We start from the raw sequence: 54034 nt of genomic DNA, 5'->3' as shown, positions 1-54034 counted from the left end.
CGAAGCGGTCCGATGAGCACCACCCTGACCGGCGAGGTGTCCCGGCGGATCCGGCGCGACCGTAGGTTCCGGGCCGCCCTCGAGCAGCGCTACGCGAGCCCGGCGTGGCGGGCCAGCGGCCTGTGCCTGCCCCTCGACCCGGAGATGTTCTTCCCGAACGCCGCCGACGACCCCGCCCCGGCGCTCATGATCTGCCAGAACTGCCCGGTCCGGGCAGCCTGCCTGGCCGCGGCGCTCGACGCGGGAGATTGCGACGGGGTCTGGGGGGCAACCACACCGGACGAGCGCCGGCCGATGCGCCAGGTCTGGGTCTCCGCCCGGGGGCACTGACCCTCGGTCAGGGCTGCTTGACCGCCGAGGCGACCAGATGGCTGCCGATCGACTCGCCCGCGTGTTCGGCTCCCAGGGCGATCTCCCGCTCGACGAGCACCTCGAGGCGCCCCGGGTCCGCTCGCAGGGTCCGCTCGACCGCGTCCGGGGAGAGCACCGTGCGGGGCCGCACCCATTCGACCGTGAACCCGGCTCCGGTCAGGCCGGCCGTGAGCTCCTCCGGCCAGAAGCAGCGCCGGAGCCTCCCGTCCGCGGAGGGGACGAGGACCACATCGGCGCCGGGCACGTCTGCCAGCTCGGCCCAGCGGCCCTGCTGCGCGAGCCGCGCGAGACCTAGGACGAGGGAGTCCACACTGACCAGGAACCGGCCGCCGGGCCGGAGCACTCGGGCGATCTCGTCGAAGGCGAGCTCCGCGGCCAGCGCGAGGGACAGCGCCCGGCCCTCGGCCAGCACGGCGTCGACCGACCCGGTGACCAGCCAGCCGAGGCCGGGGAGGTCGGCGACCACCGGGGACACCCCGGCAGGGGTCGGCACCCGAGGGACCGAGTCGAAGGCCTGCACCACGGTGTGCCCAGCCCGGCTGAGCTGGGCCGTACAGCGCGACCGTGCGCCGGAGAGGTCCAGGACCCGGGCCGGTGCGGGAGGCAGCCAGGCGCCGAGCTGGCGGGCGACGACCGCGTCGTAGAAGGCCCAGTAGGGCGATTCGCCGTCCGGCAGCCGGAGCTCCTCGTAGACCTCGGGCAGCGACACTCGCCGGAACCTACCCTGATAACCGTGCGGCACCCCTCCCGGCGGCAGGACGTCTTCCTCGTCGAAACGGCCCACGGACCGGCCCGGATCCACCTGGCCGGTCCGCGCCGGCCGGGGTTGCTGGTCGTGCTCGGGCACGGTGCGGGCGGTGGCGTGGAGGCGGTGGACCTGGTCGCGGTCACCGGCCGGCTCGTCGACGCCGGCGCGGCCGTGGCCCGCGTGGAGCAGCCCTACCGGGTGGCCGGGCGGCGGGCTCCGGCGCCGGCCCGGCAGCTCGACGCTGCGTTCCTCGCCGCGGTGGCGGCGATCCGAACCGTGGTCGGGCTCGCCCGGGCGCCGCTGGTCACCGGCGGCCGCAGCCTCGGCGCCCGGGTGGCCTGCCGCACGGCGGGGGAACTTGCGGTGGCCGGCGTGGTGGCGCTGTCCTTCCCGCTGCACCCGCCCGGCCGCCCGGACCGGAGCCGCCTCGCCGAACTCGTCGGGGTGACCCAGCCGGTGCTCGTCGTCCAAGGTGACCGGGACCCGTTCGGTCGGCCGGCGGAGTTCCCGTCGGGCACCCGGCTGGTGGCGATCGCCGGCGCGGATCACGGTCTCCAGGCCGACCCCCGGGCGGTGGCCGACGCGGTCGTCGCGTTCGTCGCCGGCCTCGTCGGGAATCCGGCGGCCGTTTCCGGCGTTGTCGGCGGACGTGCCACCTCTGTCAGCGCGTGACGCGGCCCGCACCCGCCGCCGAGGCCCAGGACGCCGCCCGGCAGCCGGCTCGCGGCCCGTCGTAAGCTCCGCCGAGCGCCGTCGCGAGTGCCGAAACCGGGAGGTGAGCGTGGTCGAGGAAAGCCTCGAACAGCGCAGTGCCCGGTTCGAAGCGACCGCGCTGCCCTTCCTGGACCAGCTCTACGCTGCCGCGCTTCGGATGACCCGCAACCCGGCCGACGCCGAGGATCTGATCCAGGAGACCTTCGTCAAGGCGTTCGCCGCCTTCCACCAGTTCCAGGAAGGCACCAACCTCAAGGCGTGGCTCTACCGCATCCTCACCAACACCTTCATCAACTCCTACCGCAAGAAGCAGCGTGAGCCGCAGCAGGCTGCCGGCGAGGACGTCGAGGACTGGCAGTTGGCGCAGGCCGAGTCGCACACGTCGGCTGGCCTGAAGTCGGCCGAAACCGAGGCCCTCGAACACCTGCCGGACAGTGACGTCAAGGATGCGCTCCAGGCGCTGCCCGAGGAGTTCCGGATGGCCGTCTACCTCGCCGACGTCGAAGGCTTCTCCTACAAGGAGATCGCCGGGATCATGGGTACTCCGATCGGTACGGTGATGTCCCGGCTCCACCGCGGTCGGCGGGCGCTCCGCACGGCGCTCACCGGCTACGCGCTCGACCGGGGAGTCATCCGGACGACGAGCGAGAAGGCGTAAGCGATGAGTTGCGGCAGCCCGCACGCGACCGACTGTGCCGAAGTCATCGAAGCCGTCTACCTCTACCTCGACGGCGAGTGCGACGAGGAGGGTCGGCAGAACATCCGGATCCACCTCGACGAATGTGCCCCCTGCCTGCGCAAGTACGGCGTCGAGCAGGAAGTCAAAACCCTGGTCGCCCGCTGTTGCGGCGGTGATGCCGCGCCGGACGGGTTGCGGGAGCGGGTGCTGGTGAGGCTCCAGCAGGTTCGGGTCGAGATCGGCCACGTCGAGTACCGCGCCGACTGACCCGGGTGCGCGTTCTCGTAACCGGGGCGGCCGGTTTCATCGGTTCCACGCTGGTCGACCGGCTGCTCGCCGACGGTCACGACGTCCTCGGTGTCGACGACCTGTCCAACGGCTCGCTGGAGAACCTCGCCGAGGCGCGGGCGGGCACCCGCCAGCGACCGGGCGCCTTCAGCTTCACCCGGCTCGACGTGGCCGACCCCGGGCTGGTCGGGCTCCTCGGCCACACCAGGCCCGAGGTGGTCTGCCACCTGGCAGCCCAGGTGAGTGTTCGGGCCAGCGTGGCCACGCCACTGCGCGACGTCACCACCAACGTGCTGGGGACGGTCAACGTGCTCGAGGCCGCCCGGTTGGCCGGAACCCGCAAGGTGGTGTTCACCTCCTCCGGTGGCTCGATCTACGGTTCGCCGGCGAAGTTGCCGGTCAGCGAGCGGGCCGGGATCGATCCGCAGTCCCCGTACGCGGCGGGGAAGGCCGCGGGTGAGCTGTATCTAGGTGCCTGGCAGGCGATGTACGGGCTGGCTTACACCAGCCTTGCCCTCGGCAACGTCTACGGGCCACGGCAGGACCCACGGGGCGAGGCAGGGGTGATCGCCATCTTCAGCGGGGCGATGCTCGCCGGGATGCCGACTCGGGTGTTCGGCGACGGCGGCCAGACCCGGGACTACGTCTACGTCGACGATGTCGTGGATGCCTTCGTGCGGGCGCTCGCGGCCGGTGACGGACGGCGGTTCAACATCGGCACCGGCCGGCAGACGAGCGACCTGGAGCTGCACCGGCTGGTCGCGGCGGAGGCCGGCGCCCCGGATGCCCCGGAATTCGCGCCGGCCCGGCTCGGCGACCTGCGGGCGATCGCCCTCGACCCGACCGCGGCTCGGGGCGGGCTCGGCTGGGTGCCGTTCACCGAACTGCCGGAGGGGATCCGGCGCACCGTCGGCTGGTTCCGGGAGCGGCCAGGCTGAGGCTGCGCCGGTCGGATCAGGTGTTCGGGCGCTTCCCGTGGTTCGCCTTGCTCCGGGCGCGGGCGCGGCGCTTGCGCTTCTTCTTGGCCACCGGACCTCCTCGGTCTGCCCCGAGCCTAGTCGAAACCGTCGCGCCGGGGCCGGCGCCCCCCGCCGCGCATCCCGGCGAACACGAGCAGCCCGAGACCGGCGGCGATGAGCAGATCCCCGACGCTGGCCACCTCGGGCTGTAGCGGCAGCGGCACCGGAACGATGTCGCCGAGCCCCCCGAGCGGCGTGGCCTCCCCGGCGATGATGTGCCGGGGGTCACTGCCGTCGGAGATGGCGGTGATCGGAACGCCGGCCCGCGCCGCCGCGTAGATCGAGACCGGCATGGCGCCGTTGGCGCCGACCACGGCGACGTTGAGCAGCAGCCCGACCGCGATCAGCGGTAGGCCGGGCACCCGGAGATTGCGGGCGAGGAAGGCCGCCGCCAACGCCGCCGACAGCGAGAGCGCGCCGAGATAGACAGCCCGGCCGCCGATCCCGGCCGCCGCGGCCACGGAACCGACGATCTGGGCGCCGACGGCGAGGAGGGCCAGCCGGCGCGCGTGCAGGCCCAGCTCGCCGAGCCGCGCCAGCCGCCCGCCGGTCAGCGCGGCGATCAGCCCGGCACCCACCATGATGACCGCGACCAGACCCACGCCACTAGTCTGCGACGGCGGCCGCGCGGCCGCGCTGCGCCACGACGGAAGGGCCGACCGGACGTGTTCGAGTCGCTGCTTGTCGCGAATCGGGGGGAGATCGCCTGCCGGGTTCTGGCGACCGCCCGGCGGATCGGCCTGCGGACCGTCGCCGTCTACTCCGAGGCGGATGCCACGCTGCCGCACGTGAAGGCCGCTGACGAAGCGGTTCTGCTGGGCCCGCCGCCGCCCGGCGAGTCCTACCTCGACATGGCGAAGGTGCTTGAAGCCGCTAAGCAGACCGGGGCACAGGCGGTTCACCCCGGTTACGGCTTCCTCGCCGAGAACGCCGGCTTCGCCCGGGCGGTGCTCGACGCCGGGTTGATCTGGGTCGGCCCGTCGCCGGAGGCGATCACGGCGATGGGGGACAAGATCAACGCGCGCAACCTGATGTCCGACGCCGGGGTGCCGGTAGCCGCCGGTAGCCGTGAGCCGCTGGCCGACGTCGAGTCCGCGGTGCTGGCCGCGACCGCGATCGGATACCCGGTGATGGTCAAAGCCGCGGCGGGGGGCGGCGGGATCGGGATGAGTGTCGCCGACGACGAGGCCGCGCTGCGGACCGCCTTCGAAACCGCGCGGACCCGGGCCGAGCGGTTCTTCGGGAATCCGGCGATCCTCATCGAGCGATACCTGGTAGCGGCCCGGCACGTCGAGGTCCAGATCCTCGGCCTGGCGGACGGCTCGGTGCTAGCCCTGGGCGAGCGGGACTGCTCGGTGCAGCGTCGCCACCAGAAGGTTGCCGAGGAAACCCCGTCGCCGGGGGTCGGTCCGGATCTGCGCGCCCGGATGCTCACCGCCGCGATCCGGGCCGGGGAGGCGGTCGGCTACCAAGGGGCCGGCACGGTCGAGTGCCTCGTCGACCCGGTGGCCCAGGATTTCGTCTTCCTCGAGATGAACACCAGACTCCAGGTGGAACACCCGGTGACCGAGGCGGTCACCGGGCTCGACCTGGTGGAGGCGCAGCTGCGGATCGCGGCCGGCGCCGCCCCCGGATTCGACCCGGCGAGCGTGACCAGCGCGGGGCACGCCATCGAGATGCGGGTCTACGCCGAAGACCCCCGCCGCTTCCTCCCCTCGCCGGGGACGATCAGTCGCTGGGACGTCCCCGCCGGGGAGGGGATCCGGGTCGACGCCGGCTACGCCGCCGGTGACACCGTGACCACCTTCTACGACCCGCTGCTCGCGAAGCTCGTCGTCTGGGGTGCGACCCGGTCGGTCGCGCTGGAGCGCGCACGTTCCGCGATCCGGGAGTTCACGATCGAAGGACCGAAGACCAACCTGGCTTTTTTCGAGGAACTGTTGGAGTTTCCGGCGTTCGTTGAAGGTGACTATGACACTGGGATTGTGGGCCTGATGCGAGTCCCGGCGTGAGCGGCGATGTCGCCATTCGCCGCGACGGTGCCGCGCTCTGGCTGACGATCGACCGTGCGGACAAGCGCAACGCGCTGTCGGCACAGGTGCTCGGGGGGATGCTCGCGGCGGTCCGCGACGTAGGTGACGCCCGGGTCGTCGTGATCGCGGGGGCCGGCGAGCGGGTCTTCTGCTCCGGGGCCGACCTGGCGGTGATGGCTGCCGACGCCACCGGCCTGGAGCACCACGAAGCGCGCGGTCTGCTGCGGGAACTGCTGCTCGCCTTCCGCGGCTGCCCGGTGCCGGTGGTCGCGCGGGTCCAGGGACTCTGCCTCGCCGGCGGGGTCGGGCTCGCGCTCGGGTGCGACCTCGTCGTCGCCTCCTCGGCGGCGGCGTTCGGGCTGCCCGAGGTGAATCTCGGCCTGTGGCCGTTCATGGTCTCCGCCCTGCTCGGCCGCCACGTCGGCCCGAAGCAGGCGATGGACCTCATGCTCAGCGGGGAGCGGGTCGATGCCGACACCGCGCTCCGTCTCGGGCTGGTCTCCCGGGTGTTGCCGGCGGCTGGTTTCGCGGAGGAGTTTGCCGGCTTGGTGGAGCGACTGAGCGGGCAGGCGCCACTCGCGGTCCGGCTCGGCAAGGCAGCCTTCTGGGCCGCGCTCGACGCGTCGATGCCTGCCGCGCTCGAGGCGATGCAGGCTCAGCTGTCGCTCTTGACCACGACCCAAGACGCCGCGGAGGGGGTGGCCGCCTTCTTCGAGAAGCGGCCGCCGCGGTGGACCGGACGCTGACCGAGGGCCTGTTGCTTGCGGCCTTCGTGATCGCGCTCGGGGTGCTCGTCGGCCTGGGATACCGCCGGGCCCGGCGGCGAGCGGCCGCCCGGGAGGCCGGGAGCGATCCGGCGGGCGCCGCACTGCTCGCCCCGCTGACCGAAGAGGTGCGCAAATGGCAGGCCGAGGCGGCCTACTGGAAAGCGTCGGCGACCCGGCTCCAACGCGAGCTCGACCGGCGCGACGATCCCGGACCGGCGGGGCCGGTCGCCGGAGGTTGATCGGCCCGGCGGGAGGTGTATGTGCCCCCCCTCCCGCCGGGCCGCGTCGTGGGGCCGGCTACCCGTCGGCCGGGGCCGGCTCGTCCGCCGTCGCGTCCCGCGGGGTCGGGATGCCGCCCCCGGTCGCCGCTGGGCCAGTGACCGCGGAAGCGCCGGCGTGCCCGCGGGACGCGACGGCCGCCGAGGGGCGTTCGACCGTGGTCAGGTCGATGCCGGGAGGCGGATCCATCGCCGTGAGGTCGATGACGTGCGGGCGGCGACGCCGGCCCAGTGCGGCCGCCGCGAGGAGCAAGACCAGACCTACGGCGCCGAGCGCACCCGGGACCGTGGTGCGGATCGCGGTCAGGCCGGCCCGGTCGCGGTTGGCCTGCGCGGCCGCCGCGGCCAGCGTGGCTGGCGTGTCGCTGAACTGGAACTGCGAGATCGTCGCCAACGGAATGGCGATTCCGAGCAGGCTGCTCGGCAGGCCGACCGCCCGGGTCTCGGTCGAGTTCAGGTCGACGACGATGCCGCTGTCCGGGGCGACCCAGAACGTCGTCTGGGCCGCGTAGGTGTAGGCCAGCGGGATCGTTGCCGGCAGCGACCCGGCGACCTGGGCGAACTGGGCGATCTGCGCGGCCGGCAAGTCGAGCTTGGTAATCAGGCCTGACGCCTCGGCTTTCGGCACGCTCGCCGGAAGCCCGGCCAACTCCTGGGGGTTGGTGATCGGCGTCGGCGGAACGGTCGCCGTGAAGACGTCGGTCTGGATGCCGCCATGGCGCGCCGTGCCGGTGTACACCAGGGTCGTGGCCGTCCCGGTGTCGACGACCCAGCCGGGGTAGTTGTGGCGGGCGGTGCCGATCGGCCAGTTGAAGGTCAGCCCCAGCGGGTGAGCGAGCCCGGGCGAGCCGAGCGAGGTCGTCGGCAACAACGATGTCCGGCTCACCGCGTAGGACGAGTCGAGGGACGCGACCGGCTGGCCGGCGGCCGTTACCAGCTTGGTGTCGCGGACGACGGTCGCGCTGCCGGTCGACCGCAGGGCCCGGACGGTGTGCGTGATCTGCAACGGCACGTTGCGAAGGAGAAGCGGAGCGGTCGACCCCGGCGCAAGCGCTGCCGGGTCGAACAGAACCGCCGCGGTCCCCTGATAGAACCGGGTGGTGTTCGTCGAGGCCGGCAGTTTCGCGAGGGCCGGGGCGACCGCGACCCGGACCACGGCGGCAGCCGCGATCAGCACCAGGCCGATGGCGACGGCGGCGGCGGCTGGACGGCGCATGCTGCACTCCCGGGCCGGTGCGGCTCCGTTGCTGTCCGGCTATCCCACCCTGCGCTCTCCGCCCGGGAATGCCTATGGTCCTTTCGGGCCGTTTCGGCCTGGTACCTCCGGGCCGGTGCGGGCCCGGTCCGGGGCGTGGTTGGATCGGGCCCCGGCCCGGAAGGGAGCGCGCGTGGCCGACGAGATTCGTGCCGAGATGGTCGCCAACGTCTGGAAGGTCGTCGTTGCCGCGGGCGACCAGGTCGAGGACGGTGACACGCTGGTCATCCTGGAGTCGATGAAGATGGAGATACCGGTCGTCGCGGAGAGCAGCGGGACGGTGCAGGAGCTCCGGGTCGCCGAAGGCGACGTCGTCCAGGAGGGTGATGTCATCGCGGTGATCGGCTAGCGGATCCCGCGCGGACGGAGACCGCCGAAACGGTCAAGACCGGCGACGTGCCGGCCGAACTTATCTCCGTGACCTCTGTGACGACGATCGAGCCGTTCCTGCGGGCTCTCGTGGAATGCGGTGGCTCCGACCTGCACTGCAAGGTCGGCTCGCCGCCGAGGGTGCGTATCGACGGCCGGCTCCGCAAGCTACAGACGCGGGACCTGACCGCCGCCGACACCGAGAAGATGGTGACCGAGGTCCTCCGGGCCGACCTCATCGAGGAGTTCCAGCGGTCCAACGAGGCTGACTTCGCCTACTCGATGCCCGGGGTGGGCCGGTTCCGGGTCAACGCGTTCCGATCGCGTGGTTCGGCCGGGCTGGTTTTCCGCCGGGTGAGCGTCGGGGCGATCCCGCTGGACGAGCTCGGCCTACCCGTCGTGCTGGGCGGCCTCGCCCTCGAGCCCCGCGGGCTCGTCCTGGTCACCGGGCCGACCGGATCGGGGAAGACCACGACGCTCGCCGGCATGGTCGACCACATCAACGCCAACCGCGAATGCCACGTGGTGACGATCGAGGATCCGATCGAGATCCTGCACTTCGACAAGCTCGCGATGATCAACCAGCGGGAGGTTCGGGTAGACACCGAGGACTTCGCGGTCGCCCTGCGCGCCGCGATGCGCCAGGATCCCGACGTCATCCTGGTCGGAGAGATGCGCGACCAGGAGACGGTCAAGTCCGCGCTCGCGGCATCGGAGACCGGTCACTTCGTGATGTCGACCCTGCACACGACCGACGCGCAGGAGACGATCAACCGGATCATCGACTTCTTCCCGCCGCACGAGCAGAAGCAGGTCCGGCTCTCGCTGGCCGGCTCGCTGCGGGGCATCCTCTGCCAGCGGCTGGTTCCCCGAGCCGACGGCGAGGGCCGCTGTGTCGCGATGGAGGTCTGCATCAACACCGGACGGATCGCGGACGCCATCGCCGACCCGGAGAAGACCTCGACGATCAACTCGTTGATCGCCGAGGGCGGCTTCTACGGCATGCAGACCTTCGACCAGCACCTGGTGGCCTTCCTGCGCGACGGGGTCGTCACCCTCGACGCGGCCATGGCGGCCTCGACGAGCCCGCACGACCTCACGGTCGAGCTGCGCCGGCTCGGCCTCGTCGCCTGACGACGGCCCCGCCCCGCCGCCCGCGCCCCCTGGGCCGCGCCCCCCTTCCCGCGCGGTGAGTGGGCGTTCGTGCCGGGGCAAACCGCCCACTCGGAGCGTGGGCGATCAGCCGAATCGCCCACTCGGCGCCCCGCCGCCCCCTGGGCCCGCCGCCCCGCTGCCCCGGGCCCCGGGGTACCGGGTCAGCCCCGGCGTTCCCCGTGCCGCACGCACCGGGCGGTCCAGCCGGTCGGTACCACCTGCACGGCCATCCGCCGGCCGCATTCGGCGCAGTAGCGGGGCGGGTCATACGGCAGCCGCTGGACGCAGCCTGGATGAGCCGCCCCTTCGCTCGGTTGCCCGCAGATCCCGCAGAACACGGCCGTACCTTACGGAGCGCGCTCCGCGCCCCGCTACAGCTGGTAGCGGTAGCCGATCAGCGGGATCCCCGGCTCCGGCTCCCAGTCGAGGTCCGGAGCCCGTTCGAAGCCCAACCGCTGGTAGAGCCGATGGGCGGCCTGCATGTTCGGCTGGGTCAGCAGCCGCAGCCGGTGGCAGCCCATCCGCCGGGCCCGGACGATCGCGCTGCGGGTGAGCGCCGCACCGATCCCGCGGCCACGCGCCGCCTCGTCGACGGCGAGCATCCGCAGCACCGCCTCACCCGGTCCGGCCCGCTCGCTCCACTCCGGCCCGGCCTGCCACCCGAACAGGCTCGCGGTGCCGACGATGGCGCGGGTCGCGGGGTCCTCGGCGACCAGCAGGTCCCCGGCGGCCGCCCGCCCGGCCGCATCGGCGAGCCGCGGCGCATAGCTGGCGCCGGTGAAGCCGCCGTCGACGTAGACCCGGACGGTGAGCTCCGCGACCGCGGGGAAGTCCGCCGGGGTCGCGGTCCGAACGACGACCGGCGGCCCGGCGTCGGTCATACCGTGTGCCCCACCGCCTGAATGGGCATGCCGAGCTCCCCGAGCAGGGCGAGGTCTTCGCCTGGCGAACGGCCCAGGGTGGTGAGGTAGTTGCCCACGATGATCGCGTTGATACCGCCGAGCAGGCCGGCGGCCGTGCCGAGATCGCCCAGGGTGACCTCCCGGCCGCCGGCGTAGCGCAGGATCGTCCGGGGCAGGGCGAGGCGATAGGTGGCGATCGTCCGCAACGCGTCCCTGGTGGTGACCAGCGGGTAGTCGGCGAACGGGGTGCCCGGGCGGGGGTTCAGAAAGTTCAGCGGCACCTCGTGCGGCGCGAGCTCGGCGAGTTGCCCGGCGAACTCGGCCCGCTGCTCGACGGTCTCGCCCATCCCGATGATCCCGCCGCAGCACAGCTGCATGCCGGCGTCGCGGACCATCGTGGCGGTGTCCCAGCGCTCGGCCCAGGTGTGCGTGGTCACGACGGCCGGGAAGTGCGATCGGGCGGTTTCCAGGTTGTGGTTGTAGCGGTGCACGCCGCACCCGGCGAGCTCCGCCGCCTGCTCCCGGGTGAGTATTCCGAGCGAGCAGGCGACCTGGATGTCGACCGCGGCGTGAATGGCGGCGACGGCGGCCGCGATCTGGTCCATCAGCTTCCGGTCGGGTCCGCGGACCGCCGCCACGATGCAGAACTCGCTCGCCCCGGTCGCGGCCGTCTCCACCGCCGCCCGGACCAGTTCGTCCACGTCGAGCCAGGCGGCCCGAACCGGCGAGTCGAACCGGCCCGACTGCGAGCAGAAGTGGCAGTCCTCCGGGCAGCCGCCGGTCTTGACGCTGACGATCCCCTCGACCTCGACGGCCGGCCCGCACCACCGCTGCCGGACCTCGTGGGCGAGCTGGAGCAGCTCATCGAGCCGATCGTCGGGCAGCCGGAGACATTCGAGCGCCTGTTCCGCGGACAGGCCCTGGCCGGCGTCGAGGACCTGGCGGCGCGCAGTGTCGAGGACGGTCACGAGCCGACAGTCTGCCAGCGCCGGGCGGAGCTCGCCGGCCGGGGCCCGGCTCGGCCGCCACACCGGGCTGTGCTGGTTACCCTGCGGACGTGCCGACGATGGGGGATCTGGTCCGGAGGCGGACCGCGCTCGACCCGGCCGACCTCGACTGGCTGCACCGGCTGGTGGGGGAGTGGCAGCTGCTGGCCGACCTGTCATTCGCGGATCTGCTGCTCTGGGTCCCGCTGACCGGAGGCCCGGGCCGGCGCTTCATCGCCGTCGCGCAGTTGCGCCCCACCACCGCACCGACCGCCTACCAGGAGGACCGGGTCGGGCAGGTCGTCGCCGACCGGCCGCAACTGTGGGCGGCGTTCGAGGAGGGGCGGATCCACCGGGAGGGCGATCCGGAGTGGGGCGGCGGATCGCCGGTCCGGGAGGAGGCGATCCCGGTCCGCCACGCTGACCGGGTGATCGCGGTCATCGGCCGCGACACCAACCTGGCGGCTGCCCGCACGCCCAGCCGGCTGGACATCGCCTACCTGCAAAGCGCCAGCGACCTGGCAAGCATGATCGCCGACGGGACGTTCCCGTATCCGGCGGACGGCGCGGCCGATCAGGCCGGCCCGCGGGTCGGTGACGGGCTGATGCGTCTCGACGGTGACGGGGTCGTCGTGTTCGCCAGCCCGAATGCGGTCTCGGCCTACCGGCGCCTCGGCTTCGCCGGCGATCTGCTGGGCCGGGATCTGGGTGCACTGACCGAAACGCTCGCGCCGGCCGCCGATCCGATCGACCGGCCAGTCACTGCCGTGGCGACCGCCCGGGAGCCCCGGACCGGTGATATCGAGACCGCCGGCGCGACCGTGCAGCTCCGGGCGCTCCCGCTGCGGATCGGGGGGCGGCACATCGGAGCGATCGTGCTCGTCCACGACGTCACCGAGCTGCGTCGCCGGGACCGTCAGCTCATCTCGAAGGACGCCACGATCCGGGAGATCCACCACCGGGTGAAGAACAACCTCCAGACCGTGGCGGCGCTGCTGCGCCTCCAGGCGCGCCGGTTGTCCGTGCCGGAGGCTCGACTGGCCCTCGAGGAGTCGGTTCGCCGGGTGAGCTCGATCGCTGTCGTGCACGAGACGCTGTCGCTCACCTTCGACGAGGCGGTCGGCTTCGATGCGATCGCCGACCGGGTGCTCGCCCTGGTCCGCGACGTCGCCGCCGGGGACGAGGCGGTCCGCGTGGTCCGGGAGGGCAGCTTCGGGGTCCTGCCGGCGGCGCTGGCCACGCCGCTGGCGATGGTGATGACCGAGCTCGTGCAGAACGCGGTCGAGCATGGTTTCCCGACCGGTCAGGGCGGCCTCGTGCGCGTCCGGCCGGCTCGGACCGGTCGCCGACTGGTCGTCGAGGTGGTCGACGACGGGGCGGGCCTGCCGCCCGGGTTCGCCCTCGGGGCCTCCCCCCAGCTCGGGCTCCAGATCGTCCGAACGCTGATCGAGGGCGAGCTCGGTGGGGTGCTCAGCGTCGGCCCGGGTCGAGAGGGTGGCACCCGCGCCGCCATCGACGTTCCGATCCTCAACGACACCCTCCCGGCAACCCGCTGAGTCAGTGCGGGTGGCCGGCGGCGAACCGCAGCAGGACCTCGCCGGTGGGGCTGGTCTCGCTATTGAACGGGTGGATCACGAAGATGATCAGGACGACGAGCCCGACGAAGATCAACGCCAGCGCGTAGAGGATGACGCGGAACCGCCATTTCGCGGCCCAGGCCGACGGGGGATCCGTGGCGACGAGCGGCGGGCGGACGTAGCGCTCGGCCATCGAAGGTCAGGCGGTGTGCGCCCGGGCCCGGGCGCCGCGCCGGCGCAGGGCCCGGCGCTCGTCCTCGGACAGCCCGCCCCAGACCCCGGCATCCTGGCCGGTCTCGATCGCCCACTGGAGGCACGGTTCGGTCTCCGGGCAGCGCCGGCAGACGGCCTTGGCGTCCTCGATCTGGAGGAGGGCCGGCCCGGTGTTCCCGATCGGGAAGAACAGTTCGGGATCCTCGTCACGGCAGGCGGCGGCGTGTCGCCAGTCCATGCGTGCCACTCCTCAACGGTCGGGGCGGCCCGGGTCGGGCCACCTTGTGAACTTTTTCACGAGCTCGGCCGGAAAGGCCCCTCTCGCGGGTTCCGGAGGTACCGTCTCTACACGCTATGCGCAGGAAGCCGGGCGCGTCTAGACCTTGATTACCCGCTGAACGCTACGTGACACCCGTAGTGCGTGCAAGCATCGTTGCCAGCACTTTTACGGGTTTGCGTGTCGCATTCGTCACACCGGGGCGGCAATCCGGTACCGAATGTCCGTTTCGTGGTCGACCGGCGGGATCAGGCGATCACGCGAAGCGCGCCCGGGCAGGCGGTGAAGCTCACGGCCTGCCGTTCCCCGAGATACTCGCCGTCCACCTGGAAGTCCAACGGGCGCTCGGCGATGAGTCGGAAGCCGGCCAGGTCGTGACGGTGCACAGCCGCCCGGCCCCGCGGGCCGATCTGCCGCGCGGAGAGCATCCCGAGCCCCGCTCGGGTCACGGACGGCACGCCGAGGCGGCGCATCGCGAACAGGTCGAGCCCGTCGTCGTAGCTCGCCCGCGGGCTGGTGTAGACCGGGCGATCGCCGAAGTAGGTCCATGGTGAGCAGTTGGAGACGATGGCGACGAACAGGCCAGGCACCGGTTCGCCGCCGGTCGGCTCGAAGGTGATCGCGGGGTGCCGGCGGTCGGTGGCGAGCAGGTAGCGGTTCACCGCGGCGCGCAGATAGCGCTGCGGTGTCGAGCGCCGGCCGCGCCGTCGGGCGCGATCCACGGAGTGGACCGCTGCGGCGTCGAGTCCGAGGCCGGCGGTGAAGGTGAAGTGACGGTCGTCCGCGCGCCCGACGCCGATCCGCCGGCTCCGGCCGGCCCGGAGCGCCTCGAGCACCGCGCTCGTCGCCTCCACCGGGTCCAGGGGCAGCCCGAGCGTGCGCGCGAAAACGTTCGCGCCGCCCCCGGGCACGACGGCCAGCGCGGTGGACCCGGGGCCGTCGTCGAGCAGCCCGTTGACGCATTCGTTGACCGTGCCGTCGCCGCCGAGTGCGACCACGAGGTCGAACTCGTCGCGGACCGCCTGGCGCGCGAGCACCCGGGCGTGCCCTCGCCGCTCGGTCTCCGCGACGTCGAGCTTGAGATCGCTTCCGAGCGCCCGGGAGAGGATGTCGCGCCCGCGTGCCGTCGTTGCGGTGGCCTTCGGGTTGACGACCAGCAACGCGCGCATGAACGGTCACAGTAGCGGCCCGGTCGCGCCGGGCGATCCCACCCTCCCGGCTAGGGTCGCCGGCATGCCGAGGTCCACTCCGCTCGACGCCGCGGCGGTGCTGGTCGGGGTGGAAGGGCTCGCGCTGCTCGTCGGATCCGGGGACTACCTGGCCCGGATCGTCGTCGGCCGCCCCCACGACGTTGTCACCGCGGTATTCGGCGGTGCACTGGGCGTGGTGGCCGCGGCGGCGCTGCTCTGGCTGGTCCGGCCGCTCCGCGCGGGGCGCCGCTTCGCCCGGTCCCCGGTCGTGCTCCTGGAGCTGCTGGCCGTCCCGGTCGCCGCCGGCCTGCTCCAGGGGGGCAAGGCCGGGATCGCGGCGGCGGTCGGGGCGCCGGCGCTGGCAGTTCTGGGTCTACTCGCGACGCCGAGCGCCCGGGGCCCGTTCGAGATCCCGACCGCGGGCTGATCACTCGTCGCTGAGCAGGCCTTCGCGCAGCTGGGCCAGGGTCCGGGCGAGCAACCGGGACACGTGCATCTGGGAGATCCCGAGCTCGGTGGCGATCTGCGACTGGGTCATGTTGCGGAAGAAACGGAGCAACAGGATTCGCTTCTCGCGAGGGGGCAGCCGCTCCAGAAGCGGCTTGAGCGACTCCCGGTACTCGACCCCCTCGAGCGAGTCGTCCAGCGCGCCGAGACTGTCGGCCACCGCCGGGGCGTCCTCGTTGCCGCCGTCCGGCGCGTCGAGGGAGATCGCCGAGTAGGCGTTTGCCGACTCCAGTCCCTCGAGCACCTCCTCCTCGCTGATCCCGAGGAAGTTCGCAAGCTCGGCCACCGTCGGCGAGCGCCCGATGGTCTGCGAGAGCTCGCCGGTGGCCTTGGTGAGCTGAAGCTTGAGCTCCTGAAGCCGGCGCGGTACCCGGATCGCCCAGCCCTTGTCCCGGAAGTGCCGCTTGATCTCGCCGACGATCGTCGGGGTCGCGTAGGTGGAGAACTCGACCCCTCGCTCCAGGTCGAAACGGTCGACGCTCTTGATCAGACCGATCGTGGCGACCTGGACCAGGTCGTCGAGAGGTTCCCCGCGGTTGCGGAACCGGCGGGCGAGGTACTCGACGAGGGGGAGGTGCAGCTCGACCAGCTCGTCGCGAATCCGGGGCCGCTGGGGATCCTCGGGAGCCAGGTCCGCGAGCCGGGCGAACTGGGCGCGCGCGTAGCTCCGATCGTGCGGCGCCCGGGCCCGGCCGGTGACCTCGATCAGGTCGGGCTCGACGACCAACTCGACCTCGACCTCGACCTCGGGCGGATTGTCGGTCATCCGGTCGCGGCGGCGCCACGCCGCTTGCGCAGCCGGATCGTCACCCGCTGGTCGACGTCGGCTTCCGCGTCGACCTCGCCGGCGAGCGCCGACAGGACGGTCCAGGCGAACGTGTCTCGGGACGGTTCCAGGCCGTCCTGGGTGAGCACCGCGACGGAGACCGCCATGGTGTCCGCGCCCAGCTCGAACCGGCAGTCGAGATCGGCTCCCGGGAGGGCCTGGGAAAGCAGCATGGCGCAGGCCTCGTCCACGGCGATCCGCAGGTCCTCGATCTCATCCAGGGTGAAATCCAGGCGCGCCGCGAGCCCCGCGGTCGCGGTCCGCAGAACCGACAGGTAGGCACCCGCGGCCGGCAGCGAGATCGTCACGAGGTCGGGTACCAGCGCGCCGCTCGGGCGCGGCGCTGCCGAGTCCTGGATCATCCAGCCTCCATGGCAACCCGGCGACGAGACGGGCAGGATGCTCGGGTTCCGGTAGCGAACCGTACCCCGCCGCGCCGGGAACTCACACCGGTGGGGGAGGTTTGCCGGGGGCGGGGTCTTCCGCCAACGCCACCAGCGCCGGACCGGTGAGCCGGAAGGTCGTCCACTCCTCGAGCGGCACCGCGCCGAGCTCCCGGTAGAAGTCGATTGCCGGGGTGTTCCAGTCGAGGGCGGCCCAGTCGAGGCGCCCGTAGCCGCGCTTGACGGCGGTGCGGGCCAGCGCGCGCATCAGCCCGCGCCCCAACCCCTGACCGCGGCACTCCGGGCGGACGAACAGATCCTCCAGATAGATCCCGGGACGTCCCAGCCACGTGGAAAAAGTGAGGAAAGCGAGGGAGAAACCGGCGAGAATCTCGTTAGAGGAGATGGCGACGTGCGCGAAGGCCACCGGATTTTCGCCGAACAGGTGACGGGCGAGATCGGCCTCGGTGATCCGCACTTCGTCGGCTGCGCGTTCGTAGGCGGCAAGGTCGCGGATCAGGTCGGCGATGACCGGGACGTCGGCTGCGGTCGCCGGGCGGATGCTCATCGGTGCACCGGGGCGTTCCAGGTGTCGAGCACCGGGCGCTCGTGCTCCGCACCGAGGCGCGACAGGGTGCCCGTGTCGAGGCGCAACCGGGCGCCGGCCGCGGGCGGTAGGTCGATCCATCGCGCGGCGAGGACGCGGAGCGCATGGCCGTGCCCGACGAGGGCGACGTCACCGGCCTCGAGGGCGGGGGCGATCCGGGCCAGGACCCGGTCGGCGCGGGCCCCGACCTGGGCCACCGTCTCCCCATCGGGGACACCGTCGGTCCACAGGTACCAGCCCGGCCGGTCCTGCTGGATGTCCGCGGTGGTCCGGCCCTCGTAGTCGCCGTAGTCCCACTCGACGAGGTCCGGGTCCAGCTCGATGTCGGTGAGCCCGGCGAGTTCCGCGGTCCGCCGGGCCCGGCCGCTCGGACTGCACAGCACAAGTTGGAACCGGAGCGCCGCCAGCGTCGCCCGCACCGCAGCGGCCTGCGCTTCCCCGGTGCCGGTCAGTGGAATGTCGGTTCGGCCGGTGTGGCGGCCGTCCCTGCTCCATTCCGTTTCCCCGTGCCGGACGAGCAGCACGATCCCCACGGGATCGGGCTACGCCTGCTTCGTCTCCCAGAAGATCTTGGCGATCTCGTCGATCTGGTCGAGCAGTTTCTGGCCGGTCGCCGGGTCGACCGAACCCTTGACCCCGCCGGCTCCCGCCTGCTTCGTCGCGTCGTTGAACAGCTGGTTGAGCTGTGGGTACTTCTCGAAATGAGCGGGCTTGAAGTAGTCGGTCCAGAGCACCCACAGATGGTGCTTGACGAGCTCGGCGCGCTGTTCCTTGATCTGTAGGGCGCGGGCTCGGAAGGCTGGGTCCTCATTCGCTTGGTACTTCTCCTGGATGGCCTTGACCGAGTCGGCCTCGACCTTCGCCTGTGCCGGGTCGTAGACCCCGCATGGCAGGTCGCAGTGGGCGTGCACGACGGTGGATGGGGCGAGGAGGCGGCGCAGTGCGCGCATCGGAGGTCCTTCCGCGAAGACAATGGCCTTGCGCCCGACACTACCCCCGGGCGGGCGCGGCGGAACCGGGAGGGCGGATGCGCTGGCCGTTGGGTCGGGTCGAGGTCGCCGGCAACTCCATGCTGCCGGCGCTGGGGCCCGGCGACTGGCTGGTCGTGCGTTGGAGCGCGACCAGCGGGCGGCGTATCCGTTCCGGGGCAGTGGTGGTACTGCGCCGCCCGGACCGGCCCGAGCTCCTGGTGGTCAAGCGGGTCGGCCGCGTGCTCGACGACGGCCGGTTGTGGGTGGTCGGCGACAACCCGGCGGCCAGTGACGACAGCCGGCTGTTCGGACCGGTCGGGCCCGAATCGGTGGTCGGTCGGGTTCTCGGCCGCTATCGGCGAGCGCCCGACCGCAGCTCGGCGTAGCGGGCCAGGCAGTCCTCGTAGCGGGGGAGCGAGCCGGCGAGCTGGGCCTCGGCCAGGGTCGGTGCCGCCGCGTCCTTCGCCGAGAGGCGGGGAGGGACATCGGCCGGCCAGGGCAGACCGAGCTCGGGGTCGGTCGGATGTATCCCGTGCTCGGCACCGGGGGTGAACGGGGTCGAACACAGGTACGCGACGTTGGATTGGTCAGCGAGGGCGAGGAAGGCGTGCCCGAGCCCTTCGGCCAGGTAAAGCCCGCAGCGATCCTCGTCGTCGAGTCGGACGGCCGCGCTGACCCCGAAGGTGGGCGAACCGACCCGGAGGTCGACCGCGACGTCGAGCACCGCACCGCGGGTGCAGTAGACGTACTTGCCCTGGCCGGGCGGGACGTCGGCGTAATGCACCCCCCGCAGCACGCCGCGCCCGGAAACCGAGTGGTTGGCCTGGGCGACGGTCAGCGGATGTCCGACCGCAGCCGTGAACACGTCGGATTTGAACCACTCGAGGAACCGTCCCCGTTCGTCCGGAAACTGCTGCGGACGGAAGAGCCACGCACCAGGCACGGCGAGCTGGTGCACTTCCACGATCGCGCACCATAGCCGACCGACCACCGCGGCCGGTGTGGGACAATTCGAGCTGCGGGTGACCCCCGAGTCCGAAAGGCCTGACCGAGGCTCACTTCAATCGCCCGCTGTTCGCCCGCCGCTCGACCGCTGTTCGACCGCTGTTCGGGGCCGCTCGGCGGCCGCTCGGCGGCGTCGAGGAATCCTGCCATGGCCGTGGAGCCACTACCGATGACTGCTGTCGATCCGCGCGACGCGGATCCCGCCTTCGCCTTGCATCGAGGGGGGAAGATCGAGGTCAGGTCCCGGGTTCCGCTGCGTGACCGCGACGACCTTTCCCTCGCCTACACCCCCGGGGTCGCTCGGGTGTGCACGGCGATCGCCGAGGAGCCGGCGCTCGTCTACGACTACACCTGGAAGGGCTCGTGCGTCGCGGTCGTCACCGACGGCAGCGCGGTGCTCGGACTTGGCGACATCGGTGCGGCGGCAGCGCTACCGGTGATGGAGGGGAAAGCACTGCTGTTCAAGCACTTCGCCGATGTCGACGCCGTCCCGATCTGCCTCGACGCGCGTGAAGTCGACGATGTCGTCGACACCGTGGTTCGGCTCGCCCCGGGGTTCGGCGGAATCAACCTCGAGGACATCAGTGCTCCGCGCTGTTTCGAGATCGAGCGCAGGTTGCGCGAGCAACTGGACATCCCGGTCTTCCACGATGACCAGCACGGCACCGCGGTCGTGGTGCTCGCCGCGCTGAAGAACGCGGCCCGGCTGGCTGGCCGAACGCTTGCCTCGTTGCGGGTGGTGGTCTCCGGGGCGGGGGCCGCCGGAGTCGCCGTCACCCGGATCCTGCTCGACGCCGGGATCGGCGACATCGCGGTCGCCGACAGCCAAGGGATCCTGCATGTCGACCGGAGCGGGCTTACCGCGGTGAAGGCCGCACTCGCCGCCGCGACCAACCGGGCCCGGCTCGCGGGAGCCCTGGTCGAGGCACTCGACGGGGCCGACGTCTTCATCGGGGTCTCCGCCGGACAGGTGCCGGAGGAGGCGGTAGCCCGGATGGCGCCCGGCGGCTTCGTGTTCGCCCTTGCGAACCCCGACCCGGAGATCTCGCCGGCGGTGGCGCATCGCTACGCCAGGGTCGTCGCAACCGGACGCAGCGACTACCCCAACCAGATCAACAACGTGCTCGCCTTCCCGGGCATCTTCCGCGGTGCGCTCGACGTGCGGGCGCGGTCGATCACCGAGCAGATGAAGCTGGCCGCCGCCGACGCCATCGCCGGGGTGGTCGGCGACCGGCTCGCCGCCGACCACGTCATCCCCAGTGTGTTCGACCCGCAGGTCGCGCCCGCGGTCGCCGCGGCCGTCGCCGCGGCCGCCCGGCGCGAGGGCGTGGCCGGTCGCTGAGACCGCCTCGCCGCCTGCCGTAGTTTGGCTGGGTGCTCGCAGCCGTCGCCGCCCGTATCGACCTCGCCGATCCACTGGCTGGTCTCGAGGTGTGCGAGCGTCCCGAGCCCACCGCCGCGTCGGGCTGGTCGACGGTGCAGGTGCGGGCCGCCTCCCTCAACCACCACGACCTTTGGACGCTGCGAGGGGTCGGGATCACCGAGGACCAGCTGCCGATCGTGCTGGGTTGCGACGCGGCCGGGCTCGACGACACGGGCCGCGAGGTCGTCGTCTACCCGGTCATCGCCGACCCCGGGCGCGGGGGTGGTGACGAGACGAACGATCCGTCCCGGTCGCTTCTCTCCGAGCGTTACGACGGGACGCTGGCCGAGCGGGTGGCGGTGCCCACCCGCAACCTGCTGCCGAAACCAGCCGGCCTGAGCTTCCTCGAGGCCGCCTGCCTGCCCACGGCATGGCTCACGGCGTACCGGATGCTGTTCACCAAGTCTGGGGTCGCACCCGGCGGCACCGTGCTGGTCCAGGGCGCCGGCGGCGGGGTGGCGACCGCGCTCGTCATGCTCGGGCGAGCCGCCGGGTACCGGATGTGGGCGACCAGCCGGGACGAGGCGAAGCGCGTGCGGGTGGGCGAGCTAGGTGCCGACGCGGTGTTCCCGCCGGGCGCGCGGTTGCCCGAGCGGGTCGACGCGGTCATGGAGACGGTCGGCCAGGCGACGTGGGCGCATTCGCTGCGGTGTCTGCGCCCGGGAGGCACCGTCGTCGTGTCCGGAGCCACCTCTGGATCGAACCCCCCCCGCGGACCTGAGCCGGGTGTTCTTCACCCAGCTCTCGGTTGTCGGGTCGACGATGGGGACCAGGGAGGAGCTCGAGGCGCTGCTCCGATTCTGCGAGGTCACCGGCGTGCGACCGCCGATCGACGGGGTGTTCGCGCTGGCGGACGCGGCGGCCGGCTTTGCCCGGCTCGCGGCGGGGGACGTGTTCGGCAAGATCGTCCTGACCGTCTGAGTGGCGGCCGCCGGCCTACTCCTCGTCGAGCCGGGCCAGCCAGCTGGCCAGCCGATCGACGGGGGCGTCGAGCTCGGGGTGGAGGTCGACGAAGTCACGGAGCCGTTCCGCCAGCCACGCCAGGCTGACCTCCTCCTCCCCGCGGCGTCCGGAGAGCTCCTCGATGCCACGGTCGGTCGCGTACACGGCTCAGCGCGGCCGTGCGCCGAACGCGCGGTCGAACAGACGCTGCTGTTCCCCCTCGTGCGCGAGCATCGAGCCGGTGGCCGTTGACGCGCTCGCCGGGCGGGTGGCCGAGGAGAGCATGCGGTCGCCGAGGACCGGCGGCAGGTTCAGCGCCATGAACGGCCACGCGCCCATGTTCGCCGGTTCCTCTTGTGCCCAGACCAGCTCGGCGTCGGTCGGGTAGGACTCGAGCACCGATTCGATCTCGGCCGCCGGAAGCGGGTAGAGCTGCTCGATGCGGACGATGGTGGTGGCCGCGGCCAGGTCGGCGGGGGCCTTGTCCCTCGCCCGGGCAAGCTCGTAATAGGCCTTGCCGGTGCACATGAGGATCCGCCGCACCCGGTCTGCCGGTGGGCCCTCCGGATCGGGGATAACGCGCTCCCACCGCCCCCCGGTGAAGGCCGCTGCGGGTGAGGTCGCGGCTTTGAGCCGCAGCAGCGATTTCGGGGTGAAGACGACGAGCGGCCGGCGCCGCCTGGTCAGCGCCTGGCGTCGGAGCAGGTGGAAATAGTTCGCCGGTGTGCTCGGCATGGCGACCGTCAGGTTGTCCTGCGCGCACATCGCGAGGAAACGCTCGATCCGGGCCGAGGAGTGGTCCGGCCCCTGGCCCTCGTAGCCGTGCGGCAGCAGCAGGGTGAGGGACGAGCGCTGCCCCCACTTGGCCTCGCCGCTCGCGATGAACTCGTCGATAACAGTCTGAGCGCCGTCGGCGAAGTCGCCGAACTGAGCTTCCCAGCAGACCAAAGCCTCCGGCCGGGCAACCGAATAGCCGTACTCGAACCCCATGGCCGCGTACTCCGAGAGCAGCGAGTCGTAGAGGTAGAAGGCCCCCTGATCGGGCGCCAGGTGGGCCAGCGGGGTGTACTCCTCCCCCGTCTTGCGGTCGACGATCACCGCATGCCGCTGTCCGAAGGTGCCGCGACGCGTGTCCTGGCCGGACAAGCGCACGACGCGGCCCTCGAGCAAGATCGCGCCGAATGCGAAGGTCTCGGCGGTGGCCCAGTCGACCGCGTTCTCGGCGAGCATCTGGTTGCGTCGCTGCAGCTGGGTGAGTAGCCGGGGGTGCACCGTGAAGCCATCCGGGGCCGTGAGCTGGCCGTCGGAGATCCGCTTGAGCACCTCATCGCTCACCGCGGTCTCGACGTCTTCGTCGGGTGTCGGTTCCGAGGACTGCTCGACCCAGGGGCTGGCCGGAGCGTGTCCCGCCTCCCTGGTCTCGGCGAAGACCTTCTCGAGCTGCTCCTGATAGTCCTTCAGCGCTCGCTCGGCCTCCTCCACGCTGATGTCGCCACGGCCGATGAGTGACTCGGTGTACAGCTTCCGGACGCTCCGCTTGGCGTCGATCAGGTCATACATCAGCGGCTGGGTGAGGGACGGGTCGTCGGCCTCGTTGTGCCCCCGCCGGCGGTAGCAGATGAGATCGATGACGACATCCTTTTTGAACGCCTGGCGGAAGTCGAAGGCCAGTCGGGCGACCCGGACGCTCGCCTCCGGATCGTCGCCGTTCACGTGGAAGATCGGTGCCTGGATCATCCGGGCGACGTCGGTTGCGTACACGCTGGACCGGCCGGCCGCCGGAGAGGTGGTGAAGCCGACCTGGTTGTTGACGACGACGTGGACCGTGCCACCCGTTCGGTATCCGCGGAGTTGGGACAGGTTGAGCGTCTCGGCGACCACCCCCTGGCCGGCGAACGCGGCATCCCCGTGGATGAGGACCGGGACGACCGTGAATCCACCTTCGCCCCGGTTGATCAGATCTTGCTTGGCCCGGGCGATCCCCTCGAGCACCGGGTCGACCGCCTCGAGGTGGCTCGGGTTCGAGGTCAGGGTCACCGTCACCCCGGGGCCGTCCTCGGACCGGTAGGAACCCTCGGCGCCCAGGTGATATTTGACGTCGCCGGAGCCGTGCGCGCTCTTCGGGTCCAGGTTCCCTTCGAACTCGCGGAAGATCTCGCCGTAGCTCTTGCCGACATTGTTGGCGAGCACGTTCAGCCGCCCACGGTGGGCCATTCCGATCGCAACTTCGTCCATGTCGGCGTGCGCGGCCGCATCGATCAACGCGTCGAGCAGGGCGATCGTCGTCTCCGCGCCTTCCAGCGAGAAGCGCTTCTGGCCTACGTACTTGGTCTGGAGGAACGTCTCGAAAGCCTCGGCCTGGTTGAGCTTGCCGAGGATGTGCAGCTGCTCCTCGCGAGCCGGTTTTGCGTGCGGCCGCTCGACCCGGTCCTGGATCCAACGCCGTTGTTCCGGATCCTGGATGTGCATGTACTCGATGCCGACCGTGCGGCAGTACGAGTCGCGGAGCACACCGAGGACGTCCCGAAGCTTCATCACCGGCTGATCGCCGAAGCCTCCGGTCGCAAAGCCGCGGTCGAGATCCCACAGCGACAACCCGTGATTGACGACGTCGAGATCGGGATGGCGGCGCAATTCGAATTCCAGTGGGTTCGTGTCCGCCATCAGGTGGCCACGGACCCGGAACGCATGGATCAGTTCCAGGACCCGGGCCGGCCGGGACACCTCGTCGTCGTGGCTCGCGGCTATGTCGGTGACCCAGCGGACCGGCTCATAGGGGATCCGCAGGCTCCGAAACAGCTCGTCGTAGAAGCCGCCGTCGCCGAGCAGCAGGTCGTGCATGCGGCGTAGGAAGTCCCCGGACTCGGCGCCCTGGATGACCCGGTGGTCGTAGGTGCTGGTCAGGGTGAGCACCTTGCTGACGGCCAGCCGGGCCAGCGTTTCCGGGTTCGCCCCCTGGTACTCGGCCGGGTACTCCATCGCCCCGACGCCGATGATCGCTCCCTGCCCGGTCATCAGCCGGGGTACCGAATGCACGGTGCCGATAGTCCCCGGGTTCGTCAGGCTGATCGTGGTGCCGGCGAAGTCGTCGGCGTTGAGCTTGCCGGTTCGTGCCTTGCGCACGACGTCCTCGTACGCGGTCCAGAACTGGCCGAAGTCCAGCGCCTCGCAGCTCTTCACGCAGGGCACCAGCAGTTGGCGAGATCCGTCGTCCTTTTGGAGGTCGATCGCGATCCCGAGATTGATGTGTTCCGGGACGGCGACCCCGGGCTTGCCGTCGGCGTCGGTGAACGCCCGGTTCATGGCGGGTACTGCGTCGAGCGCCCGGATCAGGGCGAAGCCGATCATGTGGGTGAACGACACCTTGCCACCGCGACCGCGGCGGAGGTGGTTGTTGATCACAACCCGGTTGTCGATGAGCAGCTTTGCCGGGATCGCCCGGACGCTCGTCGCCGTCGGGACGGTCAGGCTGGCCTCCATGTTCGTCACGACCCGGGCGGCAGCGCCGCGCAGCGGCCGGACTTCGGGGCCACCGGCGTTCCCGGCCGGGTCGGCGGTGGGCGCCGGGCTGGCCAAGGGGGGGGCGGCGGCGGGGGGTGCCGGGTTGGCCGCCGGCGGGGCTGCCGGGTTGGCCGCCGGCGGGGCTGGGGGACGGGCTGCCGGTGGCTGGCCGTTTGCGGCGGGGACCGCCGGCCCCCGACTGTCGCGGGAGGCGGGCAGCTCGCCCGGTTGGTAGTCGGCGAAGAAGTCCCACCAGGCCCGGTCGACAGATTCGGGATCCTTGACGTACTGCTGGTACATCTCGTAGACGAGCCACTCGTTGGGACCGAAACCGGCCAGTGGGTCGTCGGACTGCGTGGTCACGGCGCGATCGCCTCTCAGGTGTGGCTCGGTACCAAACAACTGATCAGCCTACGCGGCCTGGCTCGGCGCGGCGCCCCGCGCGGGTGGCTCCGGTCAGGCGGCCGCCCGCCGCAGGATGGTGTCGATTGCCGAGGGGTCGTCGGCCATGATCCGCGGGAACCCCTGACCGGTCTCCTGGCTCCACTGGATCTTGATCCCGGGGTTTTGGACGTCCTCGCCTCCGGGGAGGAATAGGTGCGGCGAACCTGTGACGCCGTCCTCCCTCGCCCGGCCCCACTGCTCGAAGACCTCAGGCCGGCCGGCGCCGGCTTGCAGCCGATCCTCGAGCGCCGCTACGTCGACGGAGGGGCAGCCCCGTGCCACGTTGATCACCGCCGGGTAGATGCTGATGGGCTCCGAGCCGACGTAGAACGCGTCGCGCAGTGCGGCGTCGAGATCCTCGCTGCCGGCCAGGCCGCCCACGGCATCGATCTTGGCTGCCTGGACCGCCTCGAGCGCAAGCAGGGTGGTGGCCGGGTAGGTGTGTGTCGGTCGGCGCCACGGGCGCCAGCCGAGCGCCGGCTCATGCGATCCGATCACCGCAACCTCCGCGTCGATGGTCGGCTTGGGGGTGCAGCGCCCGTTGACCAGCTCTAGCGGCCACGCCCGGTGATCCAGTAGGACAGCGCCCTCCAGGCCGAGGGCGCGCCGCCGGGCCCGCAACCGGTGGACGGCGAGCGAGGCCCAGGGGCAGCCGATATCGGAGTAGATGACTATCCGACCATTCGGCACGATAAGTGTCATGAGGTGCGATCCTAGGGAGGGGCGAGCCGGTCGGCACCGATTCGTCCCCAGTCTCATGGATGTTCAGACGGGATGACGATCATGGCCGTGACCGAGCAGAGCCCGGACCTGGCGGCCGCTGGCGGTTCGCCGACCGTGCGTGTCCTGATCGTCGACGACCATGAGCTGTTCGCATCCAGCCTCGAGCTGGCATTCGAACGCACCGCCGATCTGGAGGTGGTCGGCCGGGCCATGAACCTGACCCAGGCCCAAGCCCAGGTGGCCGCTACCCGCCCGGACGTGGTCGTCCTCGACTACAAGCTTCCGGACGGCGACGGGGTGGCCGGCACCACCATTTTGAAGGAGATCGCCCCTGAGGTCCGGATCGTCATGCTCACGGCCTCCGAGTCCGAGCAGGTGCTCGTGGCGGCGATCGAGGCCGGCTGCTCCGGTTTCGTGACCAAGACGGCGAACATCGACGAACTCGTGTCTACGGTGCGCACCGCTGCGGCCGGCGAGGTGAACATCTCTCCGATGTTGCTGGCCCGGTTGCTGCCCAAGCTGCATCGCCGTGAGCGAAGCCTCGGTTCGGACCTGAGCCCTCGCGAACTCGACGTGCTCCGGCTGCTCGCCCAGGGAATGGCGAACGCGGCGATCGCCGACGGTCTGGGCATCAGCGTCTTCACGGTGCGCAACCACGTTCAGAGCGTGCTGGCCAAGCTCGGTGTGCACTCCAAGCTCGAGGCCCTGGCGACGGCGGTCCGCGAGGGTCTGCTCGACCTTGACCGCGGCTGATCCCCTCGTATCCGCCCGACATGTCCGCATTCATCCGAGATCGACCCGGGGATTGTTCAAGACGGTGTTGTCAACCCGTTGTGAACTGTTGGGCTCGGCGCAGTGCCTGCCGATGCAGAATGCAGGTGAACACATCGGCAGGGAGCTGGACATGAGTCAGACCTCGGAGTGCGTCATGGCGACCGAGAAGTACCAGGGTCTGCTGAGTCGCTCGGTCCAGCTGACCGCGCAGGCCTGCGCCGCCTGGTCTAGCGGCGAGTGGAGCCGCGGCGTTGATCTGATCCTGCAGGCCGCAGATCTCGAAGACGCCGCCGTGCGCGAGGTTGGCCGGCACGCTGCCTGAGCCGCCGAGCCCGGCGGAGGCCTAGCCGATCGCCAGGGCCGACTGCTCGGCGCGAGCCTCCTCCTCGACAGTCTTCACGGCGGTGGCGACCTCTTCGGTCGTCAGCGCCAGCGAGACCGCGAAGTAGTAGATGACCAGGCTGAAGACCGCCACTACCACGAGGTCCCACCAGAATGGGATGTTGTTGGTGTCGTTCAACGTGATCCCGAGGACCGGACTCGCGCTCGAGTATTGGCCCTGCCAGGAGATGATCGCCAACCCCACCAGCCACGGCAGGATCCATGACCCGGATCGCCAGTTCAGGATGGCGCGCCGCTCCGCCGGGATCATCGCCTGGTAGACCCCGAAGAGCACGAAGCCGAGCGCGATTAGCACGTATAGCCAGAACACCGTGTTCCAGCCGGACCAGTACACGATGAAGTTGGCGCAGATGAAGGCGATCGGACATAGGACACCGGCGTAAGGCAGCCGGTAGGAGCGTGGGCGGTCCGGATCACGCTTGCGCAGCGCCGCGAGCGAGACTGCCGCCATGGCGTACATCGGGGACCGAGACCCACCGACGATGCATGGGCGAGACGCTACGACCAGCCGGGGGGATGCAAACATCAACGGTCGGCGAGTCACCGTCCGTTGCGCACCGTTCGAAACCCGGCGTCGAGCCGGGGGTGACGGTTTAGTGGCGGAAGAACCCGCGCCGGGGCGGCGGCTCCTGGCGCAACTGGCGCAGCGCCACTTCGAGTTGTTCGACCCGCTGCTGGAGGGCGTTCAGCTGCTCACGCGACTCGTTGGCGGACGACTCCACGGCGGCGGATCGGGTCGGCGCGGCCGGCTGGCTGGCGGTCACCGTGGTCGGGGCCGTGGCGCGCGCGGCTGCGCGTCGCGGTGCGGTCGACCTGCCGGCGGACTTCTTCGCCCTGGTGGCCTTCGGCTTCGTGGCCTTCGTGGTCCGGGATGGCCGCCGCGTGCTCGTCCGGGAGGAGCCGGCGGTGAGCTTACGGACCTCGGCGAGGTTCACCTCGGCACGTTCGCCACGTGGTCCTTGCCCGGTCCGGGTCTTCAACGTGCCGGCGGCGATCCAGTTGCGTACCGTCTGGGCTGCCACCCCGGCCGCTTCCGCAGCGTCGCTGACTCCGACCCACTCTGCCGAACTCGGACTGGTGCTAGTCATGTTGGTCATGGGGCAATCTTGCCTTGTCGGTGTCGGGTGGCGCCAATCGGGGTCCGTTCACGGCGTTCCGCAGCGAACCGATTACCGGCGCAGCTGGCCCTGGACTGACGACTCACTGCCCAGCTGTCGCCAGCTCCGCCCAGACCCTTTTGCCGTCGCCCGGGATCGACTCCACTCCCCAGGACCGCGAAATCGTGTGCAGAATGGCCAGTCCGCGACCGCTCGGCGCCTCTACATCCGAAGCCGAGGCCAGCGGGACCCGTGGATGATCGTCTTGGACCTCGAGCCGGACGTGATCGGTGTAGTGCGTGATCGAAAGGCGGACCAGGGATTCGGCGTGCACGATGGCATTGGTGACCAGCTCGCTGGTGGCCAGCATCAGATCCTCGATCACCTGATCGGGTAGCTCCCACCTCGAGGCATAAGCTCTAACCTGCCGACGCGCGTCCCGCACGTGGATGGGCCGCGAGGGCACTTCGAGTTCAACGTGTTCGGGCATCCGCGGCTGCTCGGCTAACGGGCGTCAGCCCGACGCTGAGCCTCCGACGTCACGGGGTGGCAACGCCACGGGGAGCCAGAGGCCAGCGTGGTAGGGCGGCATGGACGCCATCGCAGCGGTCCCGTCCAATCTCTGTTAGGTCCGGGATAGGCCTTCCCATCCGCCCTACCGGGATAAACGTGTTCGGCCGGGTTCGGTCGGGTAGGGTCCGGCGGCGCCACGGCGCGGCGGGAGGAGCTCTGAATGACGACGATGCGGGCGGCCCGCTTCGAGCGGGCTACGCTCGGCCTCACCATTCGACAGGTCAGCCGTCCCTCGCCCGGTCCCCTCGAGGTCCTGGTGCGGGTGGAGGCCTGCGGGATCTGCCTGTCAGACGTGCATCTCCTCGATGGCTCGCTGCCCGGTTTCCTGCCCGAGGTGACGCCGGGTCACGAGGCGGCCGGGGTGGTCGAGGCGGTCGGCGAGCTTGTTCCGAGTTGGCAACCGGGTCAGCGGGTCGTAATCGCCGGCGGACGTCCATGCGGTCAGTGTCCGAGCTGCGCGCGGGGCCACGTCGAGGAGTGCCTGCGTTTCGAAACCATGGGTTTCAACTACGACGGAGCCTGGGCCGAGTACGTGGTCGTTCCTTACTTCACCCTCGCCGGGATCCCTGACGACCTACCTTTCGCCCAGGCGGCGATCCTGGCGGACGCCGTCGCCACGCCGTATGCCGGCCTGGTCCGTCGCGGTGCCTTGCGCCCTGGCGAGACGGTCGGGCTGTGGGGCATCGGGGGACTGGGGACCCACGCGGTCCAGATCGCCCGGCTGGTCGGTGCGGCGCTGATCGTCGCGGTGGACCCCAGACCGACGGCGCGGCGACGAGCACTCGCGCTCGGCGCCGACCATGCGCTCGACCCGTCGAGTACGGACGTGCCGGCGGAAATTCGGCGTCTGACCGGGGGGCTCGGGCTGGACCTGACCGTGGACCTCGTCGGCGCCAACTCGGTGCTTGCCCAGGCGGCTGACTGTGCCGGGCGGTTCGGTCGGGTGCTCATGATCGGGTTGTCCCTTGACCGGATCGAACTAGGTGCAGGCGTGTTGTTCGGGGTCTCGTCTCAGACTCTGCTCGGGCATTTCGGCTACCGGAAGCGCGACCTTGATCAGCTGGTCGATCTGGTCTCGCGCGGCCGCTTCGATGTGTCCAGCTCGATCTCCGCGGTGATGCCGCTCGAGGACGTGGGCCGGGGGGTCGAGCAATTGCGGACCAAGGACGGCGATCCGATCCGGCTCGTGGTGCAGCCGCAGATCAGCCGCCCGGGCTGATCTGGGAGTGACCCGGCCCAGTCCAGATTGGTGATACTGACCGGCATGGATGTGGATGCGGTCCGACCGGTCGAGCTCTACGCCGAAGCCCTTACGCCTATGCATCGGTCGCGCCACTCGGACGGCTCATCTTCACCGCTGGCGCTTGCCCGCTCGATGCCCAGGGCCGAACTGTCGCACCTGGCGATCTGGAGGCTCAGTCCGAGAAGGCGGTGGCGAACCTGCTTACCGCGCGGCCGGCCGCTGGTTCCGATCCGGCTCACATCCTGAAGACAACTGTTTCGTCGTCGCAACGGAGCGGTCCGATCTCGTCCGGGCCTGGCGGGTGGAGAAGGACGCCTTCGATCCGCCGCTCGGCGTTTGCTACCTCGGCTACCCAGGCCAATTGGTCGAGATCGAAGCGGTCGCGATCCGGGCCGGCTAACCTGCGGCTGGCGCTTGGACGTCGCCGGACCGCCTCGAAGGACTCAGGTGGCCAGTAGGGCGAGGACGGTCACGTCGTCGGCGAGATTGCCGTCGCAGTGCGCAAGGACGGCCTCGAGCGTGGCTTCCAGGAGCGTTGATGGGTCCGCGCCGCTGGCGGCGAGTATCGCCCGGAGCCGCTGGTCGCCGAACTGTTCAGTTTCACGTCGAGCCTCGGTGACCCCGTCGGTGTGCAGCAGCAGCAGGTCGCCGGGGGCCAGCCGTACCCGGAGGTCCTTAACACCGGGGTCCGGGAAGCAGCCGAGCAGCCGGCCCGGGGTGTCGAGGACTTCGACCGATCCGTTCACCCGGCGCACCATCGGCGCCGGGTGTCCGCCTCGGGCGAGTTTGATGTCGAGGCCGTCAGCGGTGGCCCGGGTGGTCAGATAGATGGCCGACAAGAACCGCTCGGGCTCGTCGCGGGCCAGCACGGTGTCGTTCAAACCGGCGAGGACCCGCCGCGGAGCGGCCTGGAGAACGGCGAGCGTGCGCACGGTGTAGCGCGCGACCGTCGCGAGCGTGGCCGCCCGAGCGCCGTGGCCCACGACGTCGCCGATGAGAACGCCCCAACGCCCCGCCGGCAACGGGAAGACGTCGTAGAAGTCTCCGGCCACGAGGGTCCCGCCCCGTCCGGGAAGTAGCCGGCCGGCGACCGTCAGTCCGGGCACTTGGGGGAGCTCCGGGGGGAGCAGGCTTTCCTGCAAGGTCGCGGCGAGCTCAGCACTCGTCCGGGCCAATTCGCGGGCCGCCTCCCGCGCCTGGGCGTTGAACAGGTACGCGGCGGTGACGTCGGCGAGGATCTGGGCCCCGACGAGGTCGGCGTCGGAGAGCTCCAGAGGTTCTTTGGCGTAGAGCTCGAGGGCTCCGAGTTGGCGATCGTCCAAGCGCAGCGGAAAGCTGTAGACGGCGCCGAGGCCGGCCTGCGACGCGGCCGGCGAGAACTGGGCGAACGTTTTGTCTTGCGCGAGATCCCGGATGGCGACGTGCTGTCCGGTGCGGTAGGCCTGCAGGCACGGGCCCTCCTGCAATGCCATCTGTAGGGCCTCGATACCGAATATCACATCGTCGGACGCGGCGACGAAGTGGTGCTCGACGTCACTTTCCATCAGCAGCACGCCGGCGCCGTCGACCGGAATGACCTCGGCCACGCGGTCGGCAAGGTGGTCGAGGATCTTTTGAATGGAGAACTCGCCGGTAAGGGTGCGCGCGAATTCCACTAGGACGGTCGTCAGACCCTGCTCATCCACCACCCCTCCCCTCGGGCACGTTGAGCTCTGTTGCCGCCAGGAGTCCAGAGCAGCGTCGCGGGAAGCAACCCTCACGGTACGCGCTTTCACCGGCATGGTGTGGGTTCGGCCGCCGCCGGGGTGGGGATCGGGCTGCTCCGCCCATGCGGGGCGGCCGCAGACCCCGACTCTCGAGCCTCTGGCGGAACGGCGCGCGAGGCACTTGCTAAGGCTGGACTTGTTAGGCCAGACTTAGCACATGGTGGACTTGGACGCTGAGGAAATCGCCGGGGCCTTGCGGGTGAGCGTCGGCCTGCTCGTCCGACGGCTGCGGCAGATGCAGGCCGAAGGGGAGCTCACCTTGCCGGAGACCTCGGCGCTGGCCCGCCTGGATCGCGCCGGCCAGGCGACGCCGAGCGCGCTTGCGAAGGCCGAGCAGATCAGCCCGCAGTCGATGGGGGCGACGCTTGGGGCGCTGGAGGCTCGCGGCCTCGTCGAGCGACGTCCCGACCCAGAGGATGGCCGGCGCGCCGTTATGTCGCTCACCGACGTCGGCCGGCAAGCGCTGCGGAATGGGCGTAACGCGCGGACCGAGCATCTGGCCCGAGCCCTCGCGGCCGGATTCACGCTCTCGGAGCTTCAACAACTGCTGGTGGTCGCGCCTCTCCTCGAGCGGCTGGCGCAAAGCATCTGATGCGCGGCTCAGAGCGGCAGGGGAAGCCGCACGGGCCGGAGCGGGGACGCGGCGCGGCCCCCGGCGACGGCTACAAGTGGCTGGCCCTGTCGAATACCACCGCTGCGGTCTTCATGTCCGCACTCGACGGATCCATCGTGATCATCGCCCTGCCGGCGATCTTCCGTGGTATCCACTTGGATCCGCTGGCGCCCGGCAACGTCAGCTACCTGTTATGGATGATCATGGGTTACCGGCTTGTGCAGGCGGTGTTGGTCGTGACCGTGGGGCGCCTCGGTGACATGTGGGGCCGGGTCAGGATCTACAACGCGGGATTCGCGGTGTTCACGGTCGCCTCCGTCCTGCTCTCCTTCGATCCGTTCGAGGGTGCCCACGGGGCGTTGTGGCTGATCGGTTGGCGGGTGCTTCAGGCCGTCGGAGGGTCCATGTTGACCGCCAACTCGGCTGCGATCTTGACCGATGCATTTCCTTCCGATCAACGCGGGTTCGCGCTGGGCACCAATCAGGTAGCAGCGATCGCCGGCCAGTTCGTCGGGCTGGTCGCGGGCGGGGTGCTGGCCGTCCTGGACTGGCGGGCGGTGTTCTGGGTGAACGTTCCGGTCGGCATCTTCGGAACGCTCTGGGCGTATCGCAAGCTGCGCGACACCGGACACCGAGCTGGCGGCCGGATCGACTGGTGGGGGAACATAACCTTCGCGTTAGGCTTGGGCGCAGTCTTGATCGCCATTACCGATGGCATCCAGCCCTACCGGGGGCATGCCATGGGCTGGATGAATCCCGCAGTCGTCGGCCTACTGATCGCCGGCTTGGTGTTGTTGGCGGCTTTCGTCCTGATCGAATACAAGGTCGCCGACCCGCTTTTCCAGCTCGGCCTCTTCAGGATCAGAGCCTTCACGGCCGCCAACGCGGCGGGGTTCGCGGTGTCCATCGCCCGGGGCGGGCTGCAGTTCATGCTCATCGTGTGGCTGCAGGGGATCTGGCTCCCCCTGCACGGCTACGACTACAGCAGGACACCGCTTTGGGCCGGAATCTTCCTGCTGCCGCTCACGGCTGGCCTCCTCATCTCGGGTCCGGTGGCCGGCACGCTTTCGGACCGCTTTGGCGCTCGCGGCTTCGCTTCCACCGGGATGTTGGTATTCGGTGGCAGCTTCATTGGCCTGATGGTGTTGCCGGTGAACTTCCCCTACTGGGCGTTTGCGCTGCTCATCGCGGCGAACGGCATAGGTAGCGGCATGTTCGCCGCCCCGAACTCCTCGTCGATCATGGGTAGCGTCCCGGCGAGGCAGCGCGGGGTGGCATCAGGCATGCGCTCGACCTTCCAGAACTCCGGGACGGCACTGTCGATCGGCGTTTTCTTCTCGCTCATGATCGTTGGACTCGCGAGCCGACTGCCGAGGGCATTGACCGGTGGCCTGGAGCAGCAGGGGGTGCCACATGGCCTAGCGCATGACATCGCCGCCGTGCCACCCGTGTCGTCGCTGTTCGCGGCGGTGCTCGGCGTGAACCCGCTGCGGCATCTGCTGACGGCGCGCCATGAGCTGTCGAAGCTTCCGAAAGCAAATCAGCAGCTCGTTACCGGCAGATCGTTCTTTCCGAACCTCATCGCGGAGCCGTTTCATCACGGCCTGGCGGTGGTGTTCGCCGTCGCCGCCGCTCTTTCAGTTCTCGCCGGAATCGCATCGCTCTTGCGCGGGGGTTCTTCACCGGTGGCGGATCAGTCAAGCCTCCCGCTGACCCCCTGAGAAGCCCCGCTCGACCGTTTCCGCGCGATCCCGAGGTCGTCGTTTCGGCAAGCAGTTCTAGGAGGCCTCCTTCGGTGAGCACCTCGATGTGCCCACCCTTGGTTTTGATTCGCACGGCCACGGCCGCCTTGCCTGTGTGGAACTCTGCGGCGAAGGTTCCGACGAACCCGTCCCCGATGACGAGGAAGTCGGTGTGCTTGTTCGGCGCCTTCAAGGGGCATGGAGTTCTCATGGGCAGGTTTCGACGAGGGTGATCCCGCCACCGGTCGCGGCTGGGCGGTGGTTGAGGGGGACAGGTCGCGGCGAGGCCACATCTCCTTCCACCTCGGCGACGATTCGAGCTTCCGCGCCACGCGCAACGGGTGACACGTACCGGCTGAGACGAACCTGGTCAGGTGGGCGCGGTTGCGTCCGCTTGCCCTTATGGCGCCCAGACCGGCCGATTACACGGAAGTTGCTTGGACTGCGGTCGCCCGTTCAGGCACGCCAGGCGAGCAGGCCAAAAAGGGCTTCGGCGATGACTTCGGGTGTGGGTGGACATCCGGGGATGCGCAGGTCGACGGGGATGACGGTGTCCACGGCACCGATGATCTCCGCTGGCGTGCCGAGCAGGTCTTGGCCGAGGGCGCACTCGCCTACGGCAGCGACCCGGCGAGGTTCGGGCATTGCGTGGTAGGCGGTACGCAGCGCCTCGTGCATCCGCGAGGTCACTGCGCCGGTGACGAGCAGGACGTCGGCGTGTCGCGGGGAGGCGACGATGTTCAGTCCGTATCGCTGCAGGTCGTAGTAGGGGCTGGCGGTGAGGGTGAGTTCGTGTTCGCACCCATTGCAGGAGCCGGCGTCGCAGTGCCGGATCGCGAGGCTGCCACCCGGGTGAGGCCGGCTCAGGTTCAGGCGGTGCCGCAGGTGCCGCAGATCACGAAGCAATGTGATCATCAGCGGTCCACGCAGGCGTAGCAGAGTTCGAAGCTCTTGTTGATCAACGGAAAGTCGGGCAGCAGGTTGCCGGCCGCGGCGGCGGTTACCGCCGGCCAGTTCGCGTAGGAGCCGGTGCGCAGGTGCAGTCGACTTACTCGCCCGTCTACGGCCTCCACTGCGCAAGTAGTCCGACCGCGCGGACTCTCGACGATGCCGACGGCGATCGGCTGCGGATCGGTTTCGCCCGTCGCGCGGCTCGGGAGGACCGGTCGGTCCAGAAGCTGGTCGAGAATCGTGAAGGACTGCCACAGCTCGAGCCCTCGCTGCTCGAACCGGCTCCGCACGTCGCCGGTTGCCCGATCCGGTGAGACGGGGAGAAACCCTCCATAACAGAGCCGGTCGGCGTGCGTCCGAACGTCGTCGGCCAGGCCTGCGGCGCGGGCGGCCGGCCCGACCACACCGAGCCGGCTGGCGTCAGCCGGGTCCAGCACCCCTATGTCGAGTAGTCGGTCTTGAAACGACGTGTTGAACGCGAGTTCGCGCCAACCTCGGGTGGCTGCGCTGCACAGCGCTGCCAGCTCTGTGGCGGTCGCCTGCACCGTGTCGGATGTCCACTCCAGCGGGCTGTGCCCGAAGTGGACGGCTCCGAATAGGAAACGGTGCTCGGTGAGCGTCGCGTTGAGTCGGCGGGCGCGTTCGGTGAGCGCGGCGAACGTTGTGTTGCCGGCGGCAAGTCCGACGCCGGCGCAGACGGCGGCGATGTCGTTGAGATGGTTCCACACCCGTTCCAACTCGGCCAGGATGGTTCGGACCCGACGCAGCTCGTCGGTTGGACGCTGCCCAGACACCTGTTCGCAGGCGTGTGCGTAGGCCAGCGCATTGGCGACCGAACAGCCGGCACAGGCGCGTGAGACGAACGCCATGCCGTCGGGAAGCGATGATCCCTCCGCTGCCTTCTCCAGCCCTCGGTGTTTGTAGAACAGCTGGGCGTCGACGTGCAGGATTCGGTCTCCGACGACGTGGAACCGGAAGTGACCGGACTCGATCACGCCGGCGTGGATCGGGCCGACGGCGACCTGGTAGGTGCCCTGCCCTCGGATCGGCACTGTCCAGCGTTCCAACGGCGCGTCGTGATCGATCAGTGGCCGGAGCGGCTGGTGACCGTCGAATTCGATCCGGTAGCTGTCGTGGGCCTCTCGTTCGTCCCATCCCGCTGCCGGAACGAGGCCGACGATCGAGGGCACGCTGCCGTCGACGACGGCGATCGATTCGGGCCGCGGTGTGCCATCCGCGGCGATCCACACGGTGCGGACCATCTGCCTGTCGCTGGTGGCGTAGAGGCCGGCGAACTGCTCGCCGTCGGCAACCGCGGTGGCGATCCGGTCGAGGTAGGCATCGCCGGGCGGCGTCATGCCGCACCTCGCATCAGCGCGCTGATGAACGCAGTACTCGGCAGGGTGAAAGCCACGGCCAGCAGACCCAGCAGCAGCGCCACGGAGACGCAGGCCAGCCGGACGACTGGTGCAAGGCCGGCTGGCCGGGCCTGGTTGTGGCGCCTGGATTTGCCCGCGACGACCTCCAGCAGTGTGTGCGCAAGGCCAAGGAAGCCCAGAGCGAGCAGTACCGTGGCTATGGCAGCGGCAAGGGCATGGCCGCTGGCGACGCCACCAGCAAGGATCAGTAGCTCGCTGGCGAACAACGGGGACGGCGGGAGCCCGGCGAGTGAACCCAGGGAGATTCCCATGGCGGCACCCAGCGGTGGGGCGCTCCGGCCGATCCCGACCGCGGCGTGCCCGCCGGAGCGCGGCTCATGGTCAAGCAGCGGAATCGCCGCGTAGAAGCCCAGGGCCTTGGCCACGGCGTGCCCGACTATGTGCACTGCGACACCGGCGAGCGCCAGCGGCGTCCCGAAGCCGATGCCGAGCGCAATCACTCCCATGTGCTCGAGACTCGAGTAGGCCAGCAGACGCTTCCAGGCCAACGCCTGCCACAGAAAGGGCACAGCCACGGCGAGCGACACCATGCCGAAGCCGATCAGGGCGCGCTGCGCGGCTTCCCGACCCAACACCGGAGCGAGCGCCTGCTCGACTCGCCAGGCGACGAGGAGAGCCGCCGGAAGGAGTGCCCCGGACAGTAGCGCCGAGACCGGTGGCGGCGCTTCCGAGTGCGCGTCCGGCAGCCAGTTGTGCACCGGCGCCCAGCCGATCTTTGTGGCTAGCCCGGCGAGCACCAGCAGGTAGGCGACCAGGGCCTGCTGGTGGGTACCCGAGTAGCGACTGAGCTCTGGCCAGGACAGACCCGCCAGTCCGTGACGGGGCACGTCGGCGGCCAGCAGCCCCACGCCGAGCAGCGCGATGCCGAGTCCCAGCGAGGTGAGGATGAGGTACTTCCATCCGGCTTCCAACGCCCGCGGTTTGCCGCTGAACCCGACGAGCAACGCTGATGTCGCGGTGGTCCCCTCGACCAGGAGCCAGGCGAGGGCGAGGTTACCGGCGAGCGGCACGGCCAGTGCGGTGGCCCAGAACGCGAACAGCAGACAGAAGTAGCCGCGTTCCCGGCGCTGTAGGTGTTCGACTGAGCCGGTCATGGTCCGCAGGTAGCTCGGGGACACCAGGACGCTTGCGACGCCGACCAGGCCGATCACCCCGACGAGAAGCGCCGCCGCGGCGTCCACCGTCACCCAATGGCCGACCTGCGCCTGCATCGGATGGCTCAGGGTTATCCCGACCAGTGCTAAGGCGAAGGCGCCGGTCAGCTCAGCCCCTAGCGCGGCGGTTCTGGTCAGCAAGCGGTGCGGCACGAGGGCCGCTGCCGCTGCTGTGCACAAGGGCGTGGCGATCAGGAGCTCAGCGACCAGGGTGCGGCTAGTCACGCAGACTCCGCAGTGCCGCAGTGTCGCCGGCCCCGAATTCGGCGAAGATTCGCTCGTGGAACAACGCAGCGACGAGCGCGATCAGGGTCAGGTCGAGGGTCACTCCCAGCTCGATCACCAACGAGGAGCCGCCGGGCAGGGTCAGCGCAGCCAGCGCGAGACCATTTTCGACGAGGACGATGCCGAGCACCTGGAACAGGGTGGCGCGTCGGGTCACCACTGTCGCGACACCGAACGCCACCAGCGCCAGCACGGCTTGGTAGGCGACATGCGAGCGGACGGCGGTGATCGACACCAGCCACGTCAGCAGTAACGCGAACCCGACCGCTAGCCCGGCGCGTGCCAGTGGTGCGACCGCTGCACGTACCGGCCGCGCCTCGCGGCTGCGCGCCACGAGGAGCAGTAGCAGCGTCGCCAACGCTGCCGCGCGGGCGCCGAGAGCAATCGCGGCGATGATGTCGCCGCCGGTCTTGGCGTGAGCCAGCGCCACGCCGACCAGAACCACGGCTTGCCCGGTCACCAACGCGACGGCCACCGACCGGCGCCTCACCATCACGACCCCAAGCCCCAAGCCGACCAGGGCCCACACGGCCTCACCGCTCATCGCGTGGCCAACCAGGACGCGCTGCCGAGCAGCGCCAAGGCCGACCCTAGGCCCACGACCCTCGGTACCACGAGCACGCGCATCTTGGCTACGCAGGTCTCAAGCAACGCGAGCAGACCGCACAACACGACGACCACGACCGGGAGCGCCAGCAACTGCCCGGGCACGCCGCGGAGATGTGGCAGGAAGACCTGGGCGGCGATGACCAGCACGAGCCAGTGCCGGGCCGCTGCCGCCCACTGCAGATACGCCTGGTCGCGACCGGCGTACTCCAGTAGCGGACCCTCGTGGATCATGGTCAGTTCGAGATGGGTGTCCGGGTTGTCGAACGGCTGGCGACCGGTCTCCGCGATGACAACCAGCGCGAAGGCCGCTGCGGCTAGCGCCAGGGCGGGGCCGGTCCAGGCGGCCCCACCCGCGGTGCGAGCCACCACAGCTACCAGGTCGGTGCTGCCGGCCAGCAGGGTGGCGACACCCAACGCGAGGACGAGGGTCGACTCAACGAAGACCGAGATGGTGAGTTCGCGGCTGGCGCCCATCAGCGAGAACCCGTTTCCGACGTCCCACGCGGCGGCTGCCATGGCGAAGCGGGCTAGCGCGAGCAGGCCGGCGAGGACGAAGGCGTCGTGGCCGATCCCCCAGCCGGGTGCCGCCGATGCGGCGGGCACGACCAGCACCGCGGCCAGAATGCTGGCCGCTGCAACCGAGGGAGCGCACCGATACACGGCTGTGGCGCCCTCGATCGTGACGGTGCTCTTGTGCCATAGCCGGTGCAGTTCGCGGTAGGGCTGCAGCGGGTCGGGCCCCATCCGGCCTTGCAGCCGGGCTTTCCAGTGTTGCACTAGGCCGGGCCACAGTGGTGCGAGCGCGACACCTCCGAGGAGTTGTACCGTGCCTGCGGCGGCTTGGTACCCGCTCACCCGGCCAGCCCCAGCCGGGCGGCGAGGAGCAACACGAGCAGCAGGCCGATCAGGTAGGCCGCGTAGGTGCCGAGACTTCCGCTCTGCAACCGTCGGATCTGGGCGGCTGCGGACAGTCCGCGGCGCAAGGCTGGCGCGTACACCCGCTCCTCGATCAGATGCGGCACGCGCCCCGTGTAGGTGATCTCCTGCACCACGCCTCCGTGCTCGCGGGTCGCGACATCGCGTTGCGGGCGCAGCACCGGTTCGAGGGCGAGGCGAAGCGGCTTGGTGAAACCGGCACTCGTCCAATGCAAGCGGGTCACGACCGCCTGCCCGCAGACCCAGGTAGGGACAGCGACAGCAGCCGCGTTGCCACGTAGCCGGACCAGGATCACGGGGACTACGACGAGCAGAGCCGCGATGGCTGCGGTCGGCAGGGATCCAGTCCCGGGAACGTGCAGTCCGATGGCGGTCGGCAGGTTGACTGCCCAGGGCGCAAGCCCGACCAGCCGACCGAAAAGCACGCCGGGTGCGACTCCGAGCAGGACGCACCCGCCCGCGAGCAAGACCACGCTGCCGCTCATCCCGGCTGACGGCATGGCGGCGCCGGGCGCCGGAGCATGCCGCGGTGGCCCGAGCAGCACGAGCCCGATCACCTTGACGAAGCAGAACATCGCCAGCGCGGCGGTCGCTGCCAACGCGCCCAACCCGACCATCCCGGTCATCCCGTCCACCACTCGGCCGTAGCGGGGGATGTGCACCAGGGCCTGTAGGGTCAGCCACTCCGACGCGAACCCGTTCAACGGGGGCAGTCCGGCGATGGCCATAGCCCCGAGGAAGAAGGCGGCGCCGGTCACCGGCATCCGCCGCAGCAGACCGCCGAGTCGATCCAGCTCCAATACGCCGACGGCGCGCTCGAACGCCCCCGCGCACAAGAACAGAAGCGACTTGAACATCGCGTGGTTGACGGTGTGGAGCAGCGCCGCCGCGAGTGCGATGGCCGCCCATGCGTCGCCACCCCTGCTCCGGAGCAACAGACAGGCTCCGATGCCCAGCACGATGATGCCGATGTTCTCGATCGAGTGCATGGCCAGCAGCCGTTTCAGGTCATGTTCGAACAAGGCGTAGGTGACGCCCCCGACCGCGGACAGCGCTCCCAGCGCGGTCACGGCGATGCCGATCCACAGGGGTAGCGGGCCAGCCCAGTCAACCAGGACCCGCACCAGCAGGTAGATGCTCACCTTGATCATCACGCCGCTCATCAGGGCCGACACCGGTGCCGGAGCGATGGGATGCGCGCGCGGCAGCCACACGTGCAGCGGCATCACGCCAGCCTTGGTGCCCAGTCCGATGAGGGCGGCCACCGCGACCGCCGCTTGTAACCCGGAGCCGGCGTGCAGGACGGTGCCGCCGCCGATCGCTCCGGCTTTGGCCAGCAGCAGGATTGCGATCCAGGTGCCGCCGCCGCCGAGATGCGTCACCGCCAGATAGGTGAACACCGACTGGCGGGCTGGCCGATCGTCGCGGGCGATGAGGATCGCGGCGGCAGGCAGCAAGGTCATGAGCTCCCAGCCCGCCAGCAGGGTGACCGGATCACGAGCGCAGAACTCTGCGATCAGGGCGAGCACGAACGCGGTAGTCACGCCTCCCAGGGCCCTGCTTCGACCGGTTGGGGGCAGATAGCCTCGGGAGAAGCAGAGCGCTGGTGCAGCGACTATGCCGAGCGTGCCGAGGAACAGGCCGCTCAGCGGGTCGATCCCGAAGCGGGGGCTGAAGTGACTGGTGAACGGCGAACCCACCAGCGATCCCTCGGCAAGGACAACGAACCCGGCAATGCCCAGGACGGCGGCGCCGGCGGCCGCCACGGTGAGGCCGGTCTGCCACGTTCGCCGAGTCGCGGCAAGTGCGCCGCCGAGGGCGATCAGGCACAGCCCCGAGATCACCAGGGCGCCGGTCACGATGACTTGAGCTCACGCAGGACCGACTGTTGACTAGCGAGCTGCGCCACGATGATGTCGCGCGACACCGCGAGCAGCTCGAATACCCGCCCATCCCCGACGCGGTAGTAGATGGTCGTCCCCTCCCGACGCGAATCGACCAGCCCGATCCGGCGCAGCGCGGCCAAGTGCTGAGACGTGCTTCCCTCACCGAGATCGAGCTCGGCCTGCAGAGAGCCAACCGACCGCTCGCCGTCGCGGAGCAACTCCAGAATCCGGATCCTCGCCGGATGGCCCAGAACGCGGAACAGGGTCGACTTCACCTCATGGACCGGACGAGACGGCACAGTCATTGTGGCAGCTTATCTTAGATACTGCTCAGATAAGGAAGAGACCTCTCCACTCTGGCTGTTGGTTTAAGCGGCCCTGACCTGCGAAAACGCTGAGTGCACCAAGAGTTGATCATGGCGCTGATCAGTGGGTTTGCCGATGGCCAGTTTGACAGGGTCGAACCTTTGGGCGTGATAAGCCGCGCCGCGGGCTTCGTCGAGCGCCGATTGGGTGGCACCCCGCAGTGTTCGGTGTGTGCTCGGTCATGACTCCGTCGCTCCTCCTCTGCTTCGCACCTCATCGGGCCGTCCGCGTTGAACAAAGGCGCGAGCAGCGGCGCGAACGCCGCGATAGCCCGCTCCTCGTCTTTGCGGGACAATGGAACGAGCTCCGGCGGGTGGACGACCAAGGGCTTCGTCCGATAGCGACGCCTGTGGGGTGTGCCGGTAGCACTAGCCAGGGTGGTCATGGCTACATGGTCGTACGCGCCCCGCATCACGGGGACCAGAGAGTGTCGATGGGGGCCGCGGTCAGGCGTGGCCCGAACGGTGCTGTAGTGGTGCCGGCGTGCAGGACGACGCCGGCGACGAAGCGGTTACCGAGCCGGTCACGTAGCTGGGCCAGCCACTTGGTGTCGCGGGCGTTGACGGTAGAGGTGGCCTTGACCTCGATCGCGGCGACGCGTCCGTCGTCGGTTTCCAGGATGAGGTCGACCTCGGCTCCGTGGCGATCCCGGTAGTGGAACAGCCGGGCGTCCTGGTCGGACCAGGTGAGTTGGCGGCGCAACTCGGCGGCGACGAATCCCTCGAGTAGGTGGCCAGCGACCTGGGGGTTAGCGGTCACACCGGCTCCGGCAGCGGATACGTTGATAAGCCGGGCAGCCAAGCCGGTGTCATGCAGGGCGAGCTTGGGGCGCGACACCACCCGCTGGGACAAGTTGGTCGACCACGCGGGCAGCCGGTTGACCAAGAACAGGGTCTCCAGCAGATCCAGGTACGGGCCCAAGGTCCGCACCGGGATGCCAGCATCGTTGGCGAGGCTAGTGACGTTGAGCTCGCTCGCGTTGCGCGCGGCCAGCAGCCGCAACAACAGCGGCAGCTCGCTCAACCGCTGCAAGCCAGAGATAACAGGCGCGTCGCGTTCGACGATGCGCCGCAGGTAGTTGTCGAACCACGCGGAGCGGCGCCGCCCTGCCGGGCGCCCCAACGCTTGGGGGTAGCCGCCGGCGCAGGCGCGCGCCAGGTACCCATCACGTGTCATGTCGCTGCGATGGCCGAGGAACGTGTCACCAGTCAAGAGCCGGTCGACGAACTGTTCGCGAACACCGATGATCTCACCTTGGCTGAACCCGTACAGGTCCACGTTCTCGGCTCGACCGGCAAGGCTGTCGTGCATCGCCGGAAGCCGCAGCAAGTTCGCCGCCCCCGTAAGGAGAAACCGGCCAGGACGAGGGTCGCGGTCCACGGCAACCTTCAACGCAAGCACCAACCCGGCACCCGCTGCACCTCATCGACCGCCAACAGGCCATCCGGGTTCTGCTGCAGAAACCCAGCAGGGTCGGCTTCGGCGGCCTCTCGCGTCAGGTCATCATCCAAGGTCACAAGCCGGCCACCGAGCCGCTCGACGACTTGTGTGACCAACGTGGTCTTGCCAACCTGCCTGGCCCCTTGCACCACCACCACGCGGGTATCGCCCAGCGACTCCAGCAACCACGGCATCACATGGCGGGTGCGAATTGGTGGCTCCACGGCTCTAGGCTGGACCATTACTCGCCGATTCGCCCTCGACTACTCGCCGATTCGCCGAGCAAATCTCGCCGATCCGCCAGCCCTCTCGCCGAGCCTGGGAACACCCTGACATCGGCATGCCCGTCGACCTCAAGACGTTAGGCGGCTGCGATACCCGTCGCGACGAATCTTGGCGTGGGTGCGTGCAAGCACGACCAGCTCGCCCTCCACGAACGCTGAAAGGTTCGCATTGTGTACGGCCGAGTGCCCCCGGCAGGAGCCGGACCAGTCGTCCGCAGGGTCGTGAATTGGCCCTGCGGCTGCTGTTGGGCTGAGCCGGGATGTGGGCTCGGAGGGGGTTGCTCGCTGGCTCGTTCGGGGTGGTTGCAGGTGTGGCAGCTTGCGCTATAGTTTTGCCAGGAGGAGTCATGTCCGTGCCTGCACTTGCCGAGGTCCGTGCCGTCGACGCCGAGCGGTCTCAGGTGCGCGCGGTGCGTGCTCTGGTTGGCACGGCAGCAGCGCGGGTGCGCGTAAGGGTAGGCGACCACGAACTGGATCTGCCCCGGTCGCTGGTTCGCATCCTGGTGGCGGCCGCCGGCTCCCTCGACGATGGGGACTCGGTCGCCATCGTGGCGGAGGAGGCCGAGGTGAGCCCGGCGCAGGCGGCCAGGCTGCTCGGAGTCTCGCGTCAGTACGTCGACCGGCTGGTCGGCGCGGGCGTCCTCCCCGCACGCCGGCTCCCGGGCAGCTCCTACCGCAGGATCCCGGTGCGTGCTGTGCTCGCCCACCGCGGAGCCCGCAGCCGCAAGCGCGAGGGCATCCGCAAGGTGGTCGCTGACGCGACCGCGGCCGGTCTCGAATACTGACGCCCGGGTGGCCCTGCGTCGGGTCCTGTCGGACACCAACGTCTGCTACCCGATCTCTCTGCTCGACCTGATGCTCCGCCTCGATGAGGCGTCTCTGCATGAGATCTTCTGGACTGAGGACCTGCTCAACGAGCTCACCCGCAAGTGGGTGGGGCACGGGATCCGCAGCCGCGAGGCGGCGGCGCGGATCTGCGACGACATCCGGTAGGCGTTCGCCGGCCAAGACGTGCCGCGGGCGGACTACGAGCACCTCATCGCCTTGATGCCGGGGCAGGATCCCGACGACCGCGTCCAGGCGGCCGCGGCGACCGCCCGGGCGCCGACCACGATCATCACCCGCAACGTTCGGGACTTCCCGGCCAGGCGCTCGCCCGGCGGGGAGTCAGCGTCCGGCGCCCGGACGACTACCTGGTCGAACTCTTCGAGGAACGCCCTGAGGCGCTCACCGCAGTGGTGATCGAAATGGCTGCCGATCGGCAACATCGGCCGATGACCGCCGAGGAGGTGCTCGGCGCGCTCTCACGGACGGGCGTGCCCCGCTTCGCTCGTCGGGCCGGGACTGCCGCCACCGGGAAGAGCACGACCGCTATGCGCATTGCGCTTGGGCTCGACACCGCCGGTCGGTCAGTCGCTTCGCTCGACACGTTGGAGGGTGACCGCCGAGTGCCGAGAATCGTTGCTGCTGCCGCCGCGATGCGCGCGGAGTGGTCGTACTCGATGATGTGGACACCTTTGGCGAGCGGGCAGGACGATTGATTCAGGAGCTCGTCGCTGGAGGGAAGTCACGCCTCGTCGTCGCCGCGCTTAGAAGCAGCCGTCTTCAGGGCTTGACCTTCTTTCCGATCTCGGCGGCCTACGCGTCCGCGAGGAAATGGTTCCGTTGTTGCACGACGAAGACGCGTTGTATCGCGCGCTGACCACAACCACCGGACTCGACATCGACCAGGTCACCGGCTACACCGGCCACCACGACCGTCTAGTCCACGGCCGTGGTGTCGTTCGAACCTTCATATTCACTGTCACAGTGACCGACCCCGGTCGCCTGTGTCGAACCGCGGCCGTCGGTCATTCGTGGACCGACGATGAGGAGACGGCACCCCAGGCATTCGGACGGTTCTGATATCCGACTCCACCATTACGATTACGCGCGCGCAAGAACCTCGACCGCCGCCCGAACTACATCCTGGCTGCGTACATGGCCTCCGGCACGTGAGGGCCCTCATCGGGTGGTCGTCAGGTCGGCTTTGGCCATCCCCCGCTTTTCGTCATACGATTTTAGGATGGTGAGCGAGCAGCGGATCCAGGAGTGGGCCGACGAGGCCGAAGCCGGCTATGACGCCGACGAAATCAAGCGCCGGGGGCGCGGGCGGCCGGGCCGGGGAGCCGCACCCATGCAGGTCGTGGCAGTGCGGCTGACCGCCGACGAACTCGACGCCCTCGACGTGGCAGCCGCGAAGAACCACATGAGCCGGTCGGAGGCCATCCGGGCCGCGCTGGCCCACTTGTCTGCGTGAAGGTCCACCCGAGCGCCCTCAAGCATGGTGTCGAGGAACCCGACGCCGTCCAGGCTGCCGAATGGCCACTGTGGATCGAGCCCCTCGACGATGACGGCCCACCGCACTGAGAACTACGGCTCGGCTTCGACACCGGTGCTCGCCTGCTGGAAACCGTTGTCCTGATCTTCGAGGACGGGGCTGAGTTGGTCATCCACGCGATGCCGTGCCGCAAGAAGTACCTCGACTTGCTGCCCTGACCGCACGCACTCATCTGCCGCTGACGGCGCATCCGCTGATGTGGGCGGGTCGCGTAGTTGCACTGCCCGTGTAGCCCTGACTAGCCGGAAGCGGCCCCTCTCGCTGTACGGCAACGACGTGCAACGGCACTTCTGGCGCGACCTCTCGTAGGCCACCGAGCGAGATGGTCATGTTAGTCTGGTCAACATGACTATTCACAACGTGGCGGACGCGAAGACGCACCTGTCGCAGTTGCTCGACGCTGCTCTGAAAGGCGAGGACGTCATCCTGGCCCGCGCCGGGAAGCCTCTCGTCCGGCTCGTCCCGGTGACTGCGCCGCCCGCCCGCACCCTCGGCTTTCTCGACGTACCCACGCCCGACGAGCGGTTCGATTCGTTCAACGAGGCCGAACTGGCTGCGTGGTCGTGACCGTTCTGCTGCTGGACACCCACGCCTTCGTCTGGGCGATCACCAGTCCCGACCGGTTGTCCGACCGTGCCCGTACCGCGATCGAAGGACCGTCCAACACTTTGCTCGTGTCCGCCGCAACAGCGTGGGAGATGGCCGTCAAGCATCGCGCCGGCAAGTGGCCCGAGGCCGACATCCTCCTCGCGCAGTACCACGACCTCACCCGCCGGCTCGGGGCTGAGACCCTCGACATATCGGCAACGGACGCGATCCGTGCCGGAAGTCTCGACTGGGACCATTCCGATCCGTTCGACCGGATGCTCGCCGCGCAGTCGTTGCTCCATCATGCTGCGCTCGTGACCCGTGATGAGGCATTCCATCACCTGCGCGGCCTGACCATCACCTGGTGACGACAGCGGGAACCAGCCCGAGGTCCACCGGATCGAAGGCCGGTCCTCGACCTTGCCTGGACCGCGGGAACACCGTGTCGAGCTCGTTGTCCGGTGGTCGGTAGCCCGCAGCGACCGACCGGCACGTTCGCTCATGCCGCTGGCAGGTCCTTGCCGGTCATGGACGTGGAGAACCGGCCGCTACACCAAGGGCTGACCGGACGTCCTGACATAGGCGCTCGACCGCCCGGCCCGCCGCCGGCGAGACGAGGTCGAGGCCGAGGAAGCCGTGGATCAAGCCAGGCTCGCATCTCCAAGTGACCTGAACGCCGGCTGCCCTCAGGGCAGCCGCGTACGCGTCGCCCTCGTCGCGCAGCGGGTCGTGCTCCGCTGTCACGATGACGGCACGTGGCAACCCGGCTAGGTCGGGTTCCAGGAGCGGGCTCACTCGCGGGTCATGTCGCTTCGCGAGCTCCGGGACCCACTGCTCGGCGAACCAGTGCGCGTCATCGGCCTCCAGTCCCCAGCCAGCCGCTTTGGTCGCGACGCTTGGCTGGGAGAAGGTCAGATCGGTGTTGGGATACGCCAGCACCTGGGCATCCGGTAGCTGCTCGCCCGCATCCCGAAGCTCCAGGCAAGCCAGCGTGGCGATGTTGCCGCCCGCACTGTCGCCGCCAACGCCGATCACGGTGGTCCCGACGAGCTTAAGGGCCTCGCGACGAGCCCAGTGGACGGCGTCGACAGCGTCCTCAACCGCGGCGGGCCAGGGGTTCTCAGGGGCTCGCCGGTAGTCGACGGCGAGCACCGCGACGTCGGCAACGTGCGACAGCAGCCGGCAGAGTCGGTCGTGCGACGCCAGGTCCCCGAGCGTCCACCCACCGCCGTGGAAGTAGACCAGCAGCGGTCTGGGCTCCAAGCACGGCCGGTACAGCCGGACAGGCACGCCGTTGTCCCCGTTCAAGTCCTCAACGAACGCCAGGTCCGGGCCTGGCGGTCGCGCAGCTGCGCGCTGCGCGGAGCTCTCACGAAGTCCCGTCGCTCCGAGTGCGCGCGCGGAGGCACCGGGATGGGCGCGTAGCTGCTCGATGTAACCGGCAAGTTCCTGGTCGGCAAGTCCGCGCACATCGGGTTCGATCACGCGCCTGATTGTGCCGTCTGGCAGGTGGCGCCGGCGTTCGCGTGCCAGCGCGCATCGCCCGAAGTGCTGGAACGCACTCATCTAATGGGTTCTACCGAGGGCTCCGGCAGACTCGGTGCTGGTAGCGGCTGGTGGGTCAGCACTCTTCTCATCTGATCCTGGACGAGGTCTTGCGGCAGACCGTGCGCCCACTGGTCGTGAGGAGGCGAGATTGCTGCTGGGATGTCGTGCCCCGGTGTTCACGGTGAGCACTTGTCCATTAGATCGCGGGTGTCTCCTCCACGCTGCTTACGGCAGGTCCACGCGGAAGGAGAAGTGATGCTGTTCGTGGGTGATGATTGGGCTGAGGACCATCACGACGTCGAGATCCTCGACGCTGAGGGTCGGCGGCTGGTGAAGAAGCGACTTCCCGAGGGCCTTGAGGGGCTCAGCAAGTTGCATGAGCTGATCGCCGCGGCGATGCCGCCGGAACGGTCCCAGCTCGACTCGGTGGAGGCCGCGGGCCAAGTGAAGATCGGGATCGAGACCGAACGTGGGCCGTGGGTCGCGGCGTTGATCACGGCGGGCTACGAGGTGTTCGCGATCAACCCGATGTCCACCGCCCGATATCGGGAACGGCACTCGACGTCTGGGGCGAAAAGCGACGCCGGGGACGCTCACGTCCTGGCCGAGATCGTTCGCCTGGACCGTGCGCACCACCGCTCGGTGACTGGTGACTCCGATGACGGTGAGGCGTTGAAGCTGCTCGCGCGCGCCCATCAGTCGATGATCTGGGACCGAACCCGCCACCTGCTCCGCTTGCGCAGCGCCCTTCGGGAGTACTTTCCCGCTGCCCTGCAAGCATTTGCAGACCTCGACGCACCCGAGTCCCTCGAGCTGCTCGCCGCGGCGCCGGACCCCGATGTGGCCGCGCAGCTGTCCAAGGCGAGGATCGTGGCGGCCCTGCGCCGGGCGAAGCGGCGCAAGATCGACCAACGCGTCGAGGACATCCAAGCCGTCTTGCGCGCACCCGCGCTGCGGCAGAGCACCGCAGTGCAGAACGCGTTCTCGGCGATCGTCGTCGCTGAGGTCCGGGTCATCACCGCCCTCGTGGCTGAGATCGACGCGCTCGGGGTGGTGGTGGCCAAGCTTTTTGACCGTCACCCGGACGCTGAGATCTTCACCAGCCAACCTGGTCTCGGTGTGATCCTCGGCGCCCGGGTCCTCGCGGAGTTCGGTGATGACCCCGATCGCTACGCCGATGCGAAGTCTCGGAAGAACTATGCCGGCACGTCCCCGATCACCAGGGCCTCAGGGACGAAGAAGGTCGTGCTGGCCCGCTACGCGCGCAACCATCGCCTCGCCGACGCCGTGCAGCAATGGGCCTTCTCCTCGATGCGCGGATCGCCCGGCGCCCGCGCCTACTACCTCTCTCTGCGGGCCAGGAAGATCGGCCACCAAGCAGCGATCCGCCAGCTCGCCAACCGCCAGGTGGGGATCCTCCACGGCTGCCTCAAGCACCGCACCCTCTACGACGAGCAGAAAGCCTGGCCCCACCACGCGACCGCAGCGGCTTGACAGAAAAGAACCTGGGATGTCCGCCGCGAAGCGAGCGGTGATGCCAGATCTGGTCGTCGGCGTGGCTTCCGGCGACGGCCATGCCTACGTGTCCTGTGGTCCGGGTGCGCCTCGCATCAGATGACGCAAGTCGGCGATACCGTGCGCTCGTGCCCGCTGTTGATGACCTCGCCGCACTCCCTCATGATGTGGCTGAGTCCGCCACGTCGACGCCAATGGTGAGATCTGGTGGCACTCGCACGACGTAGCGCGCCGTGAACGCCCTTGCCGACGCGGGGCACGTGATCCTCGGGCTCGAGTCGAACCCGTTGCCGAGGAGGACTTCTGATGCGCAGCGTGACCTATTTGATGGGCGTCTCACTTGACGGCTACATCGTCGGGTCGGACGGCGACTTCGACTGGACGGCCCCCGACGAGGAGGTCTTTCGCTTCGTCACCGACGAGATACGAGAGGTCGGCGTCCACCTGTTGGGACGACGGCTGTCCGAGACGATGCTGTATTGGGAGACCGCCGACCAGGATCCATCGCTCGACGACTCAATGCTCGAGTGGGCCGCGATCTGGAAGCCGCTCCCAAAGGTGGTGTTCTCCACCACGCTGTCGGCGGTGCAGGGCAATGCCCGCCTGGCCTCCGGCGGCCTGGCGGAGGAGGTCGAGCGGTTGCGAGCCGAGCCGGGGGAGGGCGAAATCGCGATCGGTGGAGCGACCCTCGCCGCCGAGGCGGCCGCGTTGGGTCTGATCGACGAGTACCGGGCCAGGGTCTACCCGGTGCTGGTTGGCGGTGGCATTCCGTTCTTTTCCCAGCGCCAGCGCCGGGTGGATCTCGAACTCGTCGAGACCCGCACATTCGCCTCCAGAGTCGTCTACCTCCACTACCGCGTGGCGCGCTAGCCGACCCATCCGCGAAGCCCTTGGAAGAACGGGCCATCAATAGCGTGAGCTGGGTGGGGGGCGGCTGGTGCAACCGGTCTGCAACGCGAATTGATCGAGTGTTGCACCCCGGCGCGACCACCATGGCGTGGTGAACGATCTGAACTCCGTGAGCGTCCTCGGGTCAGCGGTCAGCGGTGACGCGCCGGAGATGGACGCACAGTCTGTGGTGTCGTGGGACCTTCTGCTCCCAATCATGGCGATCGCCTCAATCATGGTGCTCGTGATGGGTGGCATATCGGTCCTGCTCGTCGCCGCCTAAGTACGGCAAATGGGTGAGACGAAGTACCCCAGAAGTGGGGGCTAACTCCTTCACCATCTGCCGACCGGGCACCGTTGCCAGCACCCCGTCCAAGTCCCACGCACTGCCGCTCGAAGCCGGCCGTGCTGCTTGGTTCTGCCCTCAGGCGACCGCTGCCATCGAGGCGTGAGCCCCGCTGGTCTTCTGCTGTCTCGGGTCAGCGTTTAGCGTCTCGGGTCGTAACCCCGCGACGGACTGCTCTGCGGTACTGCTCTGCTCAGAGAGGAGCCGTGCTCCTTCCCGGGCGATGTTGCGTGCTGCGTTGACGTCGCGATTGAGCGACATCTCGCAGCTGTCACATTCGAAGTTTCGCGTGCTGAGGAGGAGCTTGGCTTTCACTGCTCCACAGCCCGAACAGGTCTTCGACGAGGGGTAAAAGCGGCCCACGACAACCAGCGTGGTGGACCGATCGGCGCTCTTGTAGACGAGCTGGCGGCGCAACTCGCCCAGACTCGCGTCGGCCATGGATCGACCGAGGTGATGCTTACGGTTCGACATGGCGGCCACGCCAAGGTCCTCGATGGCCACCGCGTCGAAGCGGTCGACCAGGGTGTTGGTCAAGTGGTGCAGGTAGAGCGCCCGGGTTCTGGCCACCTTGCCGTGCAGTCGAGCCCGGCGGTGGCACAGCTTGGCCCGGTTCTTCGACCCCCGCTCGCTTCGCGATGGCCTTTTGGTGCGAGAGAGGGCCCGGTCCAGCTTGGCCAGCTTCTTGAGCTGGGCAGCAAGGACTCTGGGGTTGGCGATGTGACCATCGTCGTCGGTGAGCCCAGGCACGATCCGATCAAGGGTGGCCAGGTGGGTGAGCCCAGCATCGAGACCCACGATGCCGCCTTGGCGGCTCGAATGGGCAATTGGCCGGCGGCTCGGCAGCCCCAGCAAGTAACGCACCGAGAAGGACACCTGCCAGCGACCACCTCGGCACGAGACCGTCACCTTTTGGATCCGGGCCCGGCCCTGCTCGACCAGGTTATAGAGCCGGCGCGTCGATTCGGTGGTGTGGACCCACACGAGATTGGCTGCCCTGCGCTTCACGTCAGGGTCAGATGGTGACTGGGGCAACATGAGCCGGATGTGGTGTCGGTCGGGATGGAGCCAGGACAGCTGGTGGTTGATCTCGACGAAGCTGACCGAGGGAGTACAACGATTGCGCGACTTGAAGTTGGGGAAACCGACCTTCCTGCCGGCCCGGACGCCCTTCTTCGAATCTCTGAAGTTGGCCAGCGCAGCCGCCGCATCAGCGATGCCAGATCGGAAGGCGTGCATAGAGACCTCACGCCACCACGGCGCCACGCTCTCTTTGACCGCGTTGAAGGTCTTGTTCAGGCTGAAGGCGGACCATGACAGCGACGGGGTCAGGTCTGATTCGGCTACCCCGGCCGCTCATTCAGCGGATCGGATCTTGAGGTTCTCCCCCATCGCTCCGATGGCCCAGTTGTAGGCAAAGCGCCGAGATCCTGCGTAGGAGTAAGCCAGACGTTCTTGAGCACGCGATGGGTCCAACGTGAAGACAACTGCTCTGGTCACGCACCCCTCGGCCATGGCTCCATTGTGCCGAGAGGGTGTAACAGGGCCCGTTATCCCTCATGTTTGAGGTACGCCGTCTCACCTATTTGCCGTACTGGTCGCCGCCTGACTTAGCCGGGGGACGATCAGGGGTCGAGCGAGCGGAAGACCATGCCCGTCCGGGGCTTTGGGCTGAAGTAGGTCGTCTTGGGCGGCATGCGGCGCCGAGCCTCGGCCCACTCCTCAATCTGGCTGACGGTGACCGGACGCAGCAGGAACGCCGCCTGGGCGTCGCCGGCGGCCATCGCCTCCATGACCTCAGCAAGGGAATGGCGATGGGAGGACTCGTGCGGAGGCAGGTGCGAGAGCGCGGCGGCAATGAGGCTGGAGTCGAGTTCGTTGCCGGCCTCCTCGTAGGTCGCCGAGTGCGGGAGAAGGAGATAGGCGTCGCCGCCCGTCACCAGGGCGAGAGAGTTGGCGTCGGCCAGCGCTCCGAGCGTGCGGTCGTCGGCGGCACCGGCCCGGACCAGATCGAATTGCACCGAGAGGGCACCGATGAGATCGAATCCCTCCGGCAGACCGGTGATGGTGCGGTGGATGGCTCCTACGGTGAGTTGCTCCTCGGCCAACTCCACAATGAGCGCAAGCACAAGGTCGTGCGGCCCCGCCTGGCCGCCGTTGGCCTCACGACATTCGGCCTGGTACGCCCGCGCCGTCTCGTAACGGTGGTGCCCGTCCGCTATGACCACCGGCGCCTTGGCCACCGCGGCCGCAATGGCCGCGATGGAGTCCTGGTCGTTGAGCACCCAGAGCTGGTGGCGGACCCCATCATCGTCGAAGGCGTCGACCACCGGTTCGTCATCGGTGGGGTCGAAGGTCGCAGTGAGTCCGGGGCTCATGGAGAGTCCCCAGATGGGGGAGAGGTTGGCCCCGGTGGCTCGCAACAGATCAAGGCGGTCGCTCTTGGGCTTGGGGAGCGTCTGCTCGTGCGGGAGGATGTCACTCTCCTCGCCCGGATCGGCCAACCCCAAAGCACCGAGGACCCCGGTGGAGGAGCGACCGGCGGTGTCGGTCATACGGTAGGGATACAGGCAGGGGACCGGGTCGGTGAGAACGATGCCCTCCGCCTGCCACATCTCGAAGAGATCGGCCGCCACCTTGTAGCGGTCGCGGCCGCCCTGGAGATCGGGCTCCGGCAGTTCGACCAGCACCGCGTTGGCGGCATGGCGGGTCGCGAGGTGCACGCGCTCGGCCGAACCGATCACGTCGTAGGGCGGGGCGATCAGCTGCGCGATGGGCGCCTCGTCCGGGTTGTAGCGCAGGCCACGGAAGGGTTCGAATCGAGGCATGGCGCCACTCTGGCACACCATGCACCGGGCCTGACGAGGCGGCTCCCGTAGACTCGGGTCGTGGAGGATCAAGAAGGTCTGGACCGGATCCTGACCGCACCCAACGTGATCACCATGGGGCGGCTCGTCTGCATCCCGATCTTCTTGTGGCTGCTCTTCGGAGCGCACCGGCAGACTGCGGCGGCCATCCTTCTCGCGGTCCTCGGCGCCACCGACTGGGTGGACGG

65 protein-coding genes and 2 pseudogenes (1 of these 67 cut by a window edge) are annotated in these 54034 nt (G+C 69.5%); 33 read left to right on the top strand and 34 right to left on the bottom strand.

The features are described from left to right. Positions 1-16 carry the 3' end of a TraR/DksA C4-type zinc finger protein gene (locus tag VNG13_14375; protein HVA61702.1) on the top strand. It extends 329 nt beyond the left edge of the window, so only the last 16 of its 345 coding nucleotides appear in the window; the start codon falls outside the window, past its left edge; the stop codon is at positions 14-16. Then, a complete protein-coding gene (locus tag VNG13_14370) occupies positions 13-330 on the top strand; it encodes a WhiB family transcriptional regulator (GenBank protein HVA61701.1) in 318 nt (105 codons plus the stop codon). Before VNG13_14375 ends, VNG13_14370 begins: the two co-directional genes overlap by 4 nt. 7 nt (positions 331-337) lie before the next feature. Here VNG13_14370 and VNG13_14365 read toward each other — a convergent pair whose 3' ends face one another. Continuing rightward, complete coding sequence (locus tag VNG13_14365; protein ID HVA61700.1) at positions 338-1081, bottom strand: class I SAM-dependent methyltransferase; 744 nt, start codon at positions 1079-1081, stop codon at positions 338-340. Between the two features lie 24 nt (positions 1082-1105). Here VNG13_14365 and VNG13_14360 point away from each other — a divergent pair, with 24 nt between their 5' ends. The 4 genes from VNG13_14360 (at position 1106) to VNG13_14345 (ending at position 3739) form a co-directional block, all read left to right on the top strand. Then, complete coding sequence (locus VNG13_14360) at positions 1106-1792, top strand: alpha/beta family hydrolase (GenBank protein ID HVA61699.1); 687 nt, start codon at positions 1106-1108, stop codon at positions 1790-1792. Positions 1793-1895: 103 nt separating this feature from the next. Beyond that, positions 1896-2492: a sigma-70 family RNA polymerase sigma factor gene (locus tag VNG13_14355; protein ID HVA61698.1), complete on the top strand. Its 597-nt coding sequence runs from the start codon at positions 1896-1898 to the stop codon at positions 2490-2492. Between the two features lie 3 nt (positions 2493-2495). Next, on the top strand, positions 2496-2780 hold the full coding sequence (gene rsrA / locus VNG13_14350; protein HVA61697.1) for a mycothiol system anti-sigma-R factor: 285 nt from the start codon (positions 2496-2498) through the stop codon (positions 2778-2780). Positions 2781-2785: 5 nt separating this feature from the next. Beyond that, the gene (locus VNG13_14345; GenBank protein HVA61696.1) at positions 2786-3739 is read left to right on the top strand and encodes an NAD-dependent epimerase/dehydratase family protein; all 954 of its coding nucleotides are present in this window, start codon (positions 2786-2788) and stop codon (positions 3737-3739) included. A 116-nt stretch (positions 3740-3855) separates the two neighbouring features. Here VNG13_14345 and VNG13_14340 read toward each other — a convergent pair whose 3' ends face one another. Next, positions 3856-4422, bottom strand: a complete 567-nt coding sequence (locus VNG13_14340; protein HVA61695.1) for a DUF5317 family protein — start codon at positions 4420-4422, stop codon at positions 3856-3858. 63 nt (positions 4423-4485) lie between these two features. On the opposite strand from VNG13_14340, the gene VNG13_14335 reads away from it, so the two are divergent. The 3 genes from VNG13_14335 to VNG13_14325 are packed head-to-tail and all read left to right on the top strand — an operon-like array spanning position 4486 to position 6859. Then, positions 4486-5832 carry a biotin carboxylase N-terminal domain-containing protein gene (locus tag VNG13_14335; protein ID HVA61694.1) on the top strand — a complete coding sequence of 449 codons (1347 nt, stop codon included), beginning with the start codon at positions 4486-4488 and terminating at the stop codon, positions 5830-5832. Beyond that, positions 5829-6599, top strand: coding sequence for an enoyl-CoA hydratase-related protein (locus VNG13_14330; GenBank protein HVA61693.1), 771 nt, complete (start codon positions 5829-5831; stop codon positions 6597-6599). Before VNG13_14335 ends, VNG13_14330 begins: the two co-directional genes overlap by 4 nt. After that, on the top strand, positions 6584-6859 hold the full coding sequence (locus tag VNG13_14325) for a hypothetical protein (protein HVA61692.1): 276 nt from the start codon (positions 6584-6586) through the stop codon (positions 6857-6859). The genes VNG13_14330 and VNG13_14325 overlap by 16 nt, the downstream gene beginning before the upstream one ends. Positions 6860-6917: 58 nt before the next feature. On the opposite strand, the gene VNG13_14320 is transcribed toward VNG13_14325, so the two are convergent. Then, positions 6918-8114: a porin PorA family protein gene (locus tag VNG13_14320; GenBank protein ID HVA61691.1), complete on the bottom strand. Its 1197-nt coding sequence runs from the start codon at positions 8112-8114 to the stop codon at positions 6918-6920. 172 nt (positions 8115-8286) lie between these two features. Here VNG13_14320 and VNG13_14315 point away from each other — a divergent pair, with 172 nt between their 5' ends. Together VNG13_14315 and VNG13_14310 are read left to right on the top strand one after the other, a co-directional pair. After that, on the top strand, positions 8287-8502 hold the full coding sequence (locus VNG13_14315) for a biotin/lipoyl-binding carrier protein (protein ID HVA61690.1): 216 nt from the start codon (positions 8287-8289) through the stop codon (positions 8500-8502). Between the two features lie 68 nt (positions 8503-8570). Beyond that, positions 8571-9656 (top strand): PilT/PilU family type 4a pilus ATPase, encoded by a 1086-nt coding sequence (locus VNG13_14310; GenBank protein HVA61689.1) that lies wholly within the window; start codon positions 8571-8573, stop codon positions 9654-9656. Positions 9657-10048: 392 nt separating this feature from the next. Here VNG13_14310 and VNG13_14305 read toward each other — a convergent pair whose 3' ends face one another. Continuing rightward, positions 10049-10558, bottom strand: a complete 510-nt coding sequence (locus VNG13_14305; protein ID HVA61688.1) for a GNAT family N-acetyltransferase — start codon at positions 10556-10558, stop codon at positions 10049-10051. After that, entirely contained in the window at positions 10555-11565 is a 1011-nt protein-coding gene (bioB, locus tag VNG13_14300) for a biotin synthase BioB (GenBank protein HVA61687.1), read from the bottom strand. Before bioB ends, VNG13_14305 begins: the two co-directional genes overlap by 4 nt. A gap of 80 nt (positions 11566-11645) precedes the next feature. Between bioB and VNG13_14295 the strand changes: the two genes are divergently transcribed. Then, entirely contained in the window at positions 11646-13121 is a 1476-nt protein-coding gene (locus tag VNG13_14295; GenBank protein ID HVA61686.1) for a histidine kinase N-terminal domain-containing protein, read from the top strand. Position 13122: 1 nt separating this feature from the next. On the opposite strand, the gene VNG13_14290 is transcribed toward VNG13_14295, so the two are convergent. The 3 genes from VNG13_14290 to VNG13_14280 form a co-directional block, all read right to left on the bottom strand. After that, positions 13123-13335: a hypothetical protein gene (locus VNG13_14290; GenBank protein HVA61685.1), complete on the bottom strand. Its 213-nt coding sequence runs from the start codon at positions 13333-13335 to the stop codon at positions 13123-13125. A 6-nt stretch (positions 13336-13341) separates the two neighbouring features. Further along, positions 13342-13593 carry a WhiB family transcriptional regulator gene (locus tag VNG13_14285; protein ID HVA61684.1) on the bottom strand — a complete coding sequence of 84 codons (252 nt, stop codon included), beginning with the start codon at positions 13591-13593 and terminating at the stop codon, positions 13342-13344. A 287-nt stretch (positions 13594-13880) separates the two neighbouring features. Then, on the bottom strand, positions 13881-14801 hold the full coding sequence (locus tag VNG13_14280; GenBank protein HVA61683.1) for a diacylglycerol kinase family protein: 921 nt from the start codon (positions 14799-14801) through the stop codon (positions 13881-13883). Between the two features lie 64 nt (positions 14802-14865). On the opposite strand from VNG13_14280, the gene VNG13_14275 reads away from it, so the two are divergent. Further along, positions 14866-15249 (top strand): hypothetical protein, encoded by a 384-nt coding sequence (locus tag VNG13_14275; protein ID HVA61682.1) that lies wholly within the window; start codon positions 14866-14868, stop codon positions 15247-15249. Here the strand turns inward: VNG13_14275 and VNG13_14270 are convergent, their stop codons facing one another. From VNG13_14270 to sodN, 5 genes are all read right to left on the bottom strand, one after another. Continuing rightward, entirely contained in the window at positions 15250-16095 is an 846-nt protein-coding gene (locus VNG13_14270; GenBank protein ID HVA61681.1) for an RNA polymerase sigma factor SigF, read from the bottom strand. Then, positions 16092-16517: an anti-sigma regulatory factor gene (locus tag VNG13_14265; protein ID HVA61680.1), complete on the bottom strand. Its 426-nt coding sequence runs from the start codon at positions 16515-16517 to the stop codon at positions 16092-16094. The genes VNG13_14270 and VNG13_14265 overlap by 4 nt, the downstream gene beginning before the upstream one ends. A gap of 82 nt (positions 16518-16599) precedes the next feature. Continuing rightward, positions 16600-17106, bottom strand: a complete 507-nt coding sequence (locus VNG13_14260; GenBank protein HVA61679.1) for a GNAT family N-acetyltransferase — start codon at positions 17104-17106, stop codon at positions 16600-16602. Continuing rightward, positions 17103-17678, bottom strand: coding sequence for a histidine phosphatase family protein (locus tag VNG13_14255; protein HVA61678.1), 576 nt, complete (start codon positions 17676-17678; stop codon positions 17103-17105). The genes VNG13_14260 and VNG13_14255 overlap by 4 nt, the downstream gene beginning before the upstream one ends. A 9-nt stretch (positions 17679-17687) precedes the next feature. Then, on the bottom strand, positions 17688-18095 hold the full coding sequence (gene sodN / locus VNG13_14250; GenBank protein ID HVA61677.1) for a superoxide dismutase, Ni: 408 nt from the start codon (positions 18093-18095) through the stop codon (positions 17688-17690). Between the two features lie 77 nt (positions 18096-18172). Between sodN and sodX the strand changes: the two genes are divergently transcribed. Beyond that, positions 18173-18502: a nickel-type superoxide dismutase maturation protease gene (gene sodX, locus VNG13_14245; GenBank protein ID HVA61676.1), complete on the top strand. Its 330-nt coding sequence runs from the start codon at positions 18173-18175 to the stop codon at positions 18500-18502. Here the strand turns inward: sodX and rfbC are convergent. Then, the gene (gene rfbC, locus VNG13_14240) at positions 18469-19080 is read right to left on the bottom strand and encodes a dTDP-4-dehydrorhamnose 3,5-epimerase (protein ID HVA61675.1); all 612 of its coding nucleotides are present in this window, start codon (positions 19078-19080) and stop codon (positions 18469-18471) included. The two genes, sodX and rfbC, sit on opposite strands and share 34 nt — an antisense overlap. A gap of 210 nt (positions 19081-19290) precedes the next feature. Here rfbC and VNG13_14235 point away from each other — a divergent pair, with 210 nt between their 5' ends. The 3 genes and pseudogenes from VNG13_14235 to VNG13_14225 all read left to right on the top strand — a co-directional run bounded on the left by VNG13_14235 (position 19291) and on the right by VNG13_14225 (position 21465). Then, positions 19291-20463, top strand: coding sequence for an NADP-dependent malic enzyme (locus VNG13_14235; GenBank protein ID HVA61674.1), 1173 nt, complete (start codon positions 19291-19293; stop codon positions 20461-20463). Positions 20464-20495: 32 nt separating this feature from the next. Next, a pseudogene (locus VNG13_14230) lies at positions 20496-21185 on the top strand (alcohol dehydrogenase catalytic domain-containing protein). After that, positions 21097-21465, top strand: coding sequence for a zinc-binding dehydrogenase (locus tag VNG13_14225; protein HVA61673.1), 369 nt, complete (start codon positions 21097-21099; stop codon positions 21463-21465). The pseudogene VNG13_14230 and the gene VNG13_14225 overlap by 89 nt, the downstream one beginning before the upstream one ends. Before the next feature lie 15 nt (positions 21466-21480). On the opposite strand, the gene VNG13_14220 is transcribed toward VNG13_14225, so the two are convergent. The 3 genes from VNG13_14220 to VNG13_14210 form a co-directional block, all read right to left on the bottom strand. Further along, positions 21481-21651 (bottom strand): DUF6104 family protein, encoded by a 171-nt coding sequence (locus VNG13_14220; protein HVA61672.1) that lies wholly within the window; start codon positions 21649-21651, stop codon positions 21481-21483. 3 nt (positions 21652-21654) lie between these two features. Next, entirely contained in the window at positions 21655-25350 is a 3696-nt protein-coding gene (locus tag VNG13_14215) for a multifunctional oxoglutarate decarboxylase/oxoglutarate dehydrogenase thiamine pyrophosphate-binding subunit/dihydrolipoyllysine-residue succinyltransferase subunit (GenBank protein ID HVA61671.1), read from the bottom strand. A gap of 93 nt (positions 25351-25443) precedes the next feature. Then, the gene (locus tag VNG13_14210) at positions 25444-26133 is read right to left on the bottom strand and encodes a dithiol-disulfide isomerase (GenBank protein HVA61670.1); all 690 of its coding nucleotides are present in this window, start codon (positions 26131-26133) and stop codon (positions 25444-25446) included. An 87-nt stretch (positions 26134-26220) separates the two neighbouring features. On the opposite strand from VNG13_14210, the gene VNG13_14205 reads away from it, so the two are divergent. After that, positions 26221-26907 (top strand): response regulator transcription factor, encoded by a 687-nt coding sequence (locus VNG13_14205; protein HVA61669.1) that lies wholly within the window; start codon positions 26221-26223, stop codon positions 26905-26907. A 151-nt stretch (positions 26908-27058) separates the two neighbouring features. Continuing rightward, a complete protein-coding gene (locus VNG13_14200) occupies positions 27059-27250 on the top strand; it encodes a hypothetical protein (protein ID HVA61668.1) in 192 nt (63 codons plus the stop codon). Between the two features lie 21 nt (positions 27251-27271). Here VNG13_14200 and VNG13_14195 read toward each other — a convergent pair whose 3' ends face one another. The 3 genes from VNG13_14195 to VNG13_14185 all read right to left on the bottom strand — a co-directional run bounded on the left by VNG13_14195 (position 27272) and on the right by VNG13_14185 (position 28917). Next, on the bottom strand, positions 27272-27781 hold the full coding sequence (locus VNG13_14195; GenBank protein HVA61667.1) for a hypothetical protein: 510 nt from the start codon (positions 27779-27781) through the stop codon (positions 27272-27274). A gap of 142 nt (positions 27782-27923) precedes the next feature. Then, the gene (locus VNG13_14190; GenBank protein HVA61666.1) at positions 27924-28427 is read right to left on the bottom strand and encodes a hypothetical protein; all 504 of its coding nucleotides are present in this window, start codon (positions 28425-28427) and stop codon (positions 27924-27926) included. 103 nt (positions 28428-28530) lie between these two features. Next, on the bottom strand, positions 28531-28917 hold the full coding sequence (locus VNG13_14185; protein ID HVA61665.1) for an ATP-binding protein: 387 nt from the start codon (positions 28915-28917) through the stop codon (positions 28531-28533). A gap of 243 nt (positions 28918-29160) precedes the next feature. Here VNG13_14185 and VNG13_14180 point away from each other — a divergent pair, with 243 nt between their 5' ends. Together VNG13_14180 and VNG13_14175 are read left to right on the top strand one after the other, a co-directional pair. Then, entirely contained in the window at positions 29161-30219 is a 1059-nt protein-coding gene (locus tag VNG13_14180; GenBank protein HVA61664.1) for a zinc-binding dehydrogenase, read from the top strand. Between the two features lie 26 nt (positions 30220-30245). Beyond that, complete coding sequence (locus tag VNG13_14175) at positions 30246-30701, top strand: Rid family hydrolase (GenBank protein HVA61663.1); 456 nt, start codon at positions 30246-30248, stop codon at positions 30699-30701. Here VNG13_14175 and VNG13_14170 read toward each other — a convergent pair. Beyond that, positions 30687-31928, bottom strand: coding sequence for a GAF domain-containing SpoIIE family protein phosphatase (locus VNG13_14170; protein ID HVA61662.1), 1242 nt, complete (start codon positions 31926-31928; stop codon positions 30687-30689). The genes VNG13_14175 and VNG13_14170 overlap by 15 nt on opposite strands. 238 nt (positions 31929-32166) lie before the next feature. Between VNG13_14170 and VNG13_14165 the strand changes: the two genes are divergently transcribed. Continuing rightward, positions 32167-32601, top strand: a complete 435-nt coding sequence (locus VNG13_14165) for a MarR family transcriptional regulator (GenBank protein HVA61661.1) — start codon at positions 32167-32169, stop codon at positions 32599-32601. Then, a complete protein-coding gene (locus VNG13_14160) occupies positions 32601-34343 on the top strand; it encodes an MFS transporter (GenBank protein HVA61660.1) in 1743 nt (580 codons plus the stop codon). The genes VNG13_14165 and VNG13_14160 overlap by 1 nt, the downstream gene beginning before the upstream one ends. A 477-nt stretch (positions 34344-34820) precedes the next feature. Here VNG13_14160 and VNG13_14155 read toward each other — a convergent pair whose 3' ends face one another. The 9 genes from VNG13_14155 to VNG13_14115 form a co-directional block, all read right to left on the bottom strand. Beyond that, positions 34821-35279 (bottom strand): oxidoreductase, encoded by a 459-nt coding sequence (locus tag VNG13_14155; protein HVA61659.1) that lies wholly within the window; start codon positions 35277-35279, stop codon positions 34821-34823. After that, positions 35279-36673, bottom strand: a complete 1395-nt coding sequence (locus tag VNG13_14150) for an NADH-quinone oxidoreductase subunit C (GenBank protein ID HVA61658.1) — start codon at positions 36671-36673, stop codon at positions 35279-35281. Before VNG13_14150 ends, VNG13_14155 begins: the two co-directional genes overlap by 1 nt. Continuing rightward, a complete protein-coding gene (locus VNG13_14145; protein ID HVA61657.1) occupies positions 36670-38133 on the bottom strand; it encodes a proton-conducting transporter membrane subunit in 1464 nt (487 codons plus the stop codon). The genes VNG13_14150 and VNG13_14145 overlap by 4 nt, the downstream gene beginning before the upstream one ends. Continuing rightward, positions 38126-38737 (bottom strand): hypothetical protein, encoded by a 612-nt coding sequence (locus tag VNG13_14140; GenBank protein ID HVA61656.1) that lies wholly within the window; start codon positions 38735-38737, stop codon positions 38126-38128. Before VNG13_14140 ends, VNG13_14145 begins: the two co-directional genes overlap by 8 nt. After that, positions 38734-39657 carry an NADH-quinone oxidoreductase subunit H gene (locus VNG13_14135; GenBank protein ID HVA61655.1) on the bottom strand — a complete coding sequence of 308 codons (924 nt, stop codon included), beginning with the start codon at positions 39655-39657 and terminating at the stop codon, positions 38734-38736. The genes VNG13_14140 and VNG13_14135 overlap by 4 nt, the downstream gene beginning before the upstream one ends. Continuing rightward, positions 39654-41597 (bottom strand): proton-conducting transporter membrane subunit, encoded by a 1944-nt coding sequence (locus VNG13_14130; GenBank protein ID HVA61654.1) that lies wholly within the window; start codon positions 41595-41597, stop codon positions 39654-39656. Before VNG13_14130 ends, VNG13_14135 begins: the two co-directional genes overlap by 4 nt. Beyond that, complete coding sequence (locus VNG13_14125) at positions 41594-41929, bottom strand: metalloregulator ArsR/SmtB family transcription factor (protein ID HVA61653.1); 336 nt, start codon at positions 41927-41929, stop codon at positions 41594-41596. Before VNG13_14125 ends, VNG13_14130 begins: the two co-directional genes overlap by 4 nt. A gap of 472 nt (positions 41930-42401) precedes the next feature. Further along, a complete protein-coding gene (locus VNG13_14120; protein HVA61652.1) occupies positions 42402-43370 on the bottom strand; it encodes a DUF4143 domain-containing protein in 969 nt (322 codons plus the stop codon). Between the two features lie 8 nt (positions 43371-43378). Then, positions 43379-43654: an AAA family ATPase gene (locus VNG13_14115; GenBank protein HVA61651.1), complete on the bottom strand. Its 276-nt coding sequence runs from the start codon at positions 43652-43654 to the stop codon at positions 43379-43381. Between the two features lie 407 nt (positions 43655-44061). On the opposite strand from VNG13_14115, the gene VNG13_14110 reads away from it, so the two are divergent. Both VNG13_14110 and VNG13_14105 read left to right on the top strand, forming a co-directional pair. After that, entirely contained in the window at positions 44062-44499 is a 438-nt protein-coding gene (locus tag VNG13_14110; GenBank protein ID HVA61650.1) for an excisionase family DNA-binding protein, read from the top strand. Between the two features lie 7 nt (positions 44500-44506). Continuing rightward, complete coding sequence (locus VNG13_14105; GenBank protein HVA61649.1) at positions 44507-44707, top strand: hypothetical protein; 201 nt, start codon at positions 44507-44509, stop codon at positions 44705-44707. A 32-nt stretch (positions 44708-44739) separates the two neighbouring features. On the opposite strand, the gene VNG13_14100 is transcribed toward VNG13_14105, so the two are convergent. Continuing rightward, entirely contained in the window at positions 44740-44982 is a 243-nt protein-coding gene (locus VNG13_14100; protein ID HVA61648.1) for a hypothetical protein, read from the bottom strand. 6 nt (positions 44983-44988) lie between these two features. Here VNG13_14100 and VNG13_14095 point away from each other — a divergent pair, with 6 nt between their 5' ends. The 5 genes and pseudogenes from VNG13_14095 to VNG13_14075 all read left to right on the top strand — a co-directional run bounded on the left by VNG13_14095 (position 44989) and on the right by VNG13_14075 (position 47050). Next, positions 44989-45255 carry a hypothetical protein gene (locus VNG13_14095; GenBank protein HVA61647.1) on the top strand — a complete coding sequence of 89 codons (267 nt, stop codon included), beginning with the start codon at positions 44989-44991 and terminating at the stop codon, positions 45253-45255. Between the two features lie 524 nt (positions 45256-45779). Next, on the top strand, positions 45780-46013 hold the full coding sequence (locus VNG13_14090) for a ribbon-helix-helix protein, CopG family (protein HVA61646.1): 234 nt from the start codon (positions 45780-45782) through the stop codon (positions 46011-46013). Then, a pseudogene (locus VNG13_14085) lies at positions 46010-46252 on the top strand (toxin). Before VNG13_14090 ends, VNG13_14085 begins: the two are co-directional and overlap by 4 nt. 187 nt (positions 46253-46439) lie before the next feature. Continuing rightward, the gene (locus VNG13_14080; GenBank protein ID HVA61645.1) at positions 46440-46661 is read left to right on the top strand and encodes a type II toxin-antitoxin system prevent-host-death family antitoxin; all 222 of its coding nucleotides are present in this window, start codon (positions 46440-46442) and stop codon (positions 46659-46661) included. Next, positions 46658-47050 carry a type II toxin-antitoxin system VapC family toxin gene (locus VNG13_14075; GenBank protein ID HVA61644.1) on the top strand — a complete coding sequence of 131 codons (393 nt, stop codon included), beginning with the start codon at positions 46658-46660 and terminating at the stop codon, positions 47048-47050. The genes VNG13_14080 and VNG13_14075 overlap by 4 nt, the downstream gene beginning before the upstream one ends. Positions 47051-47207: 157 nt before the next feature. Here the strand turns inward: VNG13_14075 and VNG13_14070 are convergent, their stop codons facing one another. After that, positions 47208-48167, bottom strand: coding sequence for an alpha/beta hydrolase (locus VNG13_14070; protein HVA61643.1), 960 nt, complete (start codon positions 48165-48167; stop codon positions 47208-47210). Between the two features lie 318 nt (positions 48168-48485). On the opposite strand from VNG13_14070, the gene VNG13_14065 reads away from it, so the two are divergent. The 3 genes from VNG13_14065 (at position 48486) to VNG13_14055 (ending at position 50916) form a co-directional block, all read left to right on the top strand. After that, a complete protein-coding gene (locus VNG13_14065; GenBank protein ID HVA61642.1) occupies positions 48486-49724 on the top strand; it encodes an IS110 family transposase in 1239 nt (412 codons plus the stop codon). 327 nt (positions 49725-50051) lie between these two features. Continuing rightward, positions 50052-50615: a dihydrofolate reductase family protein gene (locus VNG13_14060; protein HVA61641.1), complete on the top strand. Its 564-nt coding sequence runs from the start codon at positions 50052-50054 to the stop codon at positions 50613-50615. Between the two features lie 130 nt (positions 50616-50745). Beyond that, a complete protein-coding gene (locus VNG13_14055; protein HVA61640.1) occupies positions 50746-50916 on the top strand; it encodes a hypothetical protein in 171 nt (56 codons plus the stop codon). A gap of 141 nt (positions 50917-51057) precedes the next feature. Here VNG13_14055 and VNG13_14050 read toward each other — a convergent pair whose 3' ends face one another. Both VNG13_14050 and VNG13_14045 read right to left on the bottom strand, forming a co-directional pair. Continuing rightward, complete coding sequence (locus tag VNG13_14050; GenBank protein HVA61639.1) at positions 51058-52278, bottom strand: RNA-guided endonuclease TnpB family protein; 1221 nt, start codon at positions 52276-52278, stop codon at positions 51058-51060. A 326-nt stretch (positions 52279-52604) separates the two neighbouring features. Further along, complete coding sequence (locus VNG13_14045; protein ID HVA61638.1) at positions 52605-53807, bottom strand: DUF1015 domain-containing protein; 1203 nt, start codon at positions 53805-53807, stop codon at positions 52605-52607. Positions 53808-54034 lie beyond the last annotated feature (227 nt).

It is taken from the genome of Mycobacteriales bacterium, assembly GCA_035533475.1.
GTDB lineage: Bacteria > Actinomycetota > Actinomycetes > DATLTS01 > DATLTS01 > DATLTS01.
The sequence above is the reverse complement of the archived record's forward strand: the minus strand, read 5'-3'. Positions and strand labels throughout refer to the sequence as shown.

Bases quoted from the DNA above. Each gene is read 5' to 3' on its own strand.
- VNG13_14195 (HVA61667.1), bottom strand. From the start codon at position 27,781: ATGGCGGCAGTCTCGCTCGCGGCGCTGCGCAAGCGTGATCCGGACCGC.
- VNG13_14285 (HVA61684.1), bottom strand. From the start codon at position 13,593: ATGGACTGGCGACACGCCGCCGCCTGCCGTGACGAGGATCCCGAACTG.
- VNG13_14190 (HVA61666.1), bottom strand. From the start codon at position 28,427: ATGACCAACATGACTAGCACCAGTCCGAGTTCGGCAGAGTGGGTCGGA.
- VNG13_14060 (HVA61641.1), top strand. From the start codon at position 50,052: ATGCGCAGCGTGACCTATTTGATGGGCGTCTCACTTGACGGCTACATC.
- VNG13_14125 (HVA61653.1), bottom strand. From the start codon at position 41,929: ATGACTGTGCCGTCTCGTCCGGTCCATGAGGTGAAGTCGACCCTGTTC.
- VNG13_14045 (HVA61638.1), bottom strand. From the start codon at position 53,807: ATGCCTCGATTCGAACCCTTCCGTGGCCTGCGCTACAACCCGGACGAG.
- VNG13_14155 (HVA61659.1), bottom strand. From the start codon at position 35,279: ATGATCACATTGCTTCGTGATCTGCGGCACCTGCGGCACCGCCTGAAC.
- VNG13_14270 (HVA61681.1), bottom strand. From the start codon at position 16,095: ATGACCGACAATCCGCCCGAGGTCGAGGTCGAGGTCGAGTTGGTCGTC.
- VNG13_14275 (HVA61682.1), top strand. From the start codon at position 14,866: ATGCCGAGGTCCACTCCGCTCGACGCCGCGGCGGTGCTGGTCGGGGTG.
- VNG13_14370 (HVA61701.1), top strand. From the start codon at position 13: ATGAGCACCACCCTGACCGGCGAGGTGTCCCGGCGGATCCGGCGCGAC.
- VNG13_14210 (HVA61670.1), bottom strand. From the start codon at position 26,133: ATGACACTTATCGTGCCGAATGGTCGGATAGTCATCTACTCCGATATC.
- VNG13_14090 (HVA61646.1), top strand. From the start codon at position 45,780: ATGGTGAGCGAGCAGCGGATCCAGGAGTGGGCCGACGAGGCCGAAGCC.
- VNG13_14110 (HVA61650.1), top strand. From the start codon at position 44,062: ATGTCCGTGCCTGCACTTGCCGAGGTCCGTGCCGTCGACGCCGAGCGG.
- rsrA (HVA61697.1), top strand. From the start codon at position 2,496: ATGAGTTGCGGCAGCCCGCACGCGACCGACTGTGCCGAAGTCATCGAA.
- VNG13_14150 (HVA61658.1), bottom strand. From the start codon at position 36,673: ATGACGCCGCCCGGCGATGCCTACCTCGACCGGATCGCCACCGCGGTT.
- VNG13_14160 (HVA61660.1), top strand. From the start codon at position 32,601: ATGCGCGGCTCAGAGCGGCAGGGGAAGCCGCACGGGCCGGAGCGGGGA.
- VNG13_14320 (HVA61691.1), bottom strand. From the start codon at position 8,114: ATGCGCCGTCCAGCCGCCGCCGCCGTCGCCATCGGCCTGGTGCTGATC.
- VNG13_14260 (HVA61679.1), bottom strand. From the start codon at position 17,106: ATGAGCATCCGCCCGGCGACCGCAGCCGACGTCCCGGTCATCGCCGAC.
- VNG13_14180 (HVA61664.1), top strand. From the start codon at position 29,161: ATGACGACGATGCGGGCGGCCCGCTTCGAGCGGGCTACGCTCGGCCTC.
- VNG13_14295 (HVA61686.1), top strand. From the start codon at position 11,646: ATGGGGGATCTGGTCCGGAGGCGGACCGCGCTCGACCCGGCCGACCTC.
- VNG13_14185 (HVA61665.1), bottom strand. From the start codon at position 28,917: ATGCCCGAACACGTTGAACTCGAAGTGCCCTCGCGGCCCATCCACGTG.
- VNG13_14095 (HVA61647.1), top strand. From the start codon at position 44,989: ATGACCGCCGAGGAGGTGCTCGGCGCGCTCTCACGGACGGGCGTGCCC.
- sodN (HVA61677.1), bottom strand. From the start codon at position 18,095: ATGCGCGCACTGCGCCGCCTCCTCGCCCCATCCACCGTCGTGCACGCC.
- VNG13_14280 (HVA61683.1), bottom strand. From the start codon at position 14,801: ATGCGCGCGTTGCTGGTCGTCAACCCGAAGGCCACCGCAACGACGGCA.
- VNG13_14290 (HVA61685.1), bottom strand. From the start codon at position 13,335: ATGGCCGAGCGCTACGTCCGCCCGCCGCTCGTCGCCACGGATCCCCCG.
- VNG13_14065 (HVA61642.1), top strand. From the start codon at position 48,486: ATGCTGTTCGTGGGTGATGATTGGGCTGAGGACCATCACGACGTCGAG.
- VNG13_14305 (HVA61688.1), bottom strand. From the start codon at position 10,558: ATGACCGACGCCGGGCCGCCGGTCGTCGTTCGGACCGCGACCCCGGCG.
- VNG13_14265 (HVA61680.1), bottom strand. From the start codon at position 16,517: ATGATCCAGGACTCGGCAGCGCCGCGCCCGAGCGGCGCGCTGGTACCC.
- VNG13_14235 (HVA61674.1), top strand. From the start codon at position 19,291: ATGACTGCTGTCGATCCGCGCGACGCGGATCCCGCCTTCGCCTTGCAT.
- VNG13_14200 (HVA61668.1), top strand. From the start codon at position 27,059: ATGAGTCAGACCTCGGAGTGCGTCATGGCGACCGAGAAGTACCAGGGT.
- VNG13_14080 (HVA61645.1), top strand. From the start codon at position 46,440: ATGACTATTCACAACGTGGCGGACGCGAAGACGCACCTGTCGCAGTTG.
- VNG13_14100 (HVA61648.1), bottom strand. From the start codon at position 44,982: ATGTTGCCGATCGGCAGCCATTTCGATCACCACTGCGGTGAGCGCCTC.
- sodX (HVA61676.1), top strand. From the start codon at position 18,173: ATGCGCTGGCCGTTGGGTCGGGTCGAGGTCGCCGGCAACTCCATGCTG.
- VNG13_14140 (HVA61656.1), bottom strand. From the start codon at position 38,737: ATGAGCGGTGAGGCCGTGTGGGCCCTGGTCGGCTTGGGGCTTGGGGTC.
- VNG13_14165 (HVA61661.1), top strand. From the start codon at position 32,167: ATGGTGGACTTGGACGCTGAGGAAATCGCCGGGGCCTTGCGGGTGAGC.